This is a genomic window from Phytohabitans sp. LZ39, assembly GCF_059359075.1.
Genome location: NZ_JCADBM010000019.1, coordinates 57,672 through 115,342 on the forward strand (window position 1 = coordinate 57,672; position 57,671 = coordinate 115,342).

The 57,671-nt window shown below is 70.7% G+C and carries 47 protein-coding genes (2 of these 47 cut by a window edge); 24 read left to right on the top strand and 23 right to left on the bottom strand.

Annotated features, from left to right (window positions below):
* Both AC5L36_RS31155 and AC5L36_RS31160 read right to left on the bottom strand, forming a co-directional pair.
* Positions 1 to 1,557: the 5' portion of a Calx-beta domain-containing protein gene (locus AC5L36_RS31155; RefSeq protein WP_441222467.1), read on the bottom strand. Its footprint begins 129 nt before the window's first position; 1,557 of the gene's 1,686 nt are visible here — the first part of the coding sequence; the start codon lies at positions 1,555 to 1,557; the stop codon falls past the left edge of the window.
* A gap of 141 nt (positions 1,558 to 1,698) precedes the next feature.
* The gene (locus tag AC5L36_RS31160; RefSeq protein ID WP_441222338.1) at positions 1,699 to 2,136 is read right to left on the bottom strand and encodes a MarR family winged helix-turn-helix transcriptional regulator; all 438 of its coding nucleotides are present in this window, start codon (positions 2,134 to 2,136) and stop codon (positions 1,699 to 1,701) included.
* A 104-nt stretch (positions 2,137 to 2,240) separates the two neighbouring features.
* On the opposite strand from AC5L36_RS31160, the gene AC5L36_RS31165 reads away from it, so the two are divergent.
* From AC5L36_RS31165 to AC5L36_RS31175, 3 genes are all read left to right on the top strand, one after another.
* Complete coding sequence (locus tag AC5L36_RS31165; RefSeq protein WP_441222339.1) at positions 2,241 to 2,882, top strand: maleylpyruvate isomerase family mycothiol-dependent enzyme; 642 nt, start codon at positions 2,241 to 2,243, stop codon at positions 2,880 to 2,882.
* Between the two features lie 67 nt (positions 2,883 to 2,949).
* Positions 2,950 to 3,663, top strand: a complete 714-nt coding sequence (locus AC5L36_RS31170) for a Clp protease N-terminal domain-containing protein (protein WP_441222340.1) — start codon at positions 2,950 to 2,952, stop codon at positions 3,661 to 3,663.
* A gap of 74 nt (positions 3,664 to 3,737) precedes the next feature.
* Complete coding sequence (locus AC5L36_RS31175; RefSeq protein ID WP_441222341.1) at positions 3,738 to 4,067, top strand: TfoX/Sxy family protein; 330 nt, start codon at positions 3,738 to 3,740, stop codon at positions 4,065 to 4,067.
* Here AC5L36_RS31175 and AC5L36_RS31180 read toward each other — a convergent pair.
* Together AC5L36_RS31180 and AC5L36_RS31185 are read right to left on the bottom strand one after the other, a co-directional pair.
* Positions 4,012 to 5,313: a hypothetical protein gene (locus AC5L36_RS31180; protein ID WP_494909407.1), complete on the bottom strand. Its 1,302-nt coding sequence runs from the start codon at positions 5,311 to 5,313 to the stop codon at positions 4,012 to 4,014. The genes AC5L36_RS31175 and AC5L36_RS31180 overlap by 56 nt on opposite strands.
* 10 nt (positions 5,314 to 5,323) lie before the next feature.
* Positions 5,324 to 7,024, bottom strand: coding sequence for an LTA synthase family protein (locus AC5L36_RS31185; protein ID WP_441222343.1), 1,701 nt, complete (start codon positions 7,022 to 7,024; stop codon positions 5,324 to 5,326).
* A gap of 100 nt (positions 7,025 to 7,124) precedes the next feature.
* Between AC5L36_RS31185 and AC5L36_RS31190 the strand changes: the two genes are divergently transcribed.
* Entirely contained in the window at positions 7,125 to 9,062 is a 1,938-nt protein-coding gene (locus tag AC5L36_RS31190) for an alpha-glucuronidase (protein WP_441222344.1), read from the top strand.
* On the opposite strand, the gene AC5L36_RS31195 is transcribed toward AC5L36_RS31190, so the two are convergent.
* Genes AC5L36_RS31195 through AC5L36_RS31225 form a run of 7 tightly spaced genes read right to left on the bottom strand, consistent with a single transcriptional unit; the run spans position 9,056 to position 19,273 of the window.
* Positions 9,056 to 11,077 carry a beta-galactosidase gene (locus tag AC5L36_RS31195; RefSeq protein ID WP_441222345.1) on the bottom strand — a complete coding sequence of 674 codons (2,022 nt, stop codon included), beginning with the start codon at positions 11,075 to 11,077 and terminating at the stop codon, positions 9,056 to 9,058. The two genes, AC5L36_RS31190 and AC5L36_RS31195, sit on opposite strands and share 7 nt — an antisense overlap.
* Positions 11,074 to 11,763: a DUF624 domain-containing protein gene (locus tag AC5L36_RS31200; RefSeq protein ID WP_441222346.1), complete on the bottom strand. Its 690-nt coding sequence runs from the start codon at positions 11,761 to 11,763 to the stop codon at positions 11,074 to 11,076. The genes AC5L36_RS31195 and AC5L36_RS31200 overlap by 4 nt, the downstream gene beginning before the upstream one ends.
* On the bottom strand, positions 11,760 to 13,283 hold the full coding sequence (locus tag AC5L36_RS31205; RefSeq protein ID WP_441222347.1) for a GH39 family glycosyl hydrolase: 1,524 nt from the start codon (positions 13,281 to 13,283) through the stop codon (positions 11,760 to 11,762). Before AC5L36_RS31205 ends, AC5L36_RS31200 begins: the two co-directional genes overlap by 4 nt.
* Positions 13,284 to 13,285: 2 nt before the next feature.
* Positions 13,286 to 14,929 (bottom strand): ABC transporter substrate-binding protein, encoded by a 1,644-nt coding sequence (locus AC5L36_RS31210; RefSeq protein ID WP_441222348.1) that lies wholly within the window; start codon positions 14,927 to 14,929, stop codon positions 13,286 to 13,288.
* Positions 14,930 to 14,985: 56 nt separating this feature from the next.
* Positions 14,986 to 15,906 carry a carbohydrate ABC transporter permease gene (locus AC5L36_RS31215; RefSeq protein ID WP_441222349.1) on the bottom strand — a complete coding sequence of 307 codons (921 nt, stop codon included), beginning with the start codon at positions 15,904 to 15,906 and terminating at the stop codon, positions 14,986 to 14,988.
* Entirely contained in the window at positions 15,900 to 16,889 is a 990-nt protein-coding gene (locus AC5L36_RS31220; RefSeq protein WP_441222350.1) for an ABC transporter permease, read from the bottom strand. The genes AC5L36_RS31215 and AC5L36_RS31220 overlap by 7 nt, the downstream gene beginning before the upstream one ends.
* Positions 16,886 to 19,273: a beta-xylosidase/alpha-l-arabinosidase gene (locus AC5L36_RS31225; protein ID WP_441222351.1), complete on the bottom strand. Its 2,388-nt coding sequence runs from the start codon at positions 19,271 to 19,273 to the stop codon at positions 16,886 to 16,888. Before AC5L36_RS31225 ends, AC5L36_RS31220 begins: the two co-directional genes overlap by 4 nt.
* A 236-nt stretch (positions 19,274 to 19,509) precedes the next feature.
* Here AC5L36_RS31225 and AC5L36_RS31230 point away from each other — a divergent pair, with 236 nt between their 5' ends.
* Positions 19,510 to 20,535, top strand: a complete 1,026-nt coding sequence (locus AC5L36_RS31230) for a LacI family DNA-binding transcriptional regulator (protein WP_441222352.1) — start codon at positions 19,510 to 19,512, stop codon at positions 20,533 to 20,535.
* Positions 20,535 to 21,509 carry an acetylxylan esterase gene (locus AC5L36_RS31235; RefSeq protein WP_441222353.1) on the top strand — a complete coding sequence of 325 codons (975 nt, stop codon included), beginning with the start codon at positions 20,535 to 20,537 and terminating at the stop codon, positions 21,507 to 21,509. The genes AC5L36_RS31230 and AC5L36_RS31235 overlap by 1 nt, the downstream gene beginning before the upstream one ends.
* Here the strand turns inward: AC5L36_RS31235 and AC5L36_RS31240 are convergent.
* Entirely contained in the window at positions 21,494 to 22,291 is a 798-nt protein-coding gene (locus AC5L36_RS31240; RefSeq protein WP_441222354.1) for a phytanoyl-CoA dioxygenase family protein, read from the bottom strand. The two genes, AC5L36_RS31235 and AC5L36_RS31240, sit on opposite strands and share 16 nt — an antisense overlap.
* Positions 22,292 to 22,362: 71 nt before the next feature.
* Between AC5L36_RS31240 and AC5L36_RS31245 the strand changes: the two genes are divergently transcribed.
* Entirely contained in the window at positions 22,363 to 23,256 is an 894-nt protein-coding gene (locus AC5L36_RS31245) for an AraC family transcriptional regulator (protein WP_441222355.1), read from the top strand.
* A 121-nt stretch (positions 23,257 to 23,377) separates the two neighbouring features.
* Here the strand turns inward: AC5L36_RS31245 and fxsT are convergent, their stop codons facing one another.
* From fxsT to AC5L36_RS31265, 4 genes are all read right to left on the bottom strand, one after another.
* The gene (fxsT, locus tag AC5L36_RS31250; RefSeq protein WP_441222356.1) at positions 23,378 to 27,373 is read right to left on the bottom strand and encodes an FxSxx-COOH system tetratricopeptide repeat protein; all 3,996 of its coding nucleotides are present in this window, start codon (positions 27,371 to 27,373) and stop codon (positions 23,378 to 23,380) included.
* 109 nt (positions 27,374 to 27,482) lie between these two features.
* The gene (locus AC5L36_RS31255) at positions 27,483 to 28,712 is read right to left on the bottom strand and encodes a TIR-like protein FxsC (protein WP_441222357.1); all 1,230 of its coding nucleotides are present in this window, start codon (positions 28,710 to 28,712) and stop codon (positions 27,483 to 27,485) included.
* 466 nt (positions 28,713 to 29,178) lie between these two features.
* The gene (locus AC5L36_RS31260; RefSeq protein WP_441222358.1) at positions 29,179 to 29,652 is read right to left on the bottom strand and encodes a hypothetical protein; all 474 of its coding nucleotides are present in this window, start codon (positions 29,650 to 29,652) and stop codon (positions 29,179 to 29,181) included.
* Positions 29,652 to 31,370, bottom strand: coding sequence for an NAD-binding protein (locus AC5L36_RS31265; RefSeq protein WP_441222359.1), 1,719 nt, complete (start codon positions 31,368 to 31,370; stop codon positions 29,652 to 29,654). The genes AC5L36_RS31260 and AC5L36_RS31265 overlap by 1 nt, the downstream gene beginning before the upstream one ends.
* A 92-nt stretch (positions 31,371 to 31,462) precedes the next feature.
* Between AC5L36_RS31265 and AC5L36_RS31270 the strand changes: the two genes are divergently transcribed.
* The 8 genes from AC5L36_RS31270 to AC5L36_RS31305 all read left to right on the top strand — a co-directional run bounded on the left by AC5L36_RS31270 (position 31,463) and on the right by AC5L36_RS31305 (position 39,305).
* A complete protein-coding gene (locus AC5L36_RS31270) occupies positions 31,463 to 32,098 on the top strand; it encodes a helix-turn-helix domain-containing protein (RefSeq protein ID WP_441222360.1) in 636 nt (211 codons plus the stop codon).
* Between the two features lie 86 nt (positions 32,099 to 32,184).
* A complete protein-coding gene (locus tag AC5L36_RS31275) occupies positions 32,185 to 33,498 on the top strand; it encodes a M24 family metallopeptidase (protein ID WP_441222361.1) in 1,314 nt (437 codons plus the stop codon).
* The gene (locus tag AC5L36_RS31280; RefSeq protein ID WP_441222362.1) at positions 33,495 to 34,472 is read left to right on the top strand and encodes a thiamine pyrophosphate-dependent dehydrogenase E1 component subunit alpha; all 978 of its coding nucleotides are present in this window, start codon (positions 33,495 to 33,497) and stop codon (positions 34,470 to 34,472) included. The genes AC5L36_RS31275 and AC5L36_RS31280 overlap by 4 nt, the downstream gene beginning before the upstream one ends.
* Positions 34,460 to 35,443 (top strand): alpha-ketoacid dehydrogenase subunit beta, encoded by a 984-nt coding sequence (locus tag AC5L36_RS31285; protein ID WP_441222363.1) that lies wholly within the window; start codon positions 34,460 to 34,462, stop codon positions 35,441 to 35,443. The genes AC5L36_RS31280 and AC5L36_RS31285 overlap by 13 nt, the downstream gene beginning before the upstream one ends.
* 11 nt (positions 35,444 to 35,454) lie before the next feature.
* Positions 35,455 to 36,810: an amidohydrolase family protein gene (locus AC5L36_RS31290; RefSeq protein ID WP_441222364.1), complete on the top strand. Its 1,356-nt coding sequence runs from the start codon at positions 35,455 to 35,457 to the stop codon at positions 36,808 to 36,810.
* Positions 36,811 to 36,886: 76 nt separating this feature from the next.
* A complete protein-coding gene (locus AC5L36_RS31295) occupies positions 36,887 to 37,777 on the top strand; it encodes a cupin domain-containing protein (protein ID WP_441222365.1) in 891 nt (296 codons plus the stop codon).
* The gene (locus AC5L36_RS31300; RefSeq protein ID WP_441222366.1) at positions 37,774 to 38,451 is read left to right on the top strand and encodes an SDR family NAD(P)-dependent oxidoreductase; all 678 of its coding nucleotides are present in this window, start codon (positions 37,774 to 37,776) and stop codon (positions 38,449 to 38,451) included. The genes AC5L36_RS31295 and AC5L36_RS31300 overlap by 4 nt, the downstream gene beginning before the upstream one ends.
* Positions 38,448 to 39,305, top strand: coding sequence for an NAD(P)-dependent oxidoreductase (locus tag AC5L36_RS31305; RefSeq protein WP_441222367.1), 858 nt, complete (start codon positions 38,448 to 38,450; stop codon positions 39,303 to 39,305). The genes AC5L36_RS31300 and AC5L36_RS31305 overlap by 4 nt, the downstream gene beginning before the upstream one ends.
* On the opposite strand, the gene AC5L36_RS31310 is transcribed toward AC5L36_RS31305, so the two are convergent.
* Positions 39,291 to 40,355: a DNA polymerase ligase N-terminal domain-containing protein gene (locus AC5L36_RS31310; RefSeq protein ID WP_441222368.1), complete on the bottom strand. Its 1,065-nt coding sequence runs from the start codon at positions 40,353 to 40,355 to the stop codon at positions 39,291 to 39,293. The two genes, AC5L36_RS31305 and AC5L36_RS31310, sit on opposite strands and share 15 nt — an antisense overlap.
* Positions 40,356 to 40,548: 193 nt before the next feature.
* Between AC5L36_RS31310 and AC5L36_RS31315 the strand changes: the two genes are divergently transcribed.
* Complete coding sequence (locus tag AC5L36_RS31315) at positions 40,549 to 40,869, top strand: STAS domain-containing protein (RefSeq protein ID WP_441222369.1); 321 nt, start codon at positions 40,549 to 40,551, stop codon at positions 40,867 to 40,869.
* On the opposite strand, the gene AC5L36_RS31320 is transcribed toward AC5L36_RS31315, so the two are convergent.
* From AC5L36_RS31320 to AC5L36_RS31330, 3 genes are all read right to left on the bottom strand, one after another.
* Positions 40,851 to 41,699, bottom strand: a complete 849-nt coding sequence (locus AC5L36_RS31320; RefSeq protein ID WP_441222370.1) for a glycosyltransferase family 2 protein — start codon at positions 41,697 to 41,699, stop codon at positions 40,851 to 40,853. The two genes, AC5L36_RS31315 and AC5L36_RS31320, sit on opposite strands and share 19 nt — an antisense overlap.
* Before the next feature lie 85 nt (positions 41,700 to 41,784).
* Positions 41,785 to 42,930 carry a glycoside hydrolase family 12 protein gene (locus tag AC5L36_RS31325; RefSeq protein ID WP_441222371.1) on the bottom strand — a complete coding sequence of 382 codons (1,146 nt, stop codon included), beginning with the start codon at positions 42,928 to 42,930 and terminating at the stop codon, positions 41,785 to 41,787.
* A 78-nt stretch (positions 42,931 to 43,008) separates the two neighbouring features.
* Entirely contained in the window at positions 43,009 to 43,767 is a 759-nt protein-coding gene (locus AC5L36_RS31330; RefSeq protein WP_441222372.1) for an IclR family transcriptional regulator, read from the bottom strand.
* Between the two features lie 22 nt (positions 43,768 to 43,789).
* Between AC5L36_RS31330 and eda the strand changes: the two genes are divergently transcribed.
* The 7 genes from eda to AC5L36_RS31365 all read left to right on the top strand — a co-directional run bounded on the left by eda (position 43,790) and on the right by AC5L36_RS31365 (position 52,264).
* On the top strand, positions 43,790 to 44,461 hold the full coding sequence (gene eda, locus AC5L36_RS31335) for a bifunctional 4-hydroxy-2-oxoglutarate aldolase/2-dehydro-3-deoxy-phosphogluconate aldolase (protein ID WP_441222373.1): 672 nt from the start codon (positions 43,790 to 43,792) through the stop codon (positions 44,459 to 44,461).
* Positions 44,458 to 45,555: a sugar kinase gene (locus tag AC5L36_RS31340; protein WP_441222374.1), complete on the top strand. Its 1,098-nt coding sequence runs from the start codon at positions 44,458 to 44,460 to the stop codon at positions 45,553 to 45,555. Before eda ends, AC5L36_RS31340 begins: the two co-directional genes overlap by 4 nt.
* 167 nt (positions 45,556 to 45,722) lie before the next feature.
* Positions 45,723 to 46,832: an FAD-dependent monooxygenase gene (locus tag AC5L36_RS31345; protein ID WP_441222375.1), complete on the top strand. Its 1,110-nt coding sequence runs from the start codon at positions 45,723 to 45,725 to the stop codon at positions 46,830 to 46,832.
* Between the two features lie 86 nt (positions 46,833 to 46,918).
* The gene (ctaD, locus tag AC5L36_RS31350) at positions 46,919 to 48,676 is read left to right on the top strand and encodes an aa3-type cytochrome oxidase subunit I (protein WP_441222376.1); all 1,758 of its coding nucleotides are present in this window, start codon (positions 46,919 to 46,921) and stop codon (positions 48,674 to 48,676) included.
* Between the two features lie 932 nt (positions 48,677 to 49,608).
* Positions 49,609 to 50,301 carry an ATP-binding cassette domain-containing protein gene (locus tag AC5L36_RS31355; RefSeq protein WP_441222377.1) on the top strand — a complete coding sequence of 231 codons (693 nt, stop codon included), beginning with the start codon at positions 49,609 to 49,611 and terminating at the stop codon, positions 50,299 to 50,301.
* A 194-nt stretch (positions 50,302 to 50,495) separates the two neighbouring features.
* Complete coding sequence (locus AC5L36_RS31360) at positions 50,496 to 51,632, top strand: hypothetical protein (protein ID WP_441222378.1); 1,137 nt, start codon at positions 50,496 to 50,498, stop codon at positions 51,630 to 51,632.
* Positions 51,629 to 52,264 carry a hypothetical protein gene (locus AC5L36_RS31365; protein WP_441222379.1) on the top strand — a complete coding sequence of 212 codons (636 nt, stop codon included), beginning with the start codon at positions 51,629 to 51,631 and terminating at the stop codon, positions 52,262 to 52,264. Before AC5L36_RS31360 ends, AC5L36_RS31365 begins: the two co-directional genes overlap by 4 nt.
* A gap of 4 nt (positions 52,265 to 52,268) precedes the next feature.
* Here AC5L36_RS31365 and AC5L36_RS31370 read toward each other — a convergent pair whose 3' ends face one another.
* Genes AC5L36_RS31370 through AC5L36_RS31380 form a run of 3 tightly spaced genes read right to left on the bottom strand, consistent with a single transcriptional unit; the run spans position 52,269 to position 56,754 of the window.
* Complete coding sequence (locus tag AC5L36_RS31370; protein WP_441222380.1) at positions 52,269 to 52,823, bottom strand: isochorismatase family protein; 555 nt, start codon at positions 52,821 to 52,823, stop codon at positions 52,269 to 52,271.
* A gap of 9 nt (positions 52,824 to 52,832) precedes the next feature.
* A complete protein-coding gene (locus AC5L36_RS31375; RefSeq protein ID WP_441222381.1) occupies positions 52,833 to 54,107 on the bottom strand; it encodes a nicotinate phosphoribosyltransferase in 1,275 nt (424 codons plus the stop codon).
* A 10-nt stretch (positions 54,108 to 54,117) separates the two neighbouring features.
* Entirely contained in the window at positions 54,118 to 56,754 is a 2,637-nt protein-coding gene (locus AC5L36_RS31380) for a helix-turn-helix transcriptional regulator (RefSeq protein ID WP_441222382.1), read from the bottom strand.
* 159 nt (positions 56,755 to 56,913) lie between these two features.
* Here AC5L36_RS31380 and AC5L36_RS31385 point away from each other — a divergent pair, with 159 nt between their 5' ends.
* Positions 56,914 to 57,671 carry the 5' portion of a hypothetical protein gene (locus AC5L36_RS31385; protein WP_441222383.1) on the top strand. The gene runs 604 nt beyond the window's last position, so 758 of the gene's 1,362 nt are visible here — the first part of the coding sequence; its start codon is at positions 56,914 to 56,916; its stop codon lies off the right edge, out of view.

Genomic DNA, 57,671 nt, shown 5'->3' on the forward strand with positions numbered 1-57,671 from the left:
GAGCGAACCCACCACCAGCGGGATCGTCAGCGGTGCGGTGCCCACGGCTACCGGTAGGCCGTTGATCTTCAGGCTGGCGATGGACGAGGCACCGGCCAGCGCCGGCTTCAGGCCACCCGGCCCGTCCACGCAGGTCGCCGACGCCGACGACCGGACCACACCGAGCTCGATGACCACCAGGCCGGCGATGATTTTCGTGGAGTCGACCTGGGCCGTCGCGGCGCCACTGTCGCCCACCGCGGGCGGCGCGCTGTTCAGGATGTCCGGGGTCTGGTCGGTGCGGGCGTCCAGCCGGCTGGTCTGGACGCTGACGATGCCCGCGCCGAGGCTCGACTGGGCGACCGTCGCGACGTCGTCGGCGCAGGGCACGTCGGCCGGGTTGGCCTGGGCCGCCTTCAGACCCGCGATCTTCACCGCGGTCGCCTGGCAGGAGAACGAGCCATCCCGCTCGTCGTCCAGGATCCGGCCCTGGCCGACACCGTCGACGATGGCGGCGCCGGTAGGTGCCGAGAGGTGCACCGCGAACGTCTCGTCCGGCTCGTTCACCGCGTCGTCGTTGATCGGCACGGAGACCTGTTTGGTCGTCTCGCCCAGGGCGAAGCCGAGCGTGCCGTTTACCGCCGTGTAGTCGCCGGGCGCCGTCGCGGTGCCGTTGGCGGTGGCAAACTTGACGGTCACCGGGTTGTCGGTCGGCCCTGTGCGGGCGACGGTGAAGACCGCCTGGCCGCCCGTCTCGGAAACCTCGACATCGTCGATCCTCAGACCGGGTACCCCGACGGTGAGCTTCTGGACGAACCCGCGGCTCTTACCGTCGACCAGAAAGTCCACAGTGCACTCGTGCGTACCGGCCGGGACGGTGCCGGCGAGCGCGACGTGCTCGGCGAACGTCGCGTCGCCGCCACTCGTGACGGTGCGGTTGGCGGGGGAGAAGGTCACGGAGACGCCGGCGGGGCAGGAGACCACCTTCGGCGTGACGGTGACCTTGATTGCCCTGATACCGGCGAGGACGGCGTCGGCGACCTTGTCACGGGCGACATCGGCGAGCAGCACCCCGCCGGTCGCGGCGGTGAGGTTGCTGAACTGGCCGGCGCCGTCCAGCGCGCCCAGGTCCACCGCGACGAGCCGGATGCCGGCCGCCTGGAGGGCTGCCGAGGTGTCGGCGAGGGAGTGGCCCCCGCTGGGGTCGTGTGACGGGGCGTCCCCGATGAGGACCACGACGCGGGTGCTGTCCGGCCGGAACGTGACGGCGCCGGTGGCCAGCTTGTAGAGCGCGTTGAAGTTGGCCTCGGGCAGGTCGCCTCCACCGACGGCCACCCACTGGTTGATGCCCGCGCGCACCGCCGCGTGGTCGTCGGTCAGTGCCTGGTTGACCCGGAACGGAACGGCGTCTGTGACGTCCTTGTACTCGGCGACCGCGAACTGGGCGGTCGGCTGGGCGGCACTCAGCTGGGCGAGGATGTCGGCGGCGTTGGTGCGGACGTTCGTGATAGCGGGCGGGAACCTGGAAGGCGTCGGATCACTATGGAGAGTGAAGCAGGCGCTACTTTGTGCCAGCAGTCTTGACTAGCGATCAATGGTCTTGTACGCAGCGCCTCGCCGTGTCGGATTGCCGACGGCTGCGAGCGTGCGCCCGGCCATTCGGGCGACCCAAAGGGGGTGGACGTTTCCGCGCGCCGGCTGGCCGTCCGGCGAGTGGACTTACTGGTATGGATCGGTGATCTCGCGCAGCTGGGTCAGGATGCCGCGCAGCTGGCTCATCCGCCGCGCGCCAAGATGCGCGACCCACTCCGCCTCGACCTCGGCGACGGCGGCCGCCGCCAGCGGGATGGCCTTGGCGCCGCGCGGGGCCACCCGGACCAGGCGCGCGCGGGCGTCGGTGGGATCCGGGACGCGCTCGACGTAGCCCGCGCGCTCGAGCTGGTCGACGAGAAAGCCGGCCGACTGCTTGGTGATCTGCGCCTGCTCGGCCAGCTCGGTCAGCCGGCTGCCCTCGGGCGCGATGCGCTGGAAGACGCGCGCCTGCGCCGGCGTGAAGTCGTCGAACCCGGCCGCGGCCAGGGCCTCGAAGACGCGCGCCTCCATGGCTCGATAGGGGATGTAGAGCAGCAGGCCGACGTTGAGGGACAGGTCAGGCACGGGTCGGCCTCCCTTGACAGCTCGCCGTGTGCTTGACACATGGTCAGAGTATCTGATTAAAGTAGTCAGAGATTCTTACTAAATCTCTGCGCTGGAGGGTCGCCATGGACAGCGAGGAGAGCTGGCGGGTGATCGCCGGGCAGCGGCGGGCGCTCGCCGACCTGCTGGAGGGCCTGTCGCCGGACGAGTGGGAGCGGCCGTCGCTCTGCGCCGGCTGGCGGGTCCGCGACGTCGCCGCACACATCGCGATGGCGCCTCAGGTGCTGAGCGTCCGCACGATGGCGGTGGAGGCGCTGCGGGCGGGCGGCCGCTTCCACCGGCTCAACCACGATGTCGCCGTGCGGCACGCCGAGAGCCGGCCGACCGGACGCCTGGTCGCCGAGCTGCGCGAGCACGCCGACTCCCGCCGGCTGCCGGTCGTCACCAGCTACCGCAACATCCTGTTCGACATCCTCGTCCACGGTCAGGACATCGCGGTGCCGCTCGGTCGCGCCCACCCGATGCCGCTGGCCGCCGCGAGCGCCGGCGCATCCCGCGTGTGGTCGATGGGCTGGCCGTTCTGGGCTCGCCGGCGGCTGCGTGGCGTGCGGCTGGTCGCCACCGACGTCGAGTGGTCCGCCGGGGCGGGGGCCGAGGTGGACGGTCCGATCGGCGCACTGCTCCTGCTGCTCACCGGCCGCGTCAGCACCGCCCTGCCACACCTGACCGGCCCCGGCGTGCCCACTCTCGCGCGTGCCGCCGCCTAGCGATGGTCACCTCGACATCGTCAACTTAGGGTTGACGATGTGCTCGCGTCAACTTAGGGTTGACGGCATGACGACGCCAACCATCAAGCTCGACGAGCTCATCGCCGCGATCAAAAACGTGCACAGCGAGCCTCTGGAGCAGCTCACCGACGCGGTCCTCGCCGCCGAGCACCTCGGCGAGGTCGCCGACCACCTGATCGGTCACTTCGTCGACCAGGCCCGCCGCTCGGGCGCCTCGTGGACCGACATCGGCAAGAGCATGGGGGTCACCAAGCAGGCGGCACAGAAGCGGTTCGTGGCAAAGGGCGAGCCGTTCACCATCGACCCGGACGAGAGCTTCCGCCGGTTCACGCCCCGCGGCCGCGTTGTCGTCCTCGAGTCGCAGGAGGCGGCCCGGTCCGCGGCCAACCCCACCATCGGACCGGCACACATCGTGCTCGGCCTGCTGACCGAGCCGGAGGCGTTGGCGGCCAAGGCGATCGTTGCCCAAGGTGTACCCCTGGATCGGGTCCGGGAGGCGGCGACCGCGGCCCTGCCGGCGGGCGGCGACCCGGTCGAAGGCCCGATCCCCTACGACAGCGAGGGCAAGAAGGTCATGGAGCTGACCTTCCGGGAGGCGCTGCGGCTGGGGCACAACTACATCGGCACCGAGCACCTGCTGCTGGCACTGCTGGAGCACGAAAACGGCAGCGGTGTGCTTTCCGACCTCGGCGTCGGCAAGGACGCGGCGGAGCAGGAGATCGCCACGCTGCTGGACGCGTCCCGGCGTGGGCAGGGATAGACGCAGCTACGCCCCCGTCCGAGGGCGGCGTCGTCCGGGCCGTGCAGCGGCACGCGTTCTGCGAGGATGCCGGGATGGCCTACGACGAAGATCTTGCCAATCGGGTCCGCGAGCTTGTCGGGCGGGAGCCGGTGGTGGAGAAGCGCATGTTCGGCGGGCTTGCCTTTCTCGCGCGCGGCAACATGGCGGTCGTCGTGCGGGGCAAGGGCGGGCTGATGGTGCGCGTCGACCCGGCTGAGTCCGGCGACCTCCAGGCCCGGCCGGGTGTCGACGCGATGGTGATGCGTGATCGCGAGCTGGCCGGCTGGCTCGTGGTGGAGCCGGCGCGGCTGGCGCTGGACGCCGACCTCAAGGAGTGGGTGGACCGGGGCTTCGCCTACGCGAAGACCCTCCCCGCGAAATGACCCCCGAAGCCCACGCGACGAGCCGCGAAGCCCACGTAACGAGCCCTGGAGCCCGCGAAACCAGCCGCGGCGTCCACGGCAACACGCCGACCGCCAGCAGCAGCGACAGCATGGGGAGCGCCCACCACCAGGGGATGCCGGCGGGAGGCGGGTCTCGCGGGGCGGCGACCCACGGCCGGGCTGTCTTCGACCAGGCCAGAAACGCGTCGCCGATGGGGAGCAGGCCGAGCGCGTACCGTTTGGTGCGCGGCGTGTCGATCGGCGCGCCGGCCACCTCGCCGTAGTTGGCCAGCGCGCCGGCGAGCCGGGCGTCGCCGTGCACCTGGGCGGCGCCGATCGTGACGACGGTCGCGGAGAGGCTGACGCCGAGCGGCAGCGGTCCCGAGTCGACGTCGCCGGGGCCGTCCATGCCCTTCGGGTACTCCCGCACGGCCGGCCCGAGGCCGAGCGGCCGCACCACGTACCGGTCGCGGAAGCGCAGGTACTGCTCGGCCGCGAAGGCCGGGTCGATCTCCACCAGAAAGCGGTGGATCACGCTCTGCGAGGTCCCTCGGGCCACCTCCTGAGGCTCGCCGGTCGCCGGGTCGACGCGGTGCGGCATCAGGCCGGTACGCGGATCGAGGCGCTCGCGCACGCCGGCGAGCCAGCGCGACACCGTGCCGGCGAAGCGGGGTGGCAGCAGCGTGTCGTGCAGCCGCAGTGACGCGACCGCCACGGTGGAGTCGACCGGCCAGGCCTGTGCCGGGTAGGCGGTCAGGTACGGCGAAGCCGCACCGTCGAACGCGGCACCCAGCGCGGCCGAGTCGTCGGCGAAGCGGCGCAGCTCAGCGGGATCGCGGTCCAGCGTGATCAGTCCGCCGCGCAGCCAGTTGGTCCAGCCGCGGTAGAAGACGCCGTACTCCGGCGTGAGGCCAGGGCTGAACGGCTCGCGGCCGGCCGGCGACTCCAGCCGGGCCAGCGCCCAGCGCGCCTCCCGTGCCGCCTCCGCCCGCCCGCCGGCCGGGCCGCGGTGGCCGAGTTCGACCCAGCTCAGCCCGTACAGCACGTGCGCGAAGTAGTACCCCTCGGGAAACAGCTCCTGCGCCCGCTCGCCCGCGCCACCAGCCAGCTCCGCGCGGAGGAACGCCAGCTGGCGGCGTACCCCGAATGGCTCGTCGGACGTGCCGGCCGTGACCGGCACGACGAGCCGGGCCACGCCGACCAGCGCGGCCAGGCTGACCACGACGGCGGCCAGCCGGCGCGACAACCGCCACATGTCAGCGGGGCGTGCTGAACGTGCTCAGGAACTTGTCGCGGAACGTGTCCATCCGCCAGACCGGTGCCTTCGGGGCGGGCTGGAGGCCCTCGCTCCAGCGCCAGCCCGCGATCCGGTCCAGCACCGCCTGGTCGCGGGTGACGATCGTGATGGGAACGTCGCGGGTGGCGCCGCCGCCGGTGAGCAGCGGTGCCGGCTGGTGGTCGCCGAGGAAGATCAGCACCAGGTTGTCGTTGCCGTAGCGTTCGACCCACTGGGTGAGCGCGGTGAGCGAGTACTCGAGGGACTGGCCGTAGGCGGCGCGGGTGCGGTCGGTGTCGCCCCACACCTTGTCCGAGGGTTCGGCGGCGTCGTGGATGGGGCCGTAGACCGAGCCGTCGCCGACGTCGTTCCAGTCGATCATGTGGGGCAGCGGCGCCCACGGCGCGTGGCTCGAGGTGAGCGGCATCTCGGCGAACAGCGGCCCGCGCTCGGCCCGGCCGTACTCCAGCCGCTGGAACGCCGAGAGCGTGTACTGGTCGGGCATCGTCGCCAGGGCGAACGGCGGCCCCTGGTAGCCGACGTTCTTGGCGTCGTAGACCTGGTCGTACCCGTAGAAGCGCCCCTCCGGCCAGGCCTGCGTGACGCCCGGCATCATGCCGACCGTGCGCCAGTCGGCCCGCCGGAAGGCGCTGCTGAGCGTGAGGCGGTCGCTGGAGACCAGCGAGCGGTACCGCTTTTGGTTGTTGATCCAGAGGCCGGAGTTGAGCGTCGCGTGCGCCAGCCAGCTGCCCCCGCCCGCCGTCGACGAGGTGAGGAACGCGCTGCGCGAGTCGAAGCCGGCAGCGGTGAGGCGGCGGGCGCCGTCGGCGAGCACCGCGTCGACCCTCGGCGCGTACAGCGGGTCCTCGATCGCGTCGCGGCCGTAGCTCTCGATGAACGTGAGCAGCACGTCCTTGCCGCGCAGCGCGGTCAGCAGCTGGTCGCCGGGCGTGTTCCGGAACGCGTCGACCGCCGCCTCCGCCTCGAAGGCCTCCTGGTCGCGCAGGCTCGCCCGGATCTGGGCCGCGTGTCCGCGCATGAGGCCGGCGGTGTCGCTGGCGGCGACCGGCGCGTCGGAGACCACGTGCGCGCCCAGCGCGGCGCAGACGAACCACGCGAGAGCCAGCGCGGCGGCGGTGCGCGTGGCGGTCTGCCGGTGCGTCACCACCTGGCGGGTCGCCCGCAGCACCGACAGGATCATCAGCACGACCACGGCGATGACCAGGAGCACCGCACCGACGACCGCGGCGATCGCGCCGGCCTTGCCGATCGCCTGGGTGAGGAAGACCACCGCGGGGTCGAAGAGGCTGACGTCGAAGATCGGGTCGAAGGGCCGGTCGAGCACCGAGTAGAAGCCGATGTCGACGACCTTCAGGATCGTGACGAGGCCGAGGCCCGCGCCGCCGGCGACCGCCACCACCCGGCGCGGCCGGGGCGGCAGGGCGAGCAGCACCGCCACGCCGAGTACGGCCTCGACCGGGATCCGGAGGAACGTCCACGGGCTGACCTTGGCCAGCTCGTTCGGGAGCAGGAGCGCACCCACCACCAGTAGCCAGGCCAGCACGGTGACGGCATGCCTCACGACCCGGCGCGTGCGGGCGAGCCTCGGCGGCCTGCTGGGCTCCCGCACCGGTGCCGGCGCGGTCGAGGCGGGCTCTACCTGGGCCGTCAACGTCCGCATGACAACTAGAACGGCCGTTTGACGGGAACAGTTCAGCGCCTCTCCGCGCCGCGAGACGCTTCCGGTAAATTTACGGAACAGTCTGATCGGGGAGGTATCCGTGAGCACCGATGACCTCGACGGCGTGCACCCGGCCTGGCTGCCGCCGGAGGCGTTCCGGGCGATAGCCGCGCGCCAGGTGCGGGTGGCGGGCACCGGCCCGCTGGTCGAGACGGTGCGGGCGGAGGTGACCCGCGCCGGAGCCACCATCGCGGAGGACGCGGAGCTGGTCCTCGGCTTTGCCGGCGAGGTGGGCTCGCTGGGTGACGAGGGGTTCGCCCTCTCCCGGCGCGATGGCGTGACCACGGTGCTGGCCGACGCGCCGGCCGGCCTGCTCTACGGCTTCTTCCACGTCGTGCGGCTGGGCGAGGCGGCGTTCACCGGCGACCGGCCCGTGGAGCGGCATGTGCCGGCGATGCGGCGACGGATGCTCGACCACTGGGACCACGTCGACGTGCACCCGGTGATGGGCCAGGTGGAGCGCGGCTACTCGGGCGGCTCGATCTTCTGGCGGGCCGGCGCGGCGCGTGACCTGGCCCGGGTGCGGGCCTACGCGCGACTGCTGGCCGCTGTCGGAATCAACGCCATCTCCGTCAACAACGTCAACGTCCACGCGACCGAGGCGAAGCTGCTCACCGAGCGCCTCGGTGACGTCGCGGCGATCGCCGACGTGCTGCGGCCGTACGGGATCCGGGTGCACCTCTCGGTCAACTTCGCCGCACCGGTCATCCTCGGCGGGCTGCCCACCGCCGACCCGCTCGACGAGGGTGTGCGCGCCTGGTGGGCGGAGGCCACCCGCCGGGTGTACGAGGCGATCCCCGACTTCGGCGGCTACGTCGTCAAGGCCGACTCCGAGGGCCAGCCCGGCCCGTTCGGGTACGGGCGCAGCCACGGGGACGGCGCGAACGCCCTCGCTGACGCCCTGGCGCCCTTCGGCGGCGTCGTGCACTGGCGAGCGTTCGTCTACAACCATCGGCAGGACTGGCGAGACCGCTCCACCGACCGGGCACGCGCCGCGTACGACCACTTCGCGCCGCTCGACGGCCAGTTCCGCGACAACGCGATCCTCCAGGTCAAGTACGGCCCGATCGACTTCCAGACCCGCGAGCCCATATCGCCGGTCATCGCCGCGATGCCCGCCACCGCCGTGGCGGTCGAGCTTCAGGTCACGCAGGAGTACACCGGACAGCAGCGGCACGCGTGCTACCTCGGTCCGATGTGGAGCGCGATACTCGGCTTCCCGCTGACCGAGGCGGCGGATGTCGCCGGGCTCGCCAAGGAGGTCGTCGCGGTCTCGAATGTCGGCGACGATCCATTTTGGACCGGTCACCCGCTCGCACAGGCAAACCTGTACGCCTTCGGCCGCCTCGCCTGGGATCCGGCGCTCGACCCGGTGTCCATCCTGGACGAATGGATCGACGTGACGCTCGGGACGGAGGTCGACCGGGAGGCGCTGCACGCGATCCTCGACGACTCCTGGCGTACCTACGAGTCGTACACGGCGCCGCTGGGCGTCGGGTTCATGGTGCGGCCGGGTCACCACTACGGCCCGGACGTCGACGGATACGAGTACACGCCCTGGGGCACGTACCACTTCGCCGATCGCGACGGCGTGGGCGTCGACCGCACCCGGGCGACCGGCACCGGCTTCACCGGGCAGTACCCCGAGCCGTGGTCGGACGTGTACGAGTCGCTGGAGCGGTGCCCCGACGAGCTGCTGCTCTTCTTCCACCACGTGCCGTACGGGCACGTGCTGCGGAACGGCTCGACGGTGATCCAGCACATCTACGACACGCACTTCGCCGGGGCCGAGCGGACCGTCGAGATGCGGCGGCTCTGGGAGCGGCTCGCCGGTCAGGTGGACGCCGGCCTCGACACGCGCGTCCGCGAGCGCCTCGACGAGCAGGTGCGTTCGGCGGCGGAGTGGCGCGACCAGGTCAACACGTACTTCTACCGCAAGTCCGGGGTGCCCGACGCGAAGGGCCGCCGCATCTACTGACGCAGCACCATCACGCCGCGCGGGTCCAGCCGGATCACCTGTCCGATGTGGACCCGTGCGCCGGTGAGCAGGTCGACGCCGCCCGCCCGGGCCACCACCTCGACCGGCTCGGTGTTGTGGTTGAGCAGGAAGAGCAGGTGCGTGCCGTCGCGGGTGACCCGCACCGCGGTCTCCAGGTCTGGCACGTCCGGGTACGGGCCGCTCAGGTTGTGCCAGTCGAGCACCTGCCGGACCACCCACGAGACGCCGGCCTGGTCCAGCCCGGCGGCCACGTACCAGCCGTAGCCCGCGCCGAACACGTTGCGGGTCACGGCGGGCGTGCCGGCGTAGAAGTCGGCCTCGTAGGTGCCGACCACGTCCGCGCCCTGCGGGATCACCAGCTCGAAGAGGAGCCGCGCGTCGACGACCGGGCCGTTGTCGAAGCGCACCGGGTTGACGAACTCGGGGCCGCGCGCGTCCCACTCGTCGACGCGCACGCCCATCAGCGGACCCAGCGGTCCCGGCACGTCCATGAGGAACGCGTTGTCGTCCTCGTCGACCCGCGCGGACAGGAACGTGGTCACCACCGAGCCACCGCGGCTGGCCACCTGCTCCAGCCGCTCCGCCAGGTCGCCCTTGACCATGTGCAGGGCCGGCGCGATCACCACGTCGTAGCGGGACAGGTCGGCGGTCACCGGCACCACGTCGACGTCGGTGCCGGCATCCCACAGCGCCTTGTGGTACGTGAGCACGACCTGCTGGTACCGGACCAGGCGGGAGGGCCCGTCGGAGAGCTCCAGCGCCCACCAGCTGTCCCAGTCGAAGAGCAGGGCGACCCGGGCCGGCGTACGTGCGCCGAGCGTGACGCCGCCCAGCCGGTCGAGCTCCGCGCCGAGCTCGGCGACCTCGCGGAAGACCCGGGTGTCCGACCGGCTGCCGTGGCCGATGACCGCGCCGTGGTACTTCTCGCAGGCGCCCCGGGACGCGCGCATCTGGAAGAACAGCACCGCGTCGGCACCGTGCGCCACCGCCTGCCAGCTCCACAGCCGCATGAGTCCGGGCCGCTTGAGCGGGTTGACGTCGCGGGAGGCGGTGTAGCTCGGCGTCTGCTCCATCAGCCAGAACGGCTGGCCGTCCTTGAGCCCGCGCATCAGGTCGTGGGTGAGCGCCATCCGCGCCTGCGACGTGTCGTCCGGCGGATAGTTGTCCCACGAGGCGAAGTCGAGGTGCTCCGCCCAGCGGTGATAGTCGATCGGCCGGAACATGCCCATGAAGTTGGTGGTGACCGGGGTGTCCGGGTCGGACTCGCGGATCGCGGCCTTCTCGTCGCGGAAGTTGGCGAGCATGGCGTCGGACATGAACCGTAGGTAGTCGAGCGTGATGCCTTGGAACGCGGTGTGGCCGGGCCCGCGCCAGTGCTCGGTCAGCGCGGACGGCGGCTCGACCTCGTCCCAGTCGGTGAACGTGTGCGACCAGAACGTGGTGTTCCAGGCGGCGTTCAGCCGGTCCAAAGTGGAGTAACGCGCCCGCAGCCAGTCGCGGAATCCGGCCGCGCACAGGTCGCAGTAGCAAGCGCCGCCGTACTCGTTGCCGACGTGCCAGGCGATGACGGCCGGGTTGCCGGCGTACCGCTCGGCGACGCGGCGCGCCATCTCCGCCGAGAGGCGGCGGAAGACGGGCGAGCTGGGGCAGGCGTTGTGCCGCTGCCCGTACCGGTGGCGCCGCCCGTCGAAGTCGGTGCGGTTGACCTCCGGGTGGGCCTTGGCCAGCCAGGGCGGGAGCGCGCCGGTGCCGGTGGCGAGGCAGATCTGCCGGCCTTCGGCGGCGGCCCGCCCGACGATCCGGTCGAGCGTGGTGAAGTCGTACACGTCGGGGGCCGGCTGGCTCTGTGCCCAGATGAAGACGCCGAGCGTGACCGTGTCGATCCGGGCCGTGTCGAAGAGCTCGTAGTCCTGCTTCCACACCTGCTCGGGCCACTGCTCGGGGTTGTAGTCCCCGCCGTACGGCACCTTCGACGTAGCGGGCAGGGCGCTCATGCGGTGAACTCCTCCGTGATCTTGTTGATCATCGGTCGGGAGGTTAACAGCAGCACGAGCGCGAAGACCGAACCCAACAGCGCGACCACGGCCTCGGAGGTGGCCGCGGTGAGAAGGCCGGTCAGCACCAGCAGGCAGGCGTTGCCGAGCGTCACTCCCGGCGTGCGGGCGATGAAGAGCAGCGCGAGCCGGGCGATGTCGATGGTCCGAAACGAGAACAGCGAGGTGATCACCAGGGCGTTGCCGAGCCAGAGGGTCACCACGATCCCGATCGCGACGAGCAGGCCGGCCCACCACCCGGGCACGCCCGCGGCGCCGAAGTTGGCCAGGCTCATGCCGATGAGAGTCAGCCAGACCAGGCAGGGCACCCAGATCCGGAGGCTGCCCAGGAAGTTGAGCCGGTATCCGCGCCAGAACGCCGCCGCCGGGTGCAGCTCGGTGAGGTCGTCGCTGCGGTTGCGCAGCGCGTACAGGGCGGCGGACAGGGCCGGGCCGAGCGGGATCGCACACGCGGCGAAGAGCGGGATGTTGGACCGGTCCGCGGCGAGCAGGAGGAGCGGCACCAACCCCGGCAGGGTGGTGAGCAGGATGAGCAGCTCGACGACGAGCAGCGTGTAAATGAACGCGGCGCCCTGCGACAGGGGGCCGTTGCCGAAGTGACGTTTGGCTCCAGCGAGCTCGCTCATCCTTCTTCCTCCCCGGTGCCCAGTAGCCGGTCGTCGTCCCACCACGGCGGGGTCTCGTCGGTGACGGCGGTGATCTCCACCAGCGTCACCTCGTGGCGGTCGAGGGTGAGGTCGAGGTCGACGCGCCCGCCCACGATCGGCAGCGCCTGATGGCGGCGGGCCGGCTCGGCCAGCTCGCGCAGCGCGTCGAGCTGCCGGCGGTCGGGGGAGCGCGGGCGGCCCATCGCGGACCACGCCGCCCAGGCGTTGCCCGCCTCGTCGCTGACCGACGAGCGCAGCGCGAACGCAGTCCCTTGTGGAGGGTCGAGCGGGATCGACAAGCTGACCGTGTGTCCGGCGGGCGCGGTGCCGAGGTCGGTGACGTCCACGGGTGCCCACGCCAGCACCGTCACGCGGCCGGTGGCGTCCCGGGTGACGAGGTGGTCGAGGCCGCGGGTCAGGAGCAGCTCGCCCATGCGCGCCATGAACGCGTACAGGTGGTACGTCGGCTTTTTGACCTGGCGGTGGGCGAGCAGCCCGAAGCCGCCGTGCAACAGTGCGGTCGGCACACCCACCTCCTCGAACACGTCGCTGAACGTCCAGTACGAGAAGGAGTCCACCAGGTCACCGCCGGCGGCCAGCACCGGGGCGAGGTAGGCGGCGTTGAACGCGGTGTCGTGCACCGGGTTGTCCGGCCGGTAGGACGAGTTGAACTCGGTGATGTGCACCGGCAGGCCGGCCAGTGCGGTGCCGCGCAGCTTGCGTCCCGGCCGGGCGAACTGTTCCAGCAGGCGGCTCGACGGAGCCAGCCGCTGGTACGTGCCGAACGGCACGTGCTGGGCCGGTCCGGAGGTGTACGCGTGCTGGCTGACGAAGTCGATGGGCACGTCGCGTGCGGCGACGAAGTCGGCGAAGCGGAGCAGCCAGTCACCGGCGTCGGGGGCGAGGGCCGGGCCGCCGACCTGGAGCCCGGCGTCGACCTCCTTGACGGTGTGCGCGGTCAGCTCGTACAGGCGGTGGTAGGCGTCCTGGTCGGCGCCGGCCCAGAACTCCTTGAGGTTGGGCTCGTTCCACACCTCGATCGGCCAGCCGCGCACCTCGTCGAGCCCGTAGCGGTCGACGAGGTGGGAGATGGTCGCGCGGACCAGGTCGGCCCACTCGGGCCAGGAGCGCGGCGGCGTGACGTTGCCGTCCCACCAGAAGACGGTCTGCTCGCCGGAGGCCAGCTCGGCGGGCATGAAGCCGAGCTCCAGGAACGGCTTGACGCCGAGTTCGAGGTAGGCGTCGACGACCTGGTCGACGTAGGTGAACGCGTGGTGCACGCGGCGGGCGCCCCGGTGCTCGAACGGCCGGTAGACGCCGACGCCGTCACTGAGCAGGCCGTGCCCCCGGATGTGGCGAAAGCCGATCTCGCGCTGGACCAGCGCCAGCGAGTCCTGGTAGTCGCGGCGGAGGGCGAGCTCGAACCGGCCGGTGCCGACGCAGTGGCGCCAAGCGCCGGACAACCGGCCGGTCGAGTCTTTCGGTACGGAGACCCGCACGGTCAGCCGTGTTCCTTCTTGTAGCGTTCGTACGCCTTCTGCTGAAGCTCCATGTACTGGTCCATGTTCTTGCTCTTCAGCTCGGTCAGGTACTTGTCCCACTCGGTGAGGGGCCGCTGGCCGAGGATGAAGCGCAGGGTCTGCTGCTCGATGTAGTCGCGCAGCGCGGTCTCCCACAGCGTCGCCTGCTCGCGCTCCTCGTCGTTGAACGGGGCCGGCGGTGGCACCACCCACGGCGCCGCCGGACGGGCGTTCAGCACCTTCTGGTACTCCTGCTCCTCCGGCGAGAAGAACGCCTGCACCAGCTCGGGCTTGCCGCCGTAGGCGAACACGCCGTTGTAGAAGCCGAAGTCCTTCTGGAGGTGCTTGGGCGCCTTGGGGTGCAGGCCGACGACGTTGACGCTGTCGACGATCTGCGGCTTGCCCGAGGCGTCCTTGGTGTAGGTCACGCCCTCGACGCCCAGCTTGGCGAACTCCTGACCGGCGTCCGAGTAGAACAGCCAGTCGATGAGCTGCATCATGGCCACGAAGTTCTTGTTGTCCTTGGCCTTCGTGGAGATCATGACGCCGTTCTCCAGGCGGCTGGCGGGGTTGACCTCACCGGCCGGCCCGACCGGCAGCGGGATCTTCTTCATCTGTGCCTTGGGGTTCTTCGAGAGATCCGCCCGGTAGTCGTTCACGAGAGCCTGCGCGTTACCAGTGATCACGAACGACTTGTCGGTGGCGATCTTCGAGCGCGCCTGGTCGTCGGTCTGGGTGAAGCTCTCCGGGTCGAGCAGCTTCTCCGACACGAGCTTGTTGAGGAAGGTGACCCACTCCTTCCACTTGTCGCTGGCGGCGGTGTAGAAGAACTTGCCGGCGGATGCGTCCCACCTCGCGTGCTCGAAGCCCCAGCCGCCCGGAGCGCCGTAGGACGAGCCGAGGATGTTGTACAGGTTGCCGGTCGGGCGGGGCTGGCTGTACCGGTCGGTCATCGGGTAGACGTTCGGGTACTTCGCCTTCATGGCCTTGAGCATCGTGTAGACCTCGTCCCAGGTCTTCGGCTCCTGTAGGCCGAGCTCCTGGAGGATGTCGGTGCGGACGACAAGGGAGTAGTCCTGCCACGCCTTCTCGTGCACGCCGGGCAGCAGGTAGTACTTGCCATCCGCCTGACGGAGACCGTCGATCTCCGGCCCGAGGTTCCACTTCGCGATCTTGTCCTTGTAGTTGGGCATGAGATCGATGTAGTCGCTGACCGGCAGGATCGCGCCGGAGGAGACGAACGCGTTCTCCGACGGGTGGTACGTCTTCGGGATGATCAGCGGGGCGTCGCCGGCGCTGATAAGCACGCTGCGCTTCTGCTCGTAGTCGCTTCCCGGCACCGCGACCTGATCGAACGTGACGTTGGTCCGCTTCTCCAGCTCCTGCCAGAAGAGCCAGTCGGGCTTGACCGGGTAGTTCGCGTTGTTGAGGAGGAGGATCGAGAACTTCACCGGCTCGGTCGCCTTGAACTGCTCGCCGACCTTGAAGTTCTCCATCGCGCCGGACCGGTTCGCGGAGAGCTCCTCGGCCGGGTCGCTGTCGTCACCGCAGGCGGCGAGGCCCAGCGTGAGAGCGAGCGCGCTGGCCGTGGCGGCCACCACGCGACGCCGGGATAGTAGGAACATCGCACCGTCCTTTCAGGAGGATGAGTATCTCGGGGTGGGACGTAAGGCTTTCGGGGCTAGCCCTTCACGGCGCCGAGCATGATGCCGGAGACGAAGTACCGCTGGATGAAGGGATAGACCGTGAGGATGGGCAGAGTGGTGAGCACGATGGTCACGGACTTGATCGTGGCGTCGACCTGCGCTTCGTCCTGTTCGGCGATGGCGCCGGCCATCTCGGAGCCGGTCGAGCCCGCGATGAGGTTGCGGAGATACACCGTGACCGGGAAGAGCTCCTGCCGGTCCATGTAGAGGAACGCGGAAAACCAGGAGTTCCAGAAGGAGACCGCGTAGAAAAGCACCATCGTCGCGACGATCGCCTTCGACAGCGGCAGCACGATCCGGAACAGGATCCCGTATGTGTTGAGGCCGTCGACGGCCGCGGCCTCCTCCAGATCAGTCGGCAGGCTTTCGAAGAACGCCTTCATGACCAGGAGGTTGAAGACACTGATGGCGTTCGGCAGGGCGATGGCCCAGACCGAGTTCTTCAGACCCAGGCTGGTGACCAGGATGTAGTTGGGGATCAGGCCGCCGTTGAAGAACATGGTGAAGACCGCGATGGTGATCAGGAACGTGCGGCCCTTGAGGTGCTTCTTGGACAGGACGTAGGCGTAGGTGGTGGTCAGGACCAGGGCGACGGCCGTCGCGACCGTCGTGTAGAAGACGGTGTTGCGGTAGTTCCTCCAGAACATCGGGTCGGACATCACGTGGTCGTACGCCGAGAGGTTGAACCCCTTCGGGAGGAGGTTCACCTGACCGCTGATGATGTACGCCTGGTCGCTCATCGAACGGGCCACGATGTTGATGAAGGGGTAGAGCGTCACGATTACCACGCCGGTCAGGATGATCGCGTTGACCACCATGAACGCGCGGTAGCCGCGGCTGGGCCGGATGCCCTTCTTCCGCCGGATCGGGCGCCGGATCGCGTCGATGGTTACCACAGGCTCGCCCCCACAGCGCGGCGGGAGATGTAGTTCGCCGACAGCACGAGCGTCAGCCCGATGATCGCCTCGAAGAGCCCGATCGCCGCGGCGTAGCTGAGGTTGCCGGAGACGATGCCGACGCGGTACACGTACGTGGAGATGACGTCCGCGGTCTCGTAGGTGAGCGGGTTGTAGATCAGCAGGATCTTCTCGAAGCCGACCGCCATGAACGTGCCGATGTTGAGGATCAGCAGTGTCATCATCGTCGGCCGGATGCCGGGCAACGTCACGTGCCAGGTCTGGCGCCACCGGTTGGCGCCGTCGATCCGCGCCGCCTCGTACAGATCCTGGTCGATGGTGGTGAACGCGGCGAGGTAGAGGATCGTGCCCCAGCCGACGGTCTGCCACGCCTCCGACGAGACGTAGATGGTGCGGAACCACTCGGGTTTCTGGATGAACGCGGCGGGTTCGCCGCCGAGCGCGTTGACGAGCTGGTTGACCACGCCGTCGACGGACACCATCTGGAGGATCATGCCGGCCACGATCACGATCGACAGGAAGTGCGGCAGGTACGACACCGACTGGACGAACCGCTTGAGGTATCGGGTGCGCACCTCGTTGAGCAGCAGCGCGAGCACGATCGGCAGCGGGAAACAGACCAGCAAGGTCAGGCCGCCGAGGATCAGCGTGTTGGTGAAGACGTCCCAGAAGGTCGGATCGCTCAGGAACATCTTCACGTACCGGAGGCCGACCCAGTACTCGCCGAAGATGCCGCCGCCGGGCCGGAAGCGCCGGAAGGCGATCACGTTGCCGACCATCGGCAGGTACCGGAAGATCACGAAGAACAGCAGCGGAAGGAGCGCGAGCGAGTAGAGCTGCCAGTCCCGGCGTATCGCGCGGCGCCACGGGTACCGGCCCTTGCGGACCTTGCGGGCTATCGGTGGGAGCGTCGGCTCCGCCAGTGTCGTCGGTGGTGGATCTAGAGTTTTCGGAGTACTCATGCGGTGCCCTCCCCGCCGTGTCCCTCCCGAACGGCTTGCTTGACCGGCACGGCGCGGTCCACGCGCACCTGGGCCAGAAATCGGCGCTCGTGGCCGACCTCGCGCTCGGCACCGGCGAGGCGCAGCGACAGCTCGGCCACCGTGTCGCCGGCCGACCGGCCGAAGCGGAGCTCCACGTCGCCGGGCTCGACGACGCGGCGGCCATGCACCCCGGTGAAGGCGGCGACGTCGGCGGGCACGGTAAACGTCACCCGCGCCGTCTCACCCGGCTCCAGTGGCACCCGCGTGTACCCGACGAGGCGGACCACCGGCCGGGTGATCTGGGCGACCGCGTCGTGCAGGTAGAGCTGGACCACCTCGGTGCCGGCCCGCGAGCCGGTGTTGCGGACCGTGACCTGCACCGTGGCGTCGCCGTCGACGGGCCACTCGGTGTCGCCGGCCGCGTCGCACCACTCGAACGCCGTGTAGCTGAGCCCGTGCCCGAACGCGAACGCCGGCGTCGGGTCCACAGAGGACACCTGGTTGCGGCGGCCCAGCGGCGGCGCTAGATAGGTGGTGGGCAGGCCGCCCGAGTCGCGGGGGATGCTGACCGGCAGCCGCCCGGACGGGCTGACCGCGCCGGTGAGTACCTCGGCGAGTGCCTGCCCGCCCCGCTGCCCGGGGAAGAACGCCTGCACGATGCCGGCGGCGGCGTCGAACTCTTCGCCGATCGCGTACGGCCGGCCGGTGAGCAGCACGAGCACGACCGGCTTGCCGGTGGTCAGCACCGCGTGCACCAGATCGGCCTGGACGCCCGGCAGGCGTAGGTCGGCGGCGTCGCAGCCCTCGCCCGACGTGCCCCGGCCGAAGAGCCCGGCCCGGTCGCCGACGGCGACCACGCAGACGTCGCTCTCCGCCGCCGCGGCGGCCGCGACCGCGATACCGGAGGTGTCGTCGCCGGTGATCTCGCAACCGGGCTCGTACACGAGGCCCGGGACCAGACGGCCGAGCGCCTCGCGCAGCGTAGGGATCTCCACGCCGACCTCATGGTCCGGGTGTTTCACGCCGACGTGGGTCGGAAACGCGTAGCAGCCGAGCATGGCGAGTGGGTCGTCCGCGACGGGGCCGACCAGCGCCACCCGCGCGCCGGGCGCGAGCGGCAGCACGCCGCCTTCGTTGCGCACCAGCACGATCGACTGGCGGGCCAGGCGCAGCGCGATGTCCCGGCCGGTCTCGTCGTCGAAGCTCAGGTCGTCGGCGCCCTCGGGCAGCGGCCGCCACCCCTCGTCGAGCAGCCCCAGCTCGGCCTTCTGGGTCAGCACCCGGTACGCGGCGCGGTCGATCAGCGCCTCGTCGACCACGCCCGCGCGGACGGCCTCGACCAGCGCCGGGCCGAACGCGTCGACCGTCGGCAGCTCGACGTCGATCCCGGCGCGCAGGGCGAGCGTGGCGGCGTGTACCGCGTCGGCGGCCACGGCGTGCAGCGTCTGTAGGAACCGCACCGCGAAGTAGTCCGAGACGACCGTGCCGGTGAAGCCCCACTCGTCGCGGAGCAGGCCGGTCAGCAACGTCTCGTCGGCCGCGACCGGGAGGCCGTCGATCTCGGCGTACGAGTTCATCACCGAGCGGGCGCCGCCGAGCCGCAGCGCCATCTCGAACGGCGGCAGCACCACGTCGGCCAGCTCCCGCCGCCCCATCTGCACGGGACCGTGGTTGCGGCCGCCGCGGGACGCCGAATAGCCCGCGAAGTGCTTGAGGGTGGCGACGACGCCGGCCTTCTCGAGGCCTCGCACGTACGCGGCGCCGATGGTGCCCACCAGGTACGGGTCTTCGCCGATGGTCTCCTCGGTGCGGCCCCACCGGTAGTCGCGGGTCACGTCCACCACGGGTGCCAGCCCCTGGTGTACGCCGGCGGCCCGCATCGACCGGCCGATGTGCCCGGCCATCTCCTCGACGAGGTCGGGGTCGAAGGCGGCGCCCCAGCTCAGCGGCGTCGGGTACGCGGTCGCGCGCCAGGTGGCGAAGCCGGTCAGGCATTCCTCGTGCACCTGCGCCGGGATGCCGAAGCGGCTGTTGGCCACGATCTCGGCCTGGGAGACCGCCAGCGAGCGGGCGCCGAGCACCGGGTCGACCGGCGCGGTGCCGAACGGCCGGGTGAGCTGCCCCAGCCCGTGCCGGATCATCTCGCTCCACGGCGCGTCGCCCGTCATGTCGGCCTGGTGCGGCGCGACCCCGCCGCCGTCGGCGTCGGCTCCCACCCAGACGCCAACGAGCTGGGCGATCTTCTCCTCCAGCGTCATGTGCGGCAGGAGTGCGCCGGCGCGCTCGGCCGGTGACAGCTTCGCGTCGCGCCACCGCGTGGCCTCGGGCGCGAGCTCCGTATCGACCGGTACCTGACTCGTCATGCCGCCCCCGGGCTCGCACACTCGAAAGTTTCCGCAACAACTCCGTTACATATGGCGGCAACTTAGGCGTCGCCGCCGATCGATGTCAAGAGGCTCGATTGCAATGGTCAACTTGGTGTATGGTCCTGTGGGTCATGCCTGGGCGTGACTGTCCCCGGCTTTGGCGAGGCTGGCCAGGGCCGGGTCGCCCACGGCGGAGTCTGCCGAAACTTCCGAGTAGGCTGCGTGAGTTTTCGATGACCGTTCCACGTCCGGTCGCCAGGCCCGGCTCCACCACGATCGCGACCATCGCCGGCGAGGTCGGCGTCTCCGTCACGACCGTGTCCAAGGTCCTCAACGGCCGTTCGGACGTCGCGCCCGAGACCCGCGCGCGCGTCGAGGAGAGCCTGGAGCGCCACAGCTACCGCCGCCGCACCAACCGGCAGTCCAGCACCTCCCAGATCGACCTCGTCTTCCACCGGTTCGACACGGCGTGGGCCATCGAGATCATCAAGGGCGTCGAGACGGTGACTGCCGCCGCCAAGGTCGACATCGTGCTCTCCCAGCTCGACGGCGCGCACAGCCCGTCGCAGCAGTGGCTCGACACCGTGTACGCCCGGCGCCCGCTCGGCGTGCTCCTGGTGCTCTGCCACCTCGGCCAGGCACAGCAGCGGCAGCTACAGCGCCAGCGGATCCCGTTCGTCGTCGTCGACACCGACAGCGCGACGTCCGCGTCGGTGCCGACCGTCGGTTCCAACAACTGGAACGGCGGCCTCCTCGCCGCCCGCCACCTACTGGACCTGGGCCACCGCCGGATCGCCGTCATCTCCGGCCCGGAAGACGTGCTGTGCAGCAAGGCTCGGGTCGCCGGCTTCCGCTCCGCGCACGACGAGGCCGGCGTACCGGTCGATCCCGCCCTCGTGCGGTTCGGCAACTTCGCCGCGTACAGCGGCAACGACATCGGCCTGGAGCTGCTCCGGCGGCCGGATCGCCCGACGGCCATCTTCGCCGGTTCGGACATCCAGGCCATGGGCGTGATGCGTGCGGCCCGGCAGCTCGGCCTCGACGTGCCCCGCGACCTCTCCGTGGTCGGCTACGACAACCTGCCGGTGGCCAGCTGGCTCGGGCCGGCGCTCACCACCGTCAACCAGCCGCTGCGCGACATGGCCGGCGCGGCGACCCGGATGCTGCTCGACCTGGCCCGCGGCGAGGAGCTGGCCACCACCCGGATCGACCTCGTGACGGAGCTGATCGTGCGGGAAAGCACGGGGCCGGTGGGCTGATGGCGCTCTTCGACCTCCCCCTGGAGCAACTGGAGCGGTACACCCCGGACGTGGCCGAGCCGCTCGACTTCGACGCCTTCTGGCACTCCACAGTGGAATCAGCGGCCGCCAAGCCGATCCTGCTCGACGTGACGCCGTATCAGAACGAGCTGTCGCTTGTGGACACGTGGGACGTCACGTTCGCCGGATACGCCGGTGACCCGATCCGCGCGTGGTACACCCGACCGGCCGGTGTGGACGATCCGATCCCCGCCGTCGTCGAATACCTGGGCTACGGCCGCGGCCGCGGGCTGCCACACGAGCGGCTGACCTGGCCGGCCGCCGGATACGCACACCTGCTCATGGACTCCCGCGGGCAGGGCGGGCAGTACGGCACCGGCGGCGACACGCCGGATCCGCACAACGGCGCGCTCGGCGGTCCGGGCCCGGTCACCCGCGGCATCCTCGACCCGCACGACTACTACTACCGCCGGCTCATCACCGACGCGGTACGCGCGGTCGAGGCGATCCGCGCGCTGCCTGGCGTAGACCCGGCGCGGGTGGCCGTCGCCGGTAACAGCCAGGGCGGCGGCCTCGCGCTGGCGGTGGCCGGGCTCGTGCCCGACCTGGCCGCGTTGCTCACCACCGCGCCGTTCATGTGCCACATCCAGCGCGCGATCGACGTGACCGACGCCGCACCGTACGGAGAGATCGTCACGTTCCTCGCCGTGCACCGCGAAGCCGAGGAGGCCGCCCGCCGCACGCTGTCCTACGTGGACGGTGTCGCCTTCGCCCGCCGCGCCAACGCGCCGGCTCACTTCGGTGTGGGCCTGCGCGACACGGTATGCCCACCGAGCACTGTGTACGCCGCCTACAACCAGTACGGCGCGGACGACCGCGCGCTCTACGCGTACCCGTTCAACCACCACGAGGGTGGCGAGGCGGTACACGTACGGCGCCAACTGCGCTGGCTCCGCTATCACCTGGAGTCGTGATCGGCCCACGGGCGGGGGAACGAGTCGCCGTCCAGCCGCTGACCCGGTGTGAGGCCGAGCGGGTCGGTGACGACATGGGCGGTGCCGCTGTAGGTCGCCGCCGCGTCCATGTAGATGACGACGTGCGCGAGCCGGGCCAGGTCGGTGCGGTTGGGCAGGGCCATGTGACCGGTGTAGCCGCTGTGGAAAGTGCAGTCGCCGGCCCGCAACGGCACGGTCACGCGGGGGACCCAGCGTAGCGAGGGGTCCAAGGCGAAGAGATCCTCCTCGTGATGGAGGTCCTGCGGGCGCAGGCCGGTGCGATGCTGGGTGCCGGGCAGGAAGGTCATGCAGCCGCGCTCGGGCGGCACGTCGACGAGTGCTATCCACGCCGACAGCGGGAGCCGGTCGCCGGCGTGTGGCCAGTACGGACGGTCCTGGTGAAACTCGGTGGCGACGTTGTTGTGCGGCTCCTTGACCAGCATCTGATCGTGCCAGAGCCGCAACGGAAACCCGGCGAGCTGCTCGGCGATCCGGCCGAGCCGCGAGTCGAAGGTGAGCGCGCGCAGGTCGTCGTCGCGCTGCCATACGTTGACGAGCTGGCTGAAGGCCCCTTGCTTTTCCAGACTCTCCGCGCGGTGCGCCGTCAGGAACGCCTCGGCGCTGGCCCGAAAGCGCTCGACCTGATCCGGATCGAGCACCCCACGCACTCGAACGAAACCGGATTCCCTATACGCCGCCACGAGTGCGTCCGGCACCCGGCCGTCGGCGCCGACATCGCTTTCACTGGATTGGTTTGTCATGCCTCCAAGTCTCGTCGGGGTGTGCCGTCGCGGGCTAGGCCGATCCCTGCCAGTAGTCGTACGATCCCGACATGCCCCACACCGCGCATGAGCTGCGGACCCTGCACGAGCACGAGCTGTTCGCCCGGGGGCCGATCTGGGGCGGCGTCCACCACCTGGGCGCGGACGTCGAGTCGCACGCGCACGACTTCGTCGAGATCGCCGTGATCGGGAGCGGTCGCGGCCGGCACGTGACAAGCAAGGGCGAGCACGAGTTGCGGCCGGGCGAGGTCGTCGTGCTGCGCCCCGGCGCCTGGCACGGATTTCGGGACTGCGTCGACCTGACCGTCGCCAACTGCTGCCTCTCCGCCCACGCCCTCCGCACCGACCTGGCTGGGATCCACGACATCCGGATCTTGCGACGGATGCTGTGGATCGAGCCGACGGCGTCCGGCGCTCAGGGCGTCGCGACAGTCACCGTCGATCAGACCGCCGCCGAGGAAGCCATCGCGCAGATCGGCCAGCTCGAACGGGACCTCGCGGGCGCGGGAGCGAGGCCCGGCCGCCTCTTGGGCCGGCTGGTCACGGTCCTGGGCATCCTCGCCGACGGCCGTAGGCCCGAAGCCACGAGCGCTGAGTCGACCGTCCACCCCGCCGTCGCGGCGACCGCCGCCCGGCTGGAGGCGACACCCGCTCGGCAATGGCGACTGGACGATCTCGCCAGGGCCGTCAACCTGGACCCCGCATACCTCGGCCGCCTCTTCACACAGCACATCGGATTGACGCCCATGGGTTTCCTCGCCCGGGTGCGGGCCGAGCGCGCCGCGACGTTACTGGCAAACTCCACCCTGTCCGCCGCCCAGATCGGCGTCGCCGTCGGCTGGGACGACCCGACGTACTTCGCCCGCCGCTTCCGGACCCTCGTCGGACTGACGCCCAGCGAATACCGCCGACGCAGCCGAGCCGTCGCCACACGCCGCGGCTGAGCGCAGCAGTGCGGCTCCGCCGGATGCCCGCGGTCCGGACCACGACGGACGTCGCGGTAGCTCAAATCTCTGTCTGAATAAGGGATTCAGCGGTCGAAGTTACCCCGACTCCGAAAGGTCTCTAGGTGGGTGGGGGTTCGAGGTCGCAGCTCAGGCGGGACCAGTTGGCCGCCGCGATGGTGTTGGGGTGGTCGTCGCCCAGCACGCGGCGGTAGCTGCCGTGCAGCGACTCCATCAGCGCGTTGGCGCCTGTGCGGTCGCCGTCGGCGCGGCGGCTGATCGCCAGGTTGCTGCCGGCGGCCAGGGTGTCCGGGTGTTCGGCGCCGAGCACCTCGCGGATGCGTGGGTAGGCCTGCTCGTCGCTGGCCCGCGCGCCGCTGAAGTCGCCGGACTGGAAGAGTTCGTCGCCGAGGTTGACCGCGGCGGCCAGCGTGTACGGGTGGTCGGGTCCGACGGTCGCCGTGAAGCGTTCGACCACATTGCGGGTGAGCTCGCGGGCGGCCGCGACGTCGCCGGCCTTGCGCATGAAGATGGCCAGGTTGTTGCCGTACGCCAGCGTGAACGCGTGGTCTTCGCCCATCGACGAGCGGTACCACTCGTACACCGGTGTGGCCCGGCGGCGGGCGCTCAGGTCCTGGCCGAGGGCCGACTCGTCGCAGGCGAGGTTCATCGCGCAGGCCAGCGAGTCGGGATGCTGCGGCCCGTGCACGCGCAGCGAGCGGGCCAGCGTGTCGGTGCTCAACGCGTACGCCTGCTCGAACTCGCCGAGCTTGCGGAGCGTCACCGCGAAGTTTTTCGCCGCGCGCAGTGACTCGGGGTGGTCTTCGCCGAGCACCCGGCGGTGGCCGTTGAGCGCGGTCTCCAGCACCCGCCGCGACTCGCGCAGGTCGCCGGTGTCGCGGAGGTCGCGCCCGTAGTTGCCGGCCGAGTAGAGCGTCCACGGGTGCATCTCGCCGTGTACGGCCCGCCGGCGCTGGAGCGTGCGCTCCTGGAGGATCAGCGCGGCCCGCAGGTCGCCGACGAGGCGCAGCGAGATGGCCAGGTTGTGGCCGGCGGTGAGTGTGCGCGGGTGCTCCTCGCCGAAGGCCTCCCGCCACCGGGACTCGATCTGCTCGTCGAGGTCGCGGGCCCGCTTTACCTGGCCGAGCGCGCGCAGGTCGGCCGCCAGGCCGCCGCCGGCCATCAGCGTGTACGGGTGGTCTTCGCCGGCCGTGCGGGTCAGCCGGTTGTAGACGTCGTCGTCGATGGCGTACGCCGCGGTGTAGTCGGCCTGGAGGCGCAGCGCGCAGGCCAGGTTGTATCGCATCATCAGCGTGGACTGGTCGTCCGGGCCGTGCTCGCGCTCCCACTGCGCGATCGCCTGCTCCGCGAACGCCTGCGCGGTGGGGTAGTCGGAGATCTTCCACAGGTAGCGGCCCACGTCGAGGACGAGCTGCCGGACATGTGGCGAGTCGGAGTCGAGCACGCCGGAGGGGAGCAGGTGCGGCCACAGGTCGGCGTAGAGCGGCCAGTACTCGGCGTTGTCGGCGTCGCCCGGGTTGGCGGCGGCCAGGATCTCGTGTACCTGGTGCAGGTTTTCCGCCCGCTGCTCCGGGGTGAGCGTGGCCCGGATGATGGTCTGCATCAGCCGGTGGAGCTGGATGCTCTGGCCGCCCCCGTCGTCGCCGCGGTCGGCGATCCGGCGGCGTACCGAGGATGTGGGGCCGGGGCGGCCGGAGTCGATGCGGGCCAGGGCGTACCGGCTGATCTCGCGCATGGCGCGGCCCATCAGCATGCGCTCGCGCAGCGCCGGGTCGAACGGCAGCAGCGCCTCGATGAACCGGTCACTGTAGACCAGCGAGACCGGGATCGGCTCGGGCGCGAAGAACGCGCAGATCTCCAGGAGCTTGGCGGCGGCGGGGCTGCGCCCGCGGAGGCTGTCGAGCGACACCAGCCAGGGCTGGGCGGAGCTGGCCTGGTAGTCAGGTGGCAGCTCCTCTTCGAGCATCCGCAGCGGCTGGGTCTCCAGCAGCTCCAGGTAGTGCGAGACCGGCATCGCGGTGGCGGCCAGCCAGGCGCCGGCCTGCTCGATGGCGAGCGGGAGGTCGCCGAGCCGCTCCGCGACGAGCTGGGCGTCGGCGTCGGCCAGGTGCGGGATCCGCCGGTGGAGGAAGGCGACGCTCTCCTCGCGGGTGAAGACGCCGACCTCGACGACGTGTGCCTCGCGGGCCCAGGCCTGGTCGCGGGTCGTGATGATCACGTGGCCGGGGCCCTGCGGCAGGTAGTCGCGGAGCTGGGCCGGGTCGTCGGCGTTGTCGAAGACGAGCAGCCACCGCCGGTGTGGCCGGCCCTGGCGCAGCGCCTCCAGGCCGGCGCGCACCCGCTCGCTGACGTTGTCGCCGGTGGGCAGTCCGAGCTGCTCGGCGAGGGCGGCCAGGGAGGAGCGGACGACGCTCGTCTGCTGTGCGGAGACCCACCACACCACGTCGTAGTCGGCGCGGAAACGGTGTGCGTACTCCAAGGCGATCTGTGTCTTGCCCACGCCGCCGAGACCGTGCAGCGCCTGCGGCACCACCGCGGTGCCTGTGGCGGAGAGGCGGTTGCGCAGGGCCTCCAGCGTGCGGCGCCGGCCGGTGAACGTGCCGTTGCGTTGCGGGACGCTCCACAGTGGTGGCTCCAGCGCGGGGAAGCGTCGCCGCGGCGTGGCGCCCTCCTCCTGGGCCGGGGCCGCCGGGCGCGGGTAGACCGGCTGGTCGAGCGCCTCCAGCAGCACCTCGGTGGCCCGCTGCTCGGTGAGCCCTGCGAGGTCGACCGGCACCCGGTCGTGGAACGGCGGCCCGACGCGCACGTTGTCGAGCCGCACCGGCACGAGGAAGGGCGTGCCGCTCACCGGGTCGCGGCTGGCCAGGAGCTTCCACAGCTCGGCCGCGTTGGGCGACTGGACGTAATCCTGGGAGAGCAGCACGATCGCCCGGGTCGCGTCGGTGAGCAGCGCGGCCACGTCGCCGCCGGCGTCGGAGTCGGCCGGGAAGTCGACCTCGCGCATCGCGACCCGCAGGCCGGCGTCGTCGAGCTCGCCGCTGATCCACTCCGCCCACATCCGGTCGACGGCCGCGTAGCTGATGAACACGTCGGAGGTGCCCGCCGTGCGGCGCCGCTCGAACGCGGCCAGCCACCGCCGGCGCACCCGCTCGTCGAGCGGCGTCATCTGCTCCACGTCGCCTTCGGTGACCACCTTGGCCAGCCGCTCGTACGCCGCCAGCAGCGAGTTTTCCTGGCGGGACCGGTCGCCGAACGCGGACAGGATCTCCTCGTACGCGTAGAACGGCTTGTACGGGATCTCGACGTCGCCCCAGTACTCGTTGACGTCTTCGGGCGACTGCCGGCTGAGGAACGGCGCGAAGCTCTGGCGGGCGTAGTCGCGCCCGGCCTCCAGCTTGCCCTGCTCGGAGTCTTCGACCCGCATCGGCACGGGCAGCAGCCGCACCGGGCGGTCGGTGCGCTGCCGGGCGATCGACTTGGCCACGGACAGGGCGCCGTCGATGCTCTGCGCGTTCATCGTGAAGCAGTCGATGACCACGTCGGGCAGGCGCACCGTGCAGATGCCGCCGCCGTCGCTCACGCCGGTGCGGCTGTCGATGAGCACGTAGTCGTAGTTTTCCCGCATGTTGCGGCGCAGCGCGTCGAGGAACGTGTTGCCGGCCATCCGCTCGTAGAACGCCGACCAGTCGAACGTGCTGACCACCCGCGTGTACGACGAGTCCTGCTGGCCGGCCGGGAGGAAGTCGAGGAAACCCCGGCCGGGAAACTGCCAGTCGAGCGAGACCGCGTAGCGCAGGACGTCGGCGTGCGACTCCAGCCACTCGGTGGTCTCCGAGTCGTGGATCGGCTGCATCATCGCGGTCGCGTAGTCGCGGATCATGTCGATCACGCCGGGCGAGGTGCGCAGCTGCTTGTCCAGGAGGAACGGGTGGTAATACTTGTGCAGCCCGGGCGACTCCAGATCCCAGTCGACCGCGAGCACGCGCTTGCCCTGGCTGGCCAGGATCCACGCGACGTTGGCGAGGGCCATGGTGCGGCCGGTGCCACCCTTGTACGAGTAGAACGTGACGATGGTGCCGCCGTTGCTCTCCGTCACGGTCGTCCCTCCCCTTTGGAAACCCTTCGCTCAAACCCGTTCTCGCTGCGCTGCGGGCGGGCCCGAGGCTCCAAGCGCTCTGCAATTTTGATTCGCTCGCTGCGCTCCCTCATGGCGCGTCGAGCATGGGGCGGTCGGAACTGACCTCCCCGCCTGGCTGCCGCTGGATGTGGCCACTCACGAACATGCGGTTGACCGCCACCTCCAGCACAGCCGGCAGATCCTGCTCGAACGCCTGGAAGGTGGGGATGTTGGAGCGGTAGAGCTCGTCATCCTCCGAGGTGCGCCGGAAAATCCGCCGGCACTCCTCGGAAAGTCGACGCCAGTGCGCCACTGTCTCGCGGTCGTCGAGGCTGCGCGGGATCAGCACGGCCGTGGTGGGCTCACGGTCGCGCGTCTCGCGGGTGTTGTACGCCGTGAGCGCCTGGGTGGCCTCCTCCAGCTCGGTCACCCAGGCGTCGACCAGCAACACGACGATCTGGTTGTGCTGGCTTGCCACCTCGGCCCGCTCGGCCAGCTCCTCCAGGTCGCCGACCCGGGAGGCGAGGCTGCGGCTCTCCGCGATCGCCGACGCGTACTCGGCGAGCGGGCTGGACCGTGTGGGTAGGTAGGGCGCCCAGTCGCGCGGGCGGTCGCCGTACACGGCGCGGTCGGAGCGGACGGAGTGCGCCTTGCTCCGGGTCAGCGCCGCGACGACAAAGTGGACGGTGAGGGGGTCGAGGGCGGCAGCCCCCTCGGATCCGTTGAGCGACTCGGGACGGCTCGGGGCCGGTGCGTGGAAGACGCTCGGCGCGCTTTCCAGGTCGGGATAGCTGTGTCCTTCCGGGATCGGGTGTGCCTCGGCGCTGTCGACGATCTGGCCGGCGAGCTCGAACACGAACTCCCGGTAGGCGTCCTGGTGGCGCTGGAGCCGCATCAGCTGGCGCACGCAGTTGTCGCCGAGCAGGTCGGAGGAGAACTGGATACGGGCCGCGACGGGATGCATCTTGCTGGGTGGAAGGGGCACCCAGAGCAGGGGCTTGAGGACTGAGGGGTCCACGCCCATCTCTTCCACGTAGCGGGCCACGCGATCGGAGAAGATCTGCCACTCCTGGCCGCAGGGACGGCTCAGAAAGTAGCGGGGGGACAACAGTGCGATGAACGATCGGCATTGGGAAAGGGCGTCCGCGAGCTCGGCCGACCAAATCGTCCCCGACTTCATGCGGGCGTCGATGAAGCCCACCTCGGCGTCTTTGTGCAGGCCCGCGCGGACCCGCACTTCCACGCTGAGATCGTTGTAGAACTGCCGGACCAGGTCGTCTTCGTCTCCGCGGGCGTAGCTGAGAAAGAAGTAGAGCAACCGCACCTCCGAGCCGGGCTTGGCCGGTCCAACCCCGGCGTTGCCGGGCGAAGCGCTCCGGCACCGAGAGACACTTAACGGTGAGTATAAATGCCGAAACCAAGCGCGACAGACCCATCTTCACCCGCAGGCGTCGTGGAGGGTCAATTCCAAGATAGAGATTTGAGCTACCGCGATGTCCGTCGTGGTCCGGACCGCTGCTCCCGCGGCCTCACCCTCCGCGGTTCACAACCCAACCCTGCCCCTGGTCGCCCACACACGCGGCTCGCAACCTCGCCTGCCCGCCGCCGGCGGGGGGGCTTCCCGTGGGGAAGCAGAGCAAGCGTGCCCGGGTCCAGGCCCGCAATGTCCCCGACATTGCCCGTTCCCGGCGCGAGGAGTGGGCGCGGAGGGTGGGGCCGCGGGAGCAGCGGTCCGGACCACAACGGACATCGCGGTAGCTCGAAAATGTCTTGGAATGGATCTTTTAGGCCCGGCGTGCTCCGGCCGGCCACAGGACCACCACGGGTACGCCTTCCGCCTGTGCCGCGGTGACGACGTCGGCGGTGTCGCCGAGCTTGCGCGAGGGCAGCCCGTCCCAGACGGCCAGGAGCAGCTCGGACTGGCGCAGCACCTCTACGCTGGCGGCCTTGAAGGCGCGCCGGTCGGAGTGGCGAAACGGCATCCGCGACACGTGCGTGGCCTTGCCCAGCAGGCGGTCGAAGTCGTCGCGGTCGACGAGCCGCTCGCGGTAGTCGTCGGCGGGCAGCACCACCGCGAGGTCGCCACCCCGCTCGATCACGGCCCGCGCGAAGATCTGGTCGGCGCCGTCACACAGACAGGTGATGCCGCGCAGCTTGCCGCCCGCGTACCGGCCCAGCTCGGTCGACAGCGCCTCGTAGACCAGAGCGGCGGTGTCCGCCTCCAGCCGGGCGTGTCCGGTGATCCCGATGCGCGCCATTACGAACCTTCCCTCATCCGTACGATGCGAAAGCCGGAGTCGGCCAGCATCGCGGGCAGCTCGCGGATGGCGTCGGAGTTGACGGTCCGGATGCTGTCTGGCAGATCGGCCCAGCTCCGGATCGCCGGGTGCAGCATACGGTCGTCGTCGCGCTCCTCGGCGAACCGCCAGCCCTCGTGCAGCCGGGCGCGTAGCCACCGATCGTGCTCCATACTGGCCAGTCGAGACACCTCGTGGCCGGTGAGCGAGTGCTCGCCACCGGCGGCCACGCGCGGCGCCAGCACGCAGTCGATCGCCCGCAGCTTGCGGCCGATGTCCGCCGCCTGGGCGCGGTTTTCGCCCTTGAGGCGGTCGGGCAGGCGGTGCCAGGGCACCATCGACGGCGTCTCGTCCGCTCCGTCGCCGCGGCGCTGCCGCGCGACGAGGTAGCTCTCGTGGATCACCCGGGCGAGGCGCTCGCCCAGGTCGTCGCGGATCAGACCGGGGTCGCAGGCCGCGTCGACCACGCCGAACAGGCGCAGCGTGCCGGAGACCTCGTCGAAGAGCCGCTCGTCGCGGGCGCCGTCGAAGGCGGCTTGCAACGTGGCCAGCTGGTCCTGTCGCACGATCACGGTGCCCGCGCCGCCCCGCCACAGCCGGTCGGCGATCAGCGCGGTCTTCAGCGCCCGCTGCTCGTCCTCGTAGCAGATGAACACCCGGTCCGGCGCCGCCGGCGCCGCCTCCGACGCGAGCACGGTGAGCAGATCCTCGTCGTACGGCGTGAGGTCGCAGGCCTTGCTGAGGAACGGGTAGCGGAAGGTCAGCTCGTCGATCAGCTGGGTGGCCGCGGCGTCGACCACGGCCACCTCGACCCGCCACATCGCGGCCGGCGCGAGCACCCGCCACTGCCGGGCGATCTCCACGATGATGGCGCGGCCGAACGCCGTGGCGCCGACGACGAGGAACCGGGGCGGCCGGTCGAGCGGCGGGATGATCGGGTCCTTGGTGAGCAGGTGTCGCGCGGCCAGGTCGTCGATGTTGAAGAAGTCGAGCCGGATCTTGGGCGGGTCGGTCGTGCCGAGGTGCCGCGCTTGCAGTGCCAGGCACAGCTCGGGATCCTGCACCTGGGCGTACACGGCGAGTGGCCGCTCGCCGCGCTCCCGGCGGCCGGCCGCGAGCGCGACCGCCGTGTTGGTGGCGCTGTCTTCCGCGCACGCGTAGAGGGCGCTGGCGTGTGCGACGCCGGCCGCCCGCAGCACGTCCGGGTTGCGGGCGTCGCCGAGCACCCACAGTGGTCCGCGCCGGCCGTCGGGCACTCCGATCCGGCTCTCGGCGATGTGCACCACCCGGTGTCCGGTCGCGCGCAACTGCCGGGACAGGCTCATCGCCATCGGGCCGTCCCCGCAGACCACCACGTGACCGCGGGCCCGCCGGGCGCGCAGCCGCTGCGCCTCCGCGGCGAAGACGAGCCGGAGGGCCTCGACGAGCGCGTAGAACGTGACGCCGGGTGCCGCGAAGCGGGCGATCTCCAGCGAGATCGGGTAGGGCCCGTTGTCACCCGTCGTCGGCGACTCGAGCACGAAGAGCTGGAGCGCGCCGTAGAGGACGTCCGGGAACCGGGCCGAGGGCCCCATATACTGATGAAGCCCTATGTATCCAAACAGGAGGGACAGGGCCGCGGCGGTGGCGAAGAGGGCACGCATGCCGACGACAGGGGTGTACCGCTTGTCACCGGCCACGCCCACCTCCCCATCGGTGCGTAGTCATTCTATTACTGAAAGCGATCAATGGCTCTCATGATTTTGTTCAGCATGGCTGTACGATGCGGGGCGTGACCACTGCTCTGCCGCCTGTCGGCGAGCGCATCCGTGAGGCGCGGATGCGCCACGGCATGAGCCTGCGTGCCTTGGCGCGGGCGGTGGGCGTGTCGGCAAGTCTGATCTCCCAGATCGAGACCGGCAAGAGTCGCCCGTCGGTCAGCACCCTCTATGCCATAACCCGGGCCCTGGAGATCTCCGTCGAAGACGTCTTCGACGGCGCCGAGCCGGACGGGGCGGCCGACCTCGGCTCACCGGCCGGTGTCGTGCTCCAGGCGGTGCACGGCGTCACCCAGCCGGCCGGGCACCGCATCGGCCCCATCGTCCGTCCCGAGGCGCGTGAGGTGCTGCAACTCGACTCGGGCGTGACCTGGGAGCGGCTCGGTCACCTGCCCGGCACCCGCATCGACTTCCTGCTGGTGACGTACGCGCCGGGCGGCAGCTCGTCCAGCGGCGACCAGCTCATGCGCCACTCCGGCCTGGAGTACGGCTTCGTGCTGGAGGGCGAGCTGACCCTCACGCTCGGGTTCGAGGAGCACCTGCTGCGCCCCGGCGACGCGGTCTCGTTTCCGTCGAGCACGCCACACCGCTACCGCAACGACGGGGTCACTCCCGCGGTCGGCGTCTGGTACGTGCACGAGGAGCCTTGAGAAGTGCTGTGAACCGTTAAGTGACGCTTGACACGGGCCATTAACACGTCCTTCACTGAGGGGGTCGCCTCAGTGAGGAGGACGCGGTGGCTATCCGCACGTTCGGGACCAACGCCGTCGACTGGGAAGAGCGCATCGACCTGGATCGGCTGCGCCGTGAGCGCCTTGACCGGCTCAAGGCCCAGCTGGACGCGTCGGAGTTCGGCGCGCTGCTCACGTTCGACTTCTCCAACATCCGCTATCTGACGTCAACACACATCGGCACCTGGGCGATGGACAAGCTGATCCGGTTCGCCGTGCTGCCGCGCGGCGGCGAGCCGGTGATCTGGGACTTCGGGTCAGCCGCCCGCCACCACCAGCTCTACAACCCGTGGCTCGACGGCACCGAGCGGGCCCGGGCCGGGATCTCCACGCTGCGCGGGGCGTTCCACCCGGACGCGGGCATCGCCGCCGACGTGGCCAAGAAGGTCGCCGACGTGCTGCGCGAGCACGGCGTGGCCGACGCGCCGGTCGGCGTCGACATCGTCGAAATGCCGATCCTGGCGGCGCTCCAGGCCGAGGGGCTGACGGTCGTGGACGGTCAGCAGGTCTTCCTGGAGTCCCGGCGGATCAAGACGCGCGACGAGATCAGCCTGCTCGCGCAGGCCTGCGCGATGGTCGACGCGGCGTACGAGGAGCTGTACGAGTTCCTCCGCCCCGGCGTGCGGGAGAACGAGTGCGTGGGCCTGGTCAGCAAGGTGCTCTACGACCTCGGCAGCGAGTACGTCGAGGGAGTAAACGCGATCTCCGGCGAGCGGTGCGCGCCCCACCCGCACGTGTACAGCGACCGGCTGATCCGTCCCGGCGACCCGGCGTTCTTCGACATCCTGCACAGCCACATGGGCTACCGCACGTGCTACTACCGCTGCTTCGCCGTGGGCAGCGCGTCGCGCGGGATGCGCGACGCCTACACCCGTTGCCGGGAGTACATGGACCAGGCGATCGCGCTGGTCAAGCCGGGCACGACGACCGCCGACATCGTGTCGCTGTGGCCGCGCGCGGAAGAGTTCGGCTTCCCGGACGAGATGGCCGCGTTCGCCCTCCAGTACGGCCACGGCGTCGGCCTCTCCATCTGGGAGAAGCCGGTCTTCAGCCGGCTCGTCTCGCTCGACCATCCCGAAGTGCTCGAAGAGGGCATGGTCTTCGCGCTGGAGACGTACTGGCCGGCGGGTGACGGCTACTCCGCGGCCCGGATCGAGGAGGAGGTCGTGGTCACCGCCGACGGGTGCGAGGTGATCACGAAGTTTCCCGCCGAAAAGCTGCTGATCGCCGGGCGCCGCTACTGGACCGTCGACGGCCCGCTGCCCGGCGAGCGCGAGGCACAGTCGCATCTCAACACCCCGAACGGGAGCCGCCAATGACGCCCGAGGAGCTGCTCGACGCGTACGCGGAGATGGTCCTGATCCGGCGCACCGAGAAGGCGGCGCACGACCTGTTCATGTCCGGGCTGGTCAAGGGCACCACCCACCTGGCGGCCGGGCACGAGGCGGTGGCGGTCGGCGCGAGCGCCGCGCTGCGGCCGGACGACTACGTCTTCGCCACCTACCGGGGCCACCACCACGCGCTCGCGCGGGGTGCGACGCCCGAGGAGTGCCTGGCCGAGCTGATGAGCCGGGCCACCGGCCTGTGCCAGGCCAAGGGCGGCTCGATGCACCTGACCAAGGCGGCCAACGGCATGCTCGGGTCGTACGCGATCGTCGGCGCCCATCTGCCGATGGCGGCCGGGGCGGCCTGGTCGGCGAAGCTGCGCGGCAGCGGCCAGGTGGCGGTGGCGTTCTTCGGCGACGGCGCGACCAACATCGGCGCGTTTCACGAGGCGCTCAACCTGGCCGCGGTGTGGTCGCTGCCCGCGCTGTTCATCTGCGAAAACAACCTCTACATGGAGTACACGCCGATCGAGGCGGTGACCGCGGTGCCCAACCCGGCCGCCGACCGCGCGGGTGGCTACAACATGCCGGCCGAGATCATCGACGGCAACGACGTGGTGGTCGTGCACGAGACGGTGGCGCGGGCGGCGGAGCGGGCGCGCAAGGGCGACGGGCCGACGCTGATCGAGGCGCAGACCTACCGCCACTTCGGGCACAGCCGGGCCGACCCGGCCAAGTACCGCCCGGCCGACGAGGTGGAGCGGTGGATGAAGCACGACCCACTCGACGTGGCCCGCGCGCGGCTCGAGGCGCTGGGCGTGTCACCCGAGGTGATCGCGGACCGCGACCGGCGGGCGGCGGCCACTGTGGACGAAGCCATCGCGGCGGCCAAGAAGGCGCCGGAGCCGGAGCCGGCGCTGGCGTTCACCGACGTGTGGGCGGACGGGGGAGCGGCATGGCGGACGTGAAGTTCACCTACCGGGACGCGGTGGCCGAGGGGATCGCCCGCGAGATGCGCCGCGACCCGAGCGTCGTCTGCCTGGGGGAAGACATCGGCGCGGCGGAGGGCGTGTTCAAGACGACCGTCGGGCTCTTCAAGGAGTTCGGGCCGTCGCGGGTGTGGGACACGCCGATCTCCGAGCAGGCGATCGTCGGAGCGGCCATGGGCGCGGCGATGACCGGCATGCGTCCGGTCGCCGAGATCATGTTCAGCGACTTCCTCGCCTGCTGCTGGGACTACCTGGCCAACGAGATCCCCAAGGCGCGCTACATGACCGGCGGCCAGGTGACCGTGCCGCTGGTGGTGCGCACGGCCAACGGCGGCGGGCTCGGCTTCGGCGCCCAGCACTCGCAGGCCGTGGAAAACTGGGCGTTCACCGTACCCGGACTGAAGATCGTGGCGCCGTCCACGCCGGCCGACGTCGTCGGCCTGATGGCGGCGGCGATCCGCAGCGACGACCCGGTCGTCTTCTTCGAACACAAGGCGCTGCTCGCGGGCTCCGGGCCACGCCCACCGGAAGATCACCTGGTCGAGCTCGGCCAGGCGGCGGTCGCCCGGGAGGGCACCGACGTCACCATCGTGGCGCTGGCCTCCACCGTGCCGATGTCGCTGAAGGCGGCCGAGCAGCTGGCCGGCGAGGGCATCTCGGTCGAGGTGATCGACCTGCGCTGCCTCATCCCGCTCGACATGCGCACCGTCCTGCGTTCGCTCGAGCGCACCTCCCGGCTCGTCGTCGTGGAGGAAAACCCCTACCAGGGCGGCTGGGGCGCGACCGTCGTCTCGGTCGTCGCCGACGAAGGTTTCGAACTGCTCGACGCACCGATCAAGCGGGTCGCCGGGGCCAACGTGCCACTGCCGTTCGCCGACTCGCTCGAGGCCGAGGTGATCCCGACCGTCGACAAGGTCACCGACGCGATCCGAAGGCTTTCCGCATATTAAGGGAGACCCTCATGCCCAACCGCATCCTGCTCCGCGGCGGCCATATCCTCACGATGGACCCTCAGCTCGGCGACCTCCCGAAGGGCGACGTGCTGATCGAAGATGACAAGATCGCCGCGATCGAGCCGCAGATAGCGGCGGACGCCGAGGTGGTCGACGCGAGCGGGCGGATCGTGATCCCCGGCTTCGTCGACACCCACCGCCACACGTGGGAGGCGGCGATCCGCGGCGTCGCGCCCAACGCCACGCTCGACGACTACTTCGTCGACGTCCTCGACACGTTCGCGCCGGTGTACACGGCGGAGGACGTGTACGCGAGCAACCTCGCCGGCGCGCTGGAGTGCCTCAACGCGGGCATCACCACGCTCGTCGACTGGTCGCACATCAACAACACGCCAGACCACCCGGACGCCGGCATCCGCGGCCTACAGGAGGCGGGCATCCGGGCGCAGTACGCCTACGGCAGCGCCAACACGTCACTCGCCGACTACTGGTTCGAGAGCAAGATCGTGATCCCGAAGGACGACGTGCGCCGCATCCGGGACACGTACTTCTCCTCCTCCGGCGGGCTGCTGACGATGGCCCTGGCCACCCGCGGTCCCGGCTTCTGCACCGACGACGTGGTGCGCGCCGAGTGGGAGATGGCCCGCGACCTCGGCATCCCGATCACCGTGCACGTGGCGATGGGCCGGCTGGCCGGCCGCTTCGGCATGATCAAGCAGCTCGACGGGCTGGGCCTGCTCGGCGCCGACACCACGTACATCCACTGCTGCTACTTCAGCGAGGAGGAGTGGGAGCTCGTCGCGCGCAGCGGCGGCACCGTCTCCATCGCGCCGCAGGTCGAGGTGCAGATGGGCCACGGCTGGCCGCCGGTGGCCAAGTCCATCGAGTACGGGCTGCGCCCGAGCCTCTCGATCGACGTGGTGACCACGGTGCCGGGCGACATGTTCACCCAGATCCGCAGCGCGTTCGGCACCGACCGGGCGCGGCGCAACGAGGTGTACTGGCAGAAGAACGAAGCGGCCGAGGGGCACCTCACCGCCCGCCAGATGCTGGAGATCGCCACGCTCAACGGCGCGCACGTGGCCGGTCTGGAAGACCGCACCGGCTCGCTGACGGTCGGCAAGCAGGCCGACATCGTGCTGATCGACGCGGGCGCCATCAACATCGCGCCGGTACACGACGCGGTCGCCGCCGTCACCCTGTGCGCCGACGTGTCCAATGTGGAGGCCGTACTGGTGGCCGGCGAGTTCCGCAAGCGCGACGGCAAGCTCGTCGCGGACGTCGCGCGGGCCCGCCAGCTGGTGGAAAACTCCCGCGATCGCCTGTTGGGCGCGGTGGCCTCCCGGAAGGCCGTGCCGGCGTGAGCGAGCGCAGCGAGCGAACCGTTAGGCACAGCCGGCTTGGAGCCTCGCGGCCGCCCGCGGCGAAGCGAGGACGGCCGTGAGCGATTCACGCCATGTCGTACGGCGGGCGTCGGAGGCGGCGTTCGCCGCCGTCTCCGACGGCTTCTCGCAGTGGTCCATCGTGGACGAGAGCGTGCCCGGCGCGGTGCACACCGGGTTCGCGGTCTGCGAGCTCGCCGCCGGTGCCTCGGTGCCCAGCCGGGTCAACTGGTTCGAGGAGTCGGTCTACCTGCTGAGCGGGTCGGCCGTGATGGACACGCCGGGCGGCTCGTACCGGCTGGAGCCCGGCGACTACGGCCTGGTCAACACCGGCGTGCCGTACGCCTGGCGCAATCCGGGCGACGAGCCGGCCCGGTGGGCGCGGATGCAGGCGCCGCAGCCGCGCGAGCGGTTCGGCGGCGACGCGCTGGCGGTGCCCCTCGCCGCCGCGGGGCCGGTGCTCCCGGTCGACCCGCGCGACCCGCGCACCCAGGCGTTCGGCCACATCTCGCCGCGGCACATGGACCCGGGCAAGCAGAGCCAGGACCTGCTCGCCGTCTCGGCCAGCATGCGTACCGCCCTGCTGGTGTACAGCGGCATCACCGTGAAGATGATGGTGGACAGCGACCTCGGCGCCGACCTGTCCACGATGTTCATGGTCCAGTACGAGCCGGACGGCGTGGCGGGCGCGCACGACCACCCGTTCGAGGAGACCTACCTGATCCTGGAGGGCGCCACCGACGCGACCTTCGACGGCGAGACGTACCGCCTCGAGGTCGGCGACGTGGCCTGGGCCGGGGTCGGCTGCGTGCACGGCTTCGCCAACGCGGGCGACGGGCCGGTGCGCTGGCTGGAGACTCAGGCGCCGCAGCCGCCGCCCCGCCATTCCTACCGCTTCGCCCGTGACTGGACGTACCTTCGCGAGGTTGTCGACAGGGAGGCTCGATGAGTGTTGTGGTTGTCGGCGGTTCCGCGGGCATCGGCCTGGAGGTCGCGCGGTTCTTCGCCGACCTCGGCGACGACGTCCTGTTGACCAGCCGGGACGCCGGCCGGGCCGAGCGGGTGGCCAAGGAGGTCGGTGCCCGCGGCGCGGCGCTCGATCTCGCCCAGCCGGAGACGATCGCCGACGCGCTCGCCGGGGTGGAGCGCGTCGACCATCTCGTGCTGGCCGCGATCGAGCGCGATCACAACACCGCCGCCGAGTACGTGATCGAGCGGGCGCTGCGGCTCGTCACGCTCAAGCTCGTCGGCTACACCGAGGTCGTGCACGCGCTGCTGCCGAAGATGCACGCGGGCAGCTCGATGGTGATCTTCGGCGGCCAGGCGATGCAGCGGCCCTACCCGGGCTCCACCACGGTGTCCACGGTGAACGGTGGCGTGGTCGGGCTCGTGCACACGCTCGCCTGCGAGCTGGCCCCGATCCGGGTCAACGGCATCCACCCGGGCATCGTGGGCGACAGCCCGTACTGGGAGGGCAAGCCGCTCGACGCGGTCGTGGCACGTACGCCGCTCGGTCGGCTGGCGGTCATGAACGAGGTCCGCGACGCCGTTGTCTTCCTGCTCCGCAATGGGGCGATCAACGGTGTCAACCTGCCCGTCGACGGAGGCTGGCTGCTCAAGTGAGAGTCGCGATCATAGGTACCGGCCGGATGGGCGGCGGGATGGCGGTCCGGCTGCGCGAGTCGGGCGCCGACGTCGTGGTGTGGAACCGCACTCCCGAGAAGGCTTCGGCGACCGGCTGCGCCGTGGCACCCACCGCCCGCGAGGCGGCGGCCTCGGCCGACGTCGTGATCGTGTCGCTCGCCGACGACGCCGCGGTGCTCGCCGCCTACGACGGGCCGGACGGCGTCGCGGCCGGGCTCCGCGCCGGCACGGTCGTCGTGGAGAGCAGCACGGTCGACCCGGAGACGGTACGCCGGCTGGAGCCGCTCGTGTCCGGTCGCGGTGCCACGCTGCTGGACGGCCCGGTGTCGGGCAGCATCGCGCTGGTCGAGAAGGGACAGCTGACGTTCATGGTCGGCGGGCCCCCTTCCGGCGTCGACAAGGCGCGGCCGGTGCTCGACCTGCTCGGCCGCCAGGTCTTCCACGTCGGCGAGCTGGGCTCGGGCGAGGTCGTCAAGCTGGCCGTCAACACCGTCGTGCTCGCGCTCAACCAGGCGCTCGCCGAGGCGCTCGTGCTGGCCGACCGGGCCGGGGTGCCCCGCGAGACCACGTACGAGGTGCTCGCCAACAGCGCGATCGGCTCGGCGTTCGTGTCGTACAAGCGCGCGTCGTTCGAGCGGCCGGACGAGACACCGGTGGCGTTCAGCCTCGACCTCGTCGCCAAGGATCTCGACCTGGTCCGCCAGCTCGCCGAGCGGGTCGCCGCCAGGATGCCCCAGGCGGACACCAACCTCGGCGTGGCTACCGCGGCGGTGGCCGCCGAGCTCGGCGGCCGCGACATGAGCGCCGTCGCCGAGTACCTACGGCAGCTCTAGCCACTGGCGGGTGCGCTTGCCCGGCAGGTAGGGCGAGTCGAGGCGCTTGGCCAGCACGCCGCCGACGCCCTGCTCGCGGCTGGCCTGCCGGGCGAACTCGCCGCCGCCGGTGAAGTGCGGTGGCACGAGCCAGTGCGGCCCGGCCAGCTCCAGCGCGGCCAGCAGCTCGCGCCGCTCGGTGTACGGCAGGTCCACGGTGGAGCGGCCTTCGACCCAGAGCAGGTCGACGACGAGGTACTGCACCGGCACCCGGGAGGCCAGGCGGCGGGCGGCCGCGCCGTCGGTGACCCGGGCGCGCGGGCGCAGCGCCGCCTCGCTCACCCGGCCGGCCGCGTCGAACGCCACGATCACGCCGTCGAGCACGCACTCGGTGGGCGCCAGCGCCTCGGCCATCTCGCGCAACTCCGGGTACGAGGCGGTGACGTCCTTCTCGTCGCCGCCGAGCACCCGCGGCCGGCCGCCGGACACGTAGGTCACCGCGCGCACGCCGTCCCAGGCCAGCTCGTACGCCCACGCGTCGTCGTCGGCGGGCAGCTTCGCGGCGCGTACCGGCAGCATCGGCGCGACGAGGTCGGGCATCGGGCTGAACCCGGCCGGCGGCGGATCCATCCGGTGGATCATCCAGTTCTTGCCGTCGGTGCGAAACAGTACGTACCGGCCGGAGACCCGCTCGCCGTGCAGCGTGACGATCACCTCGCGGTCGCGCCACTTCTCGGTCTCGTACGTGCCGCGGTCGAAGATGGTCATCCGGCCGCCGCCGTACTCGCCCGCCGGGATCTCCCCGTGGAAGTCGAGGTACTCCATCGGATGATCCTCAGTCTGTACTGCGAGGTTGTTGCGCGCCGGGTCGCGGGGCACGCCGCGCGGCACCGCCCAGGAGACGAGCACGCCGCCGCGCTCCAGCCGCAGGTCCCAGTGGAGGCTGCTGGCGTGGTGCTGCTGGATCACGAATGCGTCGTCGTCGCCCGCCGCCGGCCGCCCCTCCGGCACCGGCTCCGGCGTGCGCTTGGCATCCCGCTTGCGGCGGTACTCGTCCAGCCGGTCGCCCATAGTCGCAATTGTGGCCGCGTCGTGGCGGCATCGCATGGGCCCCATCTGGGTACCGTGGAAAGCACCTAGCCACCTGGCCCCAGGGGCTGGCGACGTCCCGGTCGGCGCGAAGCGACGATAAGGGACGGAGCCGGCATCCCGGGGCCTAGGCGAGCGGAGCGAGCCCAGCTAACTCAGCCCCGGGGGTGAGGCGTTGGCCTACTTCACCGTCATCCGCCTCGGCGAGGCCGCCCTGGTCTACGCCGAGGGTCCACTCGATGCCACCGTCGCCGCCAGCCTCCACGACGCGCTCGCCGACATCGTCGACGAGCGGGCCACTCCGATAGTCATCGACCTTGTCCGCGTGCCGACCGTCAACGACGGCATCGTCACGGCTCTCGCGGCGGCCGCTTCACGCGCCGCCCAGCAGGGCCGGGGCCTGGAGCTGCGGCTGGCCGCCGGCCAGCGCTTTACCGTGACCGGCGCGGCCCAGCTGCGCCAGGTGATGGGGAGGGCCTACCCGACGGCAGCCTGACCGGTCTCCAGCCGGCGCAGTGCCGCCTCCAGGTGGGGCGGCACCCGGCGGCGGTGCCGCAGCACCCAGGGCAGCTCGGCGAGCGCGTCGTGGAGGCCGCCGCGCCCGTCCGAGGTGGACAGCGCCCGCGCGGCCTCCCGCACCGCCCTGGTCGCCGGCCGTCGCAGCCACGTCGTGAGCAGGTCGTTGCGGATCATCATGCGCCGCCGTGCCGCCGGATCACGGCCGGTGGGCAGGGGCAGGTGGCGCACCACGAGCGTGGGCAGGTAGGCCAGCCCCCAGCCCCGCACGGCCAGGTCCATCGCGAGGAGCGCTTCCTCGCCGTACACGTGGAGCTTGGGCTGGAATCCGCCGACCGCGAGGAAGACGTCTCGCCGGACCACCGCGGCGCAGGCGAGAAAGCCCAGCACCGACGGGCCCGGCTGGGTCGGCGTGGTGCCGAGCGGCGCGGCGGCCATCGCGGCCGAGACCGGGTCGAGCCGCGCCGTGGGCCCGACCAGCACGCGGGCCGCGAGCAGCGCGGTGCTCGGATGCTTGTCGAGCGCGTGCGCGGCCTGGTCGAGGGCGTCGCCCTCCCAGTAGGAGTCGTCGTCGGCGAAGGCCACGTACGGCGTATGGGCCAGAGCGGCACCGGCGTTGCGCGCCGCCGCGCCGGCGTTGACTGGCAGGCGCAACACCCGCACCCGCGGGTGCCGCGCCGCGACGGCCGCCGCGGTGCCATCGGTCGACGCGTTGTCCACGAGGATCACCGGCGCCCGATGCCGAGGGAGCGTGTCGAGCAGCTGCTCACGCCGGTTGTGGCTGGCTACGACGACCGTCACTTTACGCACGGCGCGCTGGATACCCCGCTTCCCGCCGGACATGCGATCGGGGGCGCCCGGTTGGGCGCCCCCGATCAGTGCGGAGAGAACGAGGTCAGGTGGAGCAGGCGGTGCCGTTCAGCGTCCAGCCCGTGGGGGCGCCGTTGGTGCCGCCGTGCGTGCCCTGGAAGCCGAACGTGGTGTTCGCACCCGGGGCGATCGAGCTGTTGTGGCCGACGTTGCGGGCGCTGACCGAGGAGCCGCTCTGGGTGACGGTCGCGTTCCAGCTGTTGGTGATCTGCTGGCCGCTCGGGAACGAGAAGCCGAGCGTCCACCCGTTGACCGTGCTGGAGCTCGTGTTGGTCACGGTCACGTTGCCGGTGAAGCCGTTGTTCCACGAGTTCGCCGTGTACGCGACCCGGCAGGCGCCACCGCCGCCCGGCGGGGGCGTCGTGTTCGGCGGCGGTGTGGTGTTCGGCGGCGGTGTGGTGTTCGGTGGGTTGCCCTGGTTGACGGTCGTGGAGAACGAGTTGACGCCCAGGCCGACGCCGCCGTTCCACGGCTCGAAACCACCCTGGATGCTGGTCAGGTACCAGGAGTTGGTGATCGCGCCGCGGTTGCGGATGTCGTTGATGAAGTCCAGGACGTTGAAGCTCCAGCTGTTGATCGGCGACGGCGCCACGTACGAGATGACGTTGTTGGAGCCGTTGCTGCCGCGCCAGACGTCCCAGGTGCGTCCGCCGACGTTGCCGGAGCCGACCGAGGAGCCGATCGGCTGGATCGGGCCCTGGCGGTTGAACCAGATCATGATCTCCATCTGGTTGACCCCGTCGCGCTTGGGCGTCGGGTCCAGCCAGATGTCGAACGAGGCGTTGTACGTGCCGCTGGCGTACGTGTAGCTGATGTTGGTCGGGATGCTGCTGATCTGGCTGACCTGGAGCGGCAGGTTGGTGCCCGGCGAGCAGTTGGTGTAGTGGCAGCCGAAGAAGACCGACGGGTACGACAGCGGCGCCCCGTTGGTCGCCGCGCTGCCCTGCTGGCTCACGATCGAAAAGCCGGTGTTGGTTACGTTGATGCACTGCTCGGCGTTGGAACCCCAGCGGTTGTTCTGCACGACGTAGCGGCCCTGGATCGTGGTCGAGCCGAACTGCTCACAGATGCGGACGTCAGCCTGCGCCGGCGAAGCGGCGGTGGTGATGACCGCGGCGGTGCCCGCGAGGAACAGGCCGATCGCGGCGAACGCGCGTATCGGGCGTTTCATGGGTGCTCCTTCTCGTGGTGGGACGGGTCCGGGTGGGTCGGACGGGAGCGCTCCCATGAGGTTAGGACATATTCACGCTTATGAAAACATGCTGCGCGCCGCCCGTAACTGATCCGTGGCCCGGGCGAGCGCGTCGGTGATCCGTTGCTCGCTCTCCGGTCCGATGCGGGCGGCCGGTACGGACAGGCTGATCGCGTCGGTCGGCGGGTCGGCGAGGGGCACCGCGATCGCGAAGCACACGATGCCGTCGGTGTTCTCCTCGCGGTCGACGGCGTATCCCCGTTCCCGGGTCAGCTCCAACTCCGCGTGGAGCGCCTCCCGGTCGGTGATCGTACGGGCGGTGAGCCGGGGGAGCGGCCAGCGCAGCTGGCCGTCGGGGTCGGGGCTCCGGGCGAGCAGCGCCTTGCCCAGCGCGGTGGCGTGCGCGGGCAGCTTGCGCCCGATCGCGCTGTACAGCCGCAGCCGGTGCACCGATTCGCGTTTGGCCAGGTAGACGACGTCCGGGCCGTCGAGCCGGCCGAGGTGCACGGCCTCGCCGAACCGCCGGGACAGGTCGTCGAGCACGCCGGACACCACCCCGACCGCGTCGTCCGCGTCGAGGTAGGCGGCACCCACCTCCAGCGCGCGCACGCCGAGGCCGAAGCGGGTGCCGGTCGGGTCGGTCTCCACCCAGCCGCGCCGGGCCATCGTGCGGAGGATGCCGTGCAGGCTGCTCTTCGGGATGTCGAGCGCGCGGGAGAGCTCGACCAGCGAGCGGCGCCCGGGGGACGCGGCCAGCGCCTCGAGCACCTCGAGGGTGCGGTCGGCGGACTTCACGGGGGGTTGGACCGACGTCATGCGTTCCATTATGGTCATGTACGTGACCGACGTTCAGTATGTTGAACAGACCATCGGTAAGAACCGGCTGCTCCCGGTCGTTGTGCTCGAAGACGCGCGTGCTGCCGAGCCGCTCGCCGCCGCGCTGACGGCCGGAGGGCTGCGCAGCGTGGAGGTGACGTTCCGGACCGACGCGGCCGCCGAGGCGATCCGCGTCATGGCGGAAAACCCCGAGCTGCTCGTCGGCGCCGGCACGGTGCTGACCCGGGCACAGGTCGACGCGGCGGTCGAGGCGGGGGCGAAGTTCGTGGTCAGCCCCGGGTTCAGCCCCGTGGTCGTGGCCCACTGCCGGGAGGCCGGCCTTCCGGTGTACCCCGGTGCGGCCACGGCGACGGAGATCCAGATGGCGCTCGACGCGGGGCTGTCGATCGTCAAGTTCTTCCCCGCCGAGCAGGTCGGCGGGGCCAAGATGATCAAAGCGCTGGCCGCGCCGTTCCGGTCCGTGCGGTTCATACCCACCGGCGGGGTAAACACCGGCAACCTGCCCGACTACCTCGCGCTCAAGGCGGTCTTCGCGGTCGGCGGCACCTGGATGGTCGCGCCCGACCTGCTCGCGGCGGGCAAATGGGACGAGGTCACCCGACTTACCGCGCTAGCGGTCGCGCAAGCGGAGCAAGTGGCAACAGCGGTCGCGATGACGAAGGAGAACCGGTGACGCTCCAGATCAAGAACGCCGAGGAGTGCCGTTACGACCTTGTCTCGCTCGGCGAGATCATGCTGCGTCTCGACCCGGGCGAGGGGCGGGTGCGCACCGCGCGCAGCTTCCGCGCCTGGGAGGGCGGCGGGGAGTACAACGTGGCCCGCGGGCTGCGCCGCTGCTTCGGCATGCGCACGGCGGTGGTCACCGCGTTCGCCGACAACGAGGTGGGCCGGCTGCTCGAAGACCTCGTGCTCCAGGGCGGCGTGGACACCACGTTCGTGAAGTGGCTGCCCTACGACGGCATCGGCCGCGCGGTGCGCAACGGGCTCAACTTCACCGAGCGCGGCTTCGGTGTGCGCGGCGCGGTGGGCACCTCCGACCGCGGGCACACCGCCGCCAGCCAGCTCCGCCCCGACGACGTCGACTGGGACCACCTCTTCGGCACGCTCGGCGTCCGCTGGCTGCACACCGGCGGCATCTACGCCGCGCTCTCCGAGACCACACCGGACGTGATCGAGGCGGCCATGTCCGCCGCGCGCCGGCACGGCACCGTCATCTCGTACGACCTGAACTACCGGCCTAGCCTCTGGAAGGCGGTCGGTGGCAAGGAGCGGGCGCAGGAGGTCAACCGGCGGCTCGCGCGGTACGTGGACGTGATGATCGGCAACGAGGAGGACTTCACCGCCTCGCTCGGCTTCGCGGTGCCGGACACCGACGAGTCACTGTCCACGCTGGAGGTTGCCAACTTCCGCCGCATGATCGAGGAGGTCACGAAGGAGTACGGCAACTTCGCCGTCGTGGCCACCACCCTGCGGACGGTGCGCAGCGCGACGGTCAACGACTGGGGCGCGATCGCCTGGGCCGACGGCGCGTTCGCCGAGGCGACCCACCGGCCGGAGCTGGAGATCCTGGACCGGGTGGGCGGCGGCGACAGCTTCGCGTCCGGCCTCATCTACGGGCTCATCAGGACCGGAGACCTCCGCACGGCGGTCGAGTACGGCGCGGCGCACGGCGCGCTCGCGATGACGACACCTGGCGATACGTCGATGGCGAGCCTCAAGGAGGTGGAGGCACTCGTGCGCGGCGGCGGTGCGCGGGTGCAGAGGTGAGCGTGCGCCAAAACGTGAGACTTGCGTAGCGCAATTGCGTGTTCGGGGGACTACCCTTAGCGCCATCGGGGCCTATCCTTGGCCGGTCGCTCCGAGTAGTCTCTTGGCTTCAACGCGTTGCCCCTCCCCCGCGCCGGGGCTGGAACAATCTCCGGAGGCGTTCGCACATGCTCGGATCCAGCCTGCGGATCCTCGTTGTCGGTGCCGGCATCGCCGGCCTGGCAGCCGCCCGCGCACTGCGCCTTGCCGGCTTTCGCCCGGAGGTGGTCGACAAGCTCCCCGCGTCCACTGTGGCGGGTGCGGGCATCTACCTGCCGGGCAACGCCACGCGCGCCCTGCGCGAGCTCGACCTCGACGCCCCGGTGCGGCCGTGCGGTGAGGTGGTGACCCGGCAGCGCTTTCTCGACGCGGAGGGGCGCCAGCTCTGCGAGGTCGACCTGGCCGAGCTGTGGGAGGGCGTGGGCGAGTGCCGCGCGCTGCCCCGCGCCGACCTCCACCGGGTGATGCTCAGCGGGGCCGGCGGCGCGGTGCGGCACGAGACCGAGGTGACCTGCCTCGAGGTGGTGGCCGGCGAGACCGCCAAGGTCCAGTTCGGTGACGGCTCCAACGCGGAGTACGACCTGGTGGTCGGCGCCGACGGCCGGCGCTCCTCGGTGCGCACGATGGCCGCGCTCGGCGGCGCCGCGGTCCCGGTCGGCCAGGTCATGTACCGCAGCGTGGTGACCGGCGGGCCGAAGGTCGGCGAGTGGACCGCCGTGCTCGGCAAGCGGGCCGCGTTCGTCGTGATGCCGATGGGCGCGGGGCGGCTGTTCTGCTACGCCGACGAGGCCGCCTCGGCCGCGCCGGCCGACCCGCTCGACCGGGTGCGGGAGGTCTTCGGCGGCCTCGGCGGCCCGGTGCCCGCCGTGCTCGAAGCGATAGAGAAGGTGCAGGTCGCGGTTACCGACGAGGTCGAGATCGGCAGCTGGTCGGAGGGGCCGGTCGTGCTTGTCGGCGATGCCGCGCACGCCACCGCGCCGACGCTCGCCCAGGGTGCGGCCATGGCCCTCGAAGACGCCGTGGTGCTGGCCGAGTCGCTGCGCGGGGCGGCCTCGGTGACCGACGCGCTCGACGAGTACGAGCGGCGCCGCCGCCCGCGCACCCGCTGGGTGCTGGAGCGCACCCGCGACCGCGACCGGCTGCGCGACGAGGCGCCCGCGATCCGCGACCCGCTGCTCCGGGAGCGCGGCGAAGCCATCTTCGCGGAGCACTACAAGGGACTCGTGGCTCCCTACTAACCCCCGTAGTTGATGGCCGCCGGCGGAGGACTATCCTGCCCGTTGGACCGCCAGATCAAGAGCCAGCACACACCCGGAGGCCCTGCGTGACCACCGTCGCACCGAAGCCGATCGTGACGCGGCCGTGGCCGGTCCGAGAGCCGGTCAAGGGTTCCGCGATCGCCCGCATCCTCCGCACGACGGACGCGAAGCAGATCGGGATCATGTACATGATCACGTCCTTCGTGTTCTTCATGATCGGCGGCCTGATGGCGCTGCTGATGCGCGCCGAGCTGGCCCGTCCGGGCATGCAGTTCCTCTCGCCCGAGCAGTACAACCAGCTGTTCACGATGCACGGCACGATCATGCTGCTGTTCTTCGCGACGCCGATCGTGTTCGCCTTCGCCAACTTTGTCGTGCCGATCCAGATCGGTGCGCCGGACGTGTCGTTCCCCCGGCTCAACTCCTTCGCCTACTGGCTGTACGCGTTCGGCGGCACGCTCGCCCTGGCCGGCTTCATCACGCCGGGTGGCGCCGCCGACTTCGGCTGGTTCGCGTACGCGCCGCTCAACGACGCGGTCAACTCGCCCGGCGTGGGCGCCAACATGTGGATCGTCGGCCTGGCCATCTCCGGTCTCGGCACGATCCTCGGCGGCGTCAACATGATCACGACGATCCTCACGCTGCGCGCGCCGGGCATGACGATGTTCCGGATGCCGATCTTCACGTGGTCGATCCTGATCACCGCGCTGCTCGCGATCCTGGTCTTCCCGCTGCTGGCCGCCGCGCTCTTCGCGCTCGCCGCCGACCGCATCCTCGGCGCGCACGTCTTCGACCCCGCCACCGGCGGGCCGATGCTGTGGCAGCACCTCTTCTGGTTCTTCGGGCACCCCGAGGTGTACATCGTCGCGCTGCCGTTCTTCGGCATCATCAGCGAGGTCGTGCCGGTCTTCAGCCGCAAGCCGCTCTTCGGCTACAAGGGCATGGTCGGCGCGATGATCGCCATCGCGGCGCTGTCGATGAGCGTGTGGGCGCACCACATGTTCGCCACCGGCCAGGTGCTGCTGCCCTTCTTCAGCTTCCTGAGCTTCCTGATCGCCGTCCCGACCGGCATGAAGTTCTTCAACTGGATCGGCACCATGTGGCGCGGCCAGTTGACCTTCGAGTCGCCGATGCTCTTCGCGATCGGCTTCCTGGTGACGTTCCTCTTCGGCGGCCTGTCCGGCGTGCTGCTGGCCAGCCCGCCGGTCGACTTCCACGTCTCCGACTCGTACTTCGTGGTGGCCCACTTCCACTACGTGCTCTTCGGCACGATCGTGTTCGCGGTGTACGCCGGCGTCTACTTCTGGTTCCCGAAGATGACCGGCCGGATGCTCGACGAGCGGCTGGGCAAGATCCACTTCTGGCTGACGTTCATCGGCTTCCACACCACGTTCCTGGTGCAACACTGGCTCGGCAACGAGGGCTTCCCGCGGCGGTACGCCGACTACCTGCCCGATGACGGCTTCACCACGCTCAACACGATCTCCACGATCGGCTCGTTCGTGCTGGGCGCGTCCACGCTGCCGTTCCTTTACAACGTGTGGAAGTCGTACAAGGCCGGCCAGGTCGTCGAGGTCGACGACCCGTGGGGCCACGGCAACTCGCTGGAGTGGGCCACGACCTCGCCGCCCCCGCTGCGTAACTTCGACCGCATGCCGCGCATCCGCTCGGAGCGCCCGGCCTTCGACGCGAAGTTCCCGCACCTGGCCGCCGGTTCCCAGTCGGTCGCCGGCCCGCCGGAGGGCGGCGCGAAGCCGCTGACCAGCGAGTCGCGGGGCGGCGCCACCTACCAGGAGGACACCTCCACCGAGATCGACCGCTAGCCCTACAAAACGGATCGCGGTGCCTGCCTTGCCGGTGGGGCACCGCGATCCTTCTGTTTGGTGCGGCCGCTATCGTGCTGTCCGTTACCTAAATGTGATGTCGCTCGCGGTAGGTGTGTCAATGTTCATAATTTGGACATAGCGCCTGCGAATTTCGAGATGTCGTGACGCTATGTGCTCGTCCCATGGGTTTGATATTTCATCGGGTTGAGGTCGCCGCCAACCGGTCTCTATGCTCGCCGCGCCTCGGCCGGGCAGGTTAACAAATTGACCCATGGAGGAACTCGTGCGACTACGCCTAACTCGCAGGTTACTGTCCATTCTTGGTTTTGCCACGCTGGCCTTAGCGGCTCCATCCGCTGCGTTAGCGGTCAATGTCTCGTCAAACGACGGTTCCGGTACGCAGAACGTCACGCAATGGTTCGGCAACGGCGCGACGCTATCTGGGACTCTGAAGTCAACCAGTGGCAGCGCCGTCTACTACTCCGGACTCGTGGCAATCAACAACTGTGACGACAGCACTTATGGCCGTTACTCCTCCAACACCACCAGCACCAGCGGTCAGACGAGGGGTGGGACGATTTCCGCTCTCATCGGCGTCTGGCCCTGTAGCTTCGAGGGAGTGAAGGCGCGGGTCTGCAAGGACGTCAACAACCTTCCTGACCCGTGTGGATCTTGGTCCTCCACCATTAGGCCCTAGCATCTCGCAGATGCTCGGGCGGCCGGGTAACATCACCACAGCAAGGTCGGTCCTATTTTCCGTCGGTCCAGGATATAGGTCCGAGTTCGCACAATAAGCCGCGAAAATCGCCCGACGGCTCACTGGGCTCGACAGTCCGTCGGCCCAGTGAGCCACCACTTCGTGCCGGAGCCTGTTCGGGGGCAAAGTGCTAGAGGTCAGAGACGTTCAGTTTCGTTACGGTCCGAAGACCGTGCTCGTCGGAGTGTCGCTGGATCTGACGAACGGAGCAAACCTGTTCCTGGGCAGAAACGGGGCCGGCAAGACCACCCTCATGCGCGTCCTTGCCGGTGCCGTCCGCCCTGACGCGGGAGATGTGCGGCTGAACGGCAGGTTGTTCAGTGGGCGGTCCACGTCGGGGCGGCAGGTGCTGCGACACATCGGGTGGCTCCCCCAGGACTTCGGCTTTCCGCCGCGTATGAAAGTCGACGAGTTCGTCGCGTATGCGGCGTGGCTGAAGCAGGTGCCAGCGGCGCAGGTTCTGGCACGGAGCAGCGCCGTCCTCGAAGTCGTCGATCTCGTGCGGCAAGCCCACCAGCCGCTGAAGAGCCTCTCTGGCGGGCAGCTGCGAAGGGCCGGCCTCGCCGCCGCGCTCGTAGCCGATCCGGACGTGCTCATTCTGGATGAACCAACCGCGGGGCTGGATCCTGAGCAGCGCGACGCGTTCCACGAGCTCATCCGACAGATCGGGCACGAGAAGGTCGTCGTCGTGGCGACGCACCTCTTGGAGGACGTCGAGGCATTGGCGGGGCACATCGTGGTGATCGACCATGGCTCGGTCCGGTGGCAGGGCGATCCAGGCGGGTTGGAGCGACTTGGCGGCGGTGGTTCCGGCCTCAGCGGTCTGCGGGCCGGTTTTCAGGCGGCGATCGGCCAGAAGCCGTGAGAAGCCTCGCGCCCGGCAGGTTGACCTCCGTCGACCTCCTCATCGGCCTCGCCGTAGCGGTGGTCACAGCCGCTCAAGGCATCCTGGTGGTGGCGACGAAGTCGGAGCGGTGGGCAGGACACTGGCCGAGCAGCAGCGCGGCGGTCGGCTGGGCCACCATTTGGGGATGTTGCATCGGGTCGGCCGCGGCCGCGTTGCTGGTCGCCGCCGCCCGGCGCCACAACTATGACCATCTGATCCAGGGGTCGTCCCGAGGCCGTCCGGCGATCTTCGGTGCCGGGCTGCTGGCCATCGGCGCCGGCAATCTCGCGGGCTACCTTGCCGTGACCGGCTACCTGCTTTCGACAACCGGGCCGGAGGCTACCCACGGACGGCTCAATGTCCTCGACTTGCTGTCCACGCTGGCCGCGGTGCCACTCGCCGTTGGCCTCGGTGCCGCGGCCGGGCGGGTCCTGCCAACGCGGCTGGCGCCGGTCGCGGCGGCGGTCCTCCCGTACGCGATCTACATGCTTCTCGTGTATGGGAGCGCGTACAGCGGAAACATCGTGTTCACGGACATCTCCCTGGCCGATGACACCGACCGTACCTATCTGCGACTGCCGACCGAGTTGGTCATCGGTCGCGGGGTTTTCTGGTTGGCCGTGGGGGCCGCGTTGATCTGCTGGGCGCTGCACGCCGGCCGTTCGGCATACACGGCGGTCCTGATCGCCGGATTCGGAGCCTCGGCCGTCCTGCTCACCGCGGGTACGCGGTATGAGGTGCCGAGCGAGCACCAGGCAGTGTGCGTCGAAGGCAGGCCCACGGTCTGTCTCGACCGCGCACATGATCATCTCGTCGACGAATACGTCCGTCGCGTCCGGGCCAACGCCGCCGCGCTTTCGGGGATCGACTTCACCCGGCTCACCGTGACGCCGATCGAAAGCTTCGGCGACACCGCGCCCGTAAGCGGTGAGGTCGTCTTCGCGCCCATCGTCAAGCGAAACACCTCACCGGCACACCAGATCGATTCCGCCTCCTTCGACGCCGCGTTCGGCGCTGGTCTATTCCTCACCTCGTGTCACGACGCCAACGACGGTGAGCGGCCGGCCGGTGCCGAAGACAGCCTCCGGACTGCGGTGGCGTTGTACCACTGGTGGCTCAGTGCCCGCGACCTGCCTCTCGACGGCAGCAACTATCCAGGTGAGATCGACCTGAAGTCGGTCCTCGCTGCTGATGCCTCGACAGCGGCTGTGGACAAGAGGCTGTTCGCGCTGTCGCCGGGCGAGCGGATGGCCTGGCTACGGGAGCATCAGGCCGCCATCCTGAGCTGCCGGGCGGGTCCGCTGCCGTGACGGTGCCGCACAGCCTGCGGGTACGCGCCCGGATCGTGCTCGCATTCGCCGGCGCGCGCGGCGTGACGCCGCGGTCGGTCGCCGCATACGCCGGGCTCTGGCTTGCCATCGGCCTGGGCTCCCGATTCAGCATGTCCGCGCTGGGTCTGCGGTTTGCTCCGCCGGGCAGCTCGTCGCTGGATACCGTGGCGGTGGTGTTCATGTTGCTCCCGGCAACCGCTCTGGCGAACGGCACCGCGAGTCGACTTCCGGCGCTGGAGTCGGTGCGGTCGCGCGGAATGCTCTATGCGAATTCCCTATGGGTCTTCGTGCTGGTCGGTGGGGGCACGCTCGTCGCGTTGGCGACCGCCTTCACCTGGCACGCGTCGATCAACCAGCTTTCGCTCTTCTCGACCTGGTTGATCGTGCTCTCGGTGACGCTGGTCCTCGGCGCGGCCCTTACGACCACCGCCGCGGCCATGGGCACGCTCGCACTTGTCGCGGTCTTTGGCACGCCAGGCCTCGTGCCGTGGCGATTCAACCTGCTCTACAACGTGACAAACGCCCGCGTCGCGGCGGTCGTCGGCCTGCTGCTGCTGCTGACCGGCGGCGCCTTGCACGTGGCAAGGCATACCAGGCCACAGGCCGGATGAAACCTCAAGGGGTGAGGGTGACGCCGGCGGCCTTCATCTCGCGGAGAGCGGCCTCCGTCGTCGCCGGTGCCACGCCTGCGGTCAGGTCGACCAGCACTGTCGTGTCGAAGCCCTCGCGGGCGGCGTCTACGGCGGTCGCCCGTACGCAGTGGTCCGTGGCGATGCCGACCACGTCGACCTGTGTCACGTCGCGGGCGCGGAGCCAGTCGGCGAGGCCGGTGCCCTCGTCGTCGTGGCCCTCGAAGCCGGAGTAGGCCGCGGCGTGTTCGCCCTTGTGGAAAACCGCGTCGATGCGGCCCGTCGCCAGGGCCGGGTGGAAGTCGGCGCCGGCCGTGCCCACGACGCAGTGGCGCGGCCACGAGTCGACGTAGTCGGGCGGGCTGCCGAAGTGGGCGCCGGGGTCGATGTGGTAGTCCTTCGTCGCCACCACGTGGTCCCACGGGCCGTTGGTCAGCGCGCCGGAGATGCCGGCGGCCACGGCCGCGCCGCCGTCGACGGCGAGCGAGCCGCCTTCGCAGAAGTCGTTCTGGACGTCCACGATGATCAACGCACGAGTCATGAAGGGCTCCTAGGAAGCGGGAACGATCGTGACGGGGACGGCGGGGTCTCCCGCGGAGAGCTTGAGGCCCTCCCACGGGATCGAGATCAGGCATTGGCGCAGGTGGGCACGCGACTCGGCCAGCGTGGGCAGGCCCATGGGCTCGCCACCGGCGACGTACTGGTGCTGGAGCAGGCGGTCGCCCAGATGGCGGTCGGGCACGCCCTGGGTCACCACGATCTCCTCGGTGGCGGTGCCGGTCGGCTTGTGGCGCCGCACCGCCGTCTTGCGGCCGCCGACCGTGGCCTTGTTTTCCGAGCGTTTGACCACCGGGCGCCCCTCGACCTCGACGAGCTTGTACACAAGGCCGGCCGTGGGCGCGCCGGAGCCGACCACGACCGCGGTGCCGGCGCCGTACATGTCGACCGGCTCGGCGGCGAGCGCGGCGATCGCGTACTCGTCGAGGTCGCCGGAGACGATGATCTTCGTCTCGGTGGCGCCCAGCGAGTTGAGCAGGTCGCGGGACTGCTGAGCGAGCACCGAAAGGTCGCCCGAGTCGAGGCGGATGGCGCGCAGCTCCGGGCCGGCGACCGCGATCGCGTTGCGGATGCCCTGGCTGATGTCGTACGTGTCGACGAGCAGCGTCGTGTCCTTGCCCAGCGCCTCGATCTGGGAGGCGAAGGCGGTCGGCTCGTCGTCGTGCAGCAGCGTGAACGCGTGCGCGGCCGTGCCCGCGGTGGGGATGCCGTACCGGAAGCCGGCCTCGAGGTTGGACGTGTACTCGAACCCGGCCAGGTACGCGGACCGCGCGGCGGCGACCGCGGCCTCCTCGTGGGTGCGGCGCGAACCCATCTCGATCACCGATCGGCCCCGGGCGGCGGTGACCATGCGGGCGGCGGCCGCGGCGATCGCGCTGTCGTGGTTGAGCACCGAGAGGATGAGCGTCTCCAGCAGCACGCACTCGGCGAACGTGCCGGTGACGGTCAAGATCGGCGAGCCGGGAAAGTAGAGCTCACCCTCCGCGTACCCCTCGATGTCGCCCGAGAAGCGGTAGGCCGACAGCCACGCGGCGGTCTCTTCGTCGACCACGCCGCGGCTGCGCAGGTGGTCGATCTCGGCCTCCGTGAACCGGAAGTCGCGCACCAGGTCGACGAGCCTGCCGGTGCCGGCGACCACGCCGTAGCGGCGGCCGGTCGGTAGGCGGCGGGCGAAGACCTCGAAGACGCACCGGCGGGCGGCGGTGCCGTCCTTGAGCGCGGCGCTGAGCATCGTCAGCTCGTAGTGGTCGGTCAGCAGGGCGGTCACGCCACACAGCCTATGGCTCCGGCACCGCTCGCAGGGCGTGAGCCAGCTCGCTCCGGTTGGTGACGCCAAGTTTCCCGTACACCCGTTGAAGATGGTTTTCGATCGTGCGGGTGGAGAGAAAGAGCTGGTCGGCGATCTGCTTGCTGGCGACGCCGGCCGCCGCGAGGCGGGCGATCTGCCGCTCTCGCTCGGTGAGCGCGGGGCGCGCCGCCCGGAGCGCGGGCGTGCGGAGGGTGTCGCAGCGGGCGAGCAGGTCGCCCAGGCGGGCGCTCGCCTCGGACCGCTCGGCGCCGTTGGCGGCCCGCAGCCGCACGACCGCCATCGCGGCCGCGTCGGCGGCGAGGAGGAGCAGGCCCCGCTCGGCGAACGCGTCGGCCACCGCCAGCAGCTCGGTGCCGTCGCCGGCGGCGGCCGCGTGCCGGGCCAGGAGGGCGGTGAGCGGGCCGTCGACCACGGCGGTCAGCTCGGCGAGCCGCTCGGCGACGGTTTGCGGCCCGCCGACCGGCAGGTTGGCACAGCCCAGCCGCACCAGATCGTGCAGGATCAGCGCCTCGTGGGCGGCGAAGCCGTCGCCGCGCAGCCGCTCGACGAGCGTGACCAGCCTCTCGATCGCCCGCTCGACCTCGCCTCCGCAGGCCGCCACCCAGGCGCGGGCCTGCTCCCGCCACGGGTAGAGGACGGCCATGCCGGGGCGGTGGGTCTGGTCGGAGTCGGCCATCGCCGCCTTCGCCTCGTCTGCCTCGCCGAGCAGGGCCGCCGCGTGCGCCCGCTCGGCGTGGGCGAGGCCGGCGAAGACCCGGCTGCCGGCGAGGACGGCGCAGGCCTGGAGGCTGCCGCGAAGCGCCTCGCCGGTGCGACCGCGGAGCCGGGCCGCCTGGGCGCGCACCACGGACATGTAGCCGGAGCCGAGCCGGAAGTCGCCCGCGTCGGCCAGGTCGGCGAACTCGTCGGCCACGATCGCGTCGATGCCGGCCACGTCGCCGGCGAGCGCGAGGCGGGTGCCCCGGGCCAGCTCCAGGGCGAGCTGGAGGTATGGCATCTCGGTCTGCCACCGCGGCGCGTCGGCCTGCACCTGGTCGGTGACGCGGGCGCTCTCGGCGAGCTGGCCGCGCACGGCGTAGGCGTGGGCGAGCACGCACTGGGCCAGCGCGTGCGCGGAGGCCGGTGCGGTCGGACTGTCCACGATCGACTGTGACAGCCGGCAGGCCGTTTCGGTCTCGAGCCGGTGCATCCGCATGATCGCCTCGAACGAGTGCACGCGGGCCCGGAAACCGGGATCGGCGACGGTCGCGGCGTCCGCGGCGATCTGGTCCACAGCGGACTCAAGGCCGAGCCCCCAGTAGGAGACCAGCCCGCGCACCACCAGCCACCGGCTGCGCCGCTGGTCGGAGTCGATCTCGTCGCGCACCGACTCGAGGATGGGGAGCGCCTCCTCGGGCCGATCCATGAACATCAGGATCGCGGCCAGCAGGTCGGCCGCGTCGAACCCGCCACCCGTGTCGAGCGCGGCCCGGGTGAGGCGGGCGCCGAGGTGCATGTTGTATCGGCTGAACGCCTGCGCGCCCGCCTGGAGCAGCATCGCCGGATCGGTGGCCGTGCCGGAGTCGAGCCGCCACTCCGCCACCCGGAGGAGGTCGTCACGGCGGCGGATGCCGGCTCCCTCGACGAGCGTGGCGAGGCGGGCCTTGAGCCGCATGGCCCGGGTGACCGGGCAGCGCTGGCGCACCACTTCGCCGTAGAGCGGGTGGGCCAACCGGACATGGTGGCGGCGGTCGCTCGCGGCGACGCGGATGAGCCCGCGCTCCTCCGCGCTCTCCACTGGCGCCTCGCCGGCCGCCTCGATCAGCAGCGACAGCCCGATCGGCTCGCCGAACGCGACGAGCTCGATCGCCTCCCGCACGTCGTCGCTGAGGTCGCCGATGCGCGCGTCGATCAGGTCGGTGAGGCGGGGCGCGAGGTCGAACTCGCCGGTCCAGCGCCACACCCCGTACGGCCGGGTCAGCTCGTCACCGGTCGCGGCGGCGATCACGAGCTCGCGCAGCAGCAGCGGGTTTCCCGCCGAGAGGCGCCACAGGCGGTCGGCGGAGGCCGTGTCGACCGGGCCGCCGAGCATCTCGACAAGCAGCGCATGGGTGTCGGCCGCGGAGAGCGGGGCCAGCTCGTCGTGGTCGACGAGGTCGTCGGTCCACAGTGCACGAACCGGCAGCGGCACCTGCTCGCCGGTGCGCAGCGTGCCCAGCACGGTGGCGTGCGCGTCGCGGGCGACAAGGTAGACAAGCGCGGCGGACGAGGGGTCGAGCAGGTGCGCGTCGTCGATCGCGAGCACCATCGGACGGCCCGCGGCCTCGCGGTGCAGCGAGTCGACGGCCCACCGCAGCAGCCCGGCCGGCGACACACCGACCGGCTGGTCGCCGGGGAGCACCTGCGCCAGCCCGCCGAACGGCAGCCCGGCCACCGCGATATTGGCCGTGGCATTCCAGACCGCGTATCGCTCGGGGGGCAGGACGCTGACCGCCTCACGCAGCAGCCGGGTCTTGCCGATGCCGGCCGTGCCGCTCAGGATGAGGCCGCGGCGGCCACCACTCGTGGCCGAGGCGACGATGCGGCGCAGCTCATCGGCTCGGCCGACGAAGTGCCACGGGCCCACTCGCGGAGCATATAGAGCCTCCTCATGACACGCGGACCGCCGGATGTGCCAACTTGAGTAGCGGAGTGGTCAGCGCTGAGTAGCGGCCGGGCTGCCATGCGCCACCGCGGACCAATAGCGTTCCGATGCGCGGATGAGGCGGCGTCCTGGGAGGCGTAGATGGCGGCAGCGGTTGGCGTGGTGGACTCGGTGGGGGCCGAGCCGGGCGCCGAGGGTCGGCGCGGGATCCGGCTCCGTGTCGACCCGGTGCAGTCCGTGCCGGACGAGCCGACAGCGGTGGTGGTGGCCGGGAGTGGGCGCGGCCTCCTTCTCGACGCGCTGCTCGGCGCGTCCGGCCCGGCGCCAGACCTTCCCGAGGGCGCCTATCTCGTGGTGCGGCCGGGGCTCCGGGTGGCGGCCTGGGCGTACGTGCCGGGTGCCCGGCTGCCCCAGCCGTACGACCTGGCGGGGCCCAGATCGGGCGGTTTCGTCCGGCCGCCGCGGCGGGTGGAGCTCTCGCTGCCCGACCCGCTGCTGCGGCACTTCACGCTGATCCGCGCGCCCGATATGTCCACACTGGACATGGCCGGCGGCCGGATCCTGCTCGACGTGGTCCGCCGCGCCGGCGCCATGGTCTACGCCGGAGACGACGAGTCGGATCTTGTCACCCGCGTGGCCGAGTCCGGCGCGGCGGTCTTTCGCGCGGTGCCCGGCGAGGAGGTCGAAGGCCGGGTCTTCGACGTCGGTCCCGACATGGCCGACGTCGCACGGCTCCGGCGCGCGCTGGTCGAGTGGGCGGGTGCGGAGGCGCTGGCCCGGGCCAGCGCCAACCCGCCGATGCTGCCCGGCGCCTACGGCACCGTGCGGGTGACCGGCGGCGCCCACGAGTCCGGGTGGGCCGAGCGGCTCGACCGGGCCTGCGTTTCGGCCGCGCACAC

Excerpts from the sequence above, each read along its gene's own strand:
- AC5L36_RS31165 (WP_441222339.1), top strand. The coding sequence starts at position 2,241 with ATGGACAGCGAGGAGAGCTGGCGGGTGATCGCCGGGCAGCGGCGGGCG.
- AC5L36_RS31170 (WP_441222340.1), top strand. The coding sequence starts at position 2,950 with ATGACGACGCCAACCATCAAGCTCGACGAGCTCATCGCCGCGATCAAA.
- AC5L36_RS31175 (WP_441222341.1), top strand. The coding sequence starts at position 3,738 with ATGGCCTACGACGAAGATCTTGCCAATCGGGTCCGCGAGCTTGTCGGG.
- AC5L36_RS31185 (WP_441222343.1), bottom strand. The coding sequence starts at position 7,024 with ATGCGGACGTTGACGGCCCAGGTAGAGCCCGCCTCGACCGCGCCGGCA.
- AC5L36_RS31195 (WP_441222345.1), bottom strand. The coding sequence starts at position 11,077 with ATGAGCGCCCTGCCCGCTACGTCGAAGGTGCCGTACGGCGGGGACTAC.
- AC5L36_RS31200 (WP_441222346.1), bottom strand. The coding sequence starts at position 11,763 with ATGAGCGAGCTCGCTGGAGCCAAACGTCACTTCGGCAACGGCCCCCTG.
- AC5L36_RS31210 (WP_441222348.1), bottom strand. The coding sequence starts at position 14,929 with ATGTTCCTACTATCCCGGCGTCGCGTGGTGGCCGCCACGGCCAGCGCG.
- AC5L36_RS31220 (WP_441222350.1), bottom strand. The coding sequence starts at position 16,889 with ATGAGTACTCCGAAAACTCTAGATCCACCACCGACGACACTGGCGGAG.
- AC5L36_RS31225 (WP_441222351.1), bottom strand. The coding sequence starts at position 19,273 with ATGACGAGTCAGGTACCGGTCGATACGGAGCTCGCGCCCGAGGCCACG.
- AC5L36_RS31230 (WP_441222352.1), top strand. The coding sequence starts at position 19,510 with ATGACCGTTCCACGTCCGGTCGCCAGGCCCGGCTCCACCACGATCGCG.
- AC5L36_RS31235 (WP_441222353.1), top strand. The coding sequence starts at position 20,535 with ATGGCGCTCTTCGACCTCCCCCTGGAGCAACTGGAGCGGTACACCCCG.
- AC5L36_RS31240 (WP_441222354.1), bottom strand. The coding sequence starts at position 22,291 with ATGACAAACCAATCCAGTGAAAGCGATGTCGGCGCCGACGGCCGGGTG.
- AC5L36_RS31245 (WP_441222355.1), top strand. The coding sequence starts at position 22,363 with ATGCCCCACACCGCGCATGAGCTGCGGACCCTGCACGAGCACGAGCTG.
- AC5L36_RS31260 (WP_441222358.1), bottom strand. The coding sequence starts at position 29,652 with ATGGCGCGCATCGGGATCACCGGACACGCCCGGCTGGAGGCGGACACC.
- AC5L36_RS31280 (WP_441222362.1), top strand. The coding sequence starts at position 33,495 with ATGACGCCCGAGGAGCTGCTCGACGCGTACGCGGAGATGGTCCTGATC.
- AC5L36_RS31285 (WP_441222363.1), top strand. The coding sequence starts at position 34,460 with ATGGCGGACGTGAAGTTCACCTACCGGGACGCGGTGGCCGAGGGGATC.
- AC5L36_RS31290 (WP_441222364.1), top strand. The coding sequence starts at position 35,455 with ATGCCCAACCGCATCCTGCTCCGCGGCGGCCATATCCTCACGATGGAC.
- AC5L36_RS31300 (WP_441222366.1), top strand. The coding sequence starts at position 37,774 with ATGAGTGTTGTGGTTGTCGGCGGTTCCGCGGGCATCGGCCTGGAGGTC.
- AC5L36_RS31310 (WP_441222368.1), bottom strand. The coding sequence starts at position 40,355 with ATGGGCGACCGGCTGGACGAGTACCGCCGCAAGCGGGATGCCAAGCGC.
- AC5L36_RS31325 (WP_441222371.1), bottom strand. The coding sequence starts at position 42,930 with ATGAAACGCCCGATACGCGCGTTCGCCGCGATCGGCCTGTTCCTCGCG.
- AC5L36_RS31330 (WP_441222372.1), bottom strand. The coding sequence starts at position 43,767 with ATGACGTCGGTCCAACCCCCCGTGAAGTCCGCCGACCGCACCCTCGAG.
- AC5L36_RS31345 (WP_441222375.1), top strand. The coding sequence starts at position 45,723 with ATGCTCGGATCCAGCCTGCGGATCCTCGTTGTCGGTGCCGGCATCGCC.
- AC5L36_RS31370 (WP_441222380.1), bottom strand. The coding sequence starts at position 52,823 with ATGACTCGTGCGTTGATCATCGTGGACGTCCAGAACGACTTCTGCGAA.